Below are 56818 nucleotides of genomic sequence, written 5' to 3'. Positions count from 1 at the left end.
TTCGCGGCCCGAGATCGAAGGTGGGAACCCCGCGTACGCAGGCGGCGATCTCCGAGCGCTCATCCACCACTCCGACCTTTCGCCCTCCCGGCAGCTCGCGAGTGCCTTCACTGAGAAGCCGGACGAGATCGCGAATGAGCGTGGTTTTGCCCTGCTGCGGCGGAGACAGGACGAGGGTGTGATGAATCGAACTCGAATCCGGGTCTATGAGGAGCGGCAGCACCTTCACCCCGCAACCCTTCACCTGCCGGGCATAGCGGATGTTGAAGGAAGTGACATCCTTCAACAGCTTGACTTTGCCACCTTCGAGGATCGCCCGGCCTGCTAGCCCGATGCGATGGCCTCCCGCGATGGTGATATAGCCGCGCCGAAGCTCTTCCTCATAGCTGTACAGAGAATGCCGGGTCAAGAGATCCAACAGACGGCTGCATTCCTCGCGGCCGGGCACATATGCGTTTTGAGGAGAAGCGAACAGCCTCCCGAGCGAATCGGGGAAAGCATGCTTTCCTCCATACAGAATTTCCAGAGGGCGCCCCTCGCGAATTCGGATTTCTTCCAGGCGCAGAGTGACCTCCGCAGGCAGCTTGGACATTACCGATTTGACTCCGGGCGGCAGCAGATCATTAATGGAATCAGTCATAAGGCGTCCCTCCTAGCCTGTCTGATCCAAATATATGCCCCGTCCGCAAAAATATAACTCTCTCATTTTTTTAAAATCCCAAAAAAGATAAAGCTCACCCCAAGCAGAATCCAGGCTAATTTGGAATAAGACAGCTTATCCGCAAGCCCAATCAACCCGATGCTCGTCGTTGCGAGCAGGATGAGAGGTCCGACAACGGCAAGCCCTGAATTGACCAGGAGCGCCCGGTCCACCCTCCCCAGCTTCAGCATCAAGAGGGCGGCCAAAATCTCAAGGGTGCCGGACAGAAACCGAAGGGACGCCATTCCCGTTACGAATTTGTTCAGCACGGGACACCTCCTTTTCCCTCCACTTTATGCGAATCGAAGCCGTTTTAGGATAAGCTTCGGGTTCCTCAGCTTGAATGGAATCGGGTCCGTCAGGAGCTCACCCCCGGCAAACGCCTGCATACGATAAGGAAGTGATAGAAGGATATAAGGAAGCGAGGAGATTCTACATGCCGGAAAAAAGCGGCGTGACCGCATTCTGGTCCGACACGATGACAGAGCCGACAGGCACAAGAAGCGGGAAACCACGCACGAGCGGATTGACGATGGTCATGGACAAGGGTCTCGGCATGCACGCATTTCGGGATCTGCTGGATACGGCCGGCGATCATCTGGATCGAATCAAGCTGGGGTTTGGCACGGCCGCGCTATACCCTCCCCAGATCTTGCGGGAAAAGATTCAGTTATGCCGGGACGCGGGTGTCTGTCTTCATCCGGGAGGGACCTTTTTGGAGGCGGCGATTCGGCTTGGAGAAGACGACTCTTATCTGGAAAAGACAGCGGCTTTAGGCTTCGAGGGAGTCGAGATTTCCGACGGGACGATTGCGCTGACCCCCGCTCGGCGTTCGGCTTTGGTTCGGCGGGCAGCCGAGCTCGGCCTTCGAGTCTTCACGGAATACGGCAAGAAGAGCGGGGGTTCGCGGATCGCGATGAACGAGCTGGTGGAGACCGTCCTATCGGACGTGGAAGACGGAGCGGAGACGGTGACGATTGAGGGGAGAGAATCAGGAGCCGGGGTTGGAATCTACGACGAAAGCGGACAGTGCAGAGATGAGGAGATTTTGGAGGTGACGAGCCGGGTTCCCTCATCCCTTCTGCTCTGGGAAGCTCCACATAAGGACCAGCAGGCCCATCTCCTCCTGCTGCTAGGGAACCGGGTGAATCTCGGGAACGTCGCACCAACGGATGCGCTTGCTCTTGAAGCGCTGCGTCGAGGGCTCCGCTCCGATACGATGGAACTAATTCCCAATCGGAGAAGGTAATCGATGAAGCTCGAGCTCATTCCCTCTCTTGGAGAAGCAGACGAATTCGCTTTTGACGGCAAGACGGTGATCGTCATCGACACCCTGCGCGCAACCAGTAATATCGTGACCGCGCTGACGTCGGGGGTCCGCGCCATCGTCCCGGCCGCGACCCGGGAAGAGGCTCAGACCCTTTGGCAGCCGGGGGACATGCGGGGAGGAGAGCGCGGGGCCATTCCGATTCCCGGCTTCGAGCTCGGCAACAGCCCGAGTGAGTACGAAAGGCCCGACCTCCTCGGCCGTCGCATCATCCTGACGACGACCAACGGAACGCGGGCGATTGCGGCTGCAGCTTCCGCCAAGCGGTTATTAGCCGCAAGCTTATTGAACGCACGCGCCAGCGCAGAAGCGATCGCTTCAGTCGGAGGTGATACGGTTATCCTATGCGCCGGTACGAGGAACTTATTTTGCGCAGAGGATGGGCTTGCTGCGGGAGCCGTTCTGGCGGAGCTTCTCGGGAAGATGCAGACGGGACCTCATGCTCTCCACGATTGCGACATGGATGATTACTGCCGCGTCATGCTTGGGTATTTTGCAGCTCATCGAGATAATCTCGCCGCTGAGCTCTACCGCAGCGATTCGGGGCGGCGGCTCACGAAGCTTGGCTTTTCGAAGGACGTGGCCTTCTGCGCCCAACTCAATCGCTATTGCACCGTGCCTTGTTTCGTCAACGGGGAGCTTGTGTCCCGGTCATCCGACCTCTCTCCTATCGATTAACGAGAACCTGCTGCTCTTGACGGGCCGTTCTAACCCCTGCTTGTCTCTCATAGGTATTGGAGAAAACTTGATCGCGGGTTCTCCCCTTTCGTCAAAGGTTAGGGATTCCCTATCGGAGAGTGGTCTTCCCTATGAACGGCAATGAGATGCTGCTCATTCTTATTCTCGTCGGCTTAGCCGGCCGGTCCAACATCATCACCACCGCCGCCTGTGTCCTGCTCGCCGTCAAGCTGCTCAGCCTGGAGCGTTTTCTTCCGACTATGGAGCGCAGAGGGCTTGAGCTCGGTTTGCTTTTTCTCACGATCGGTGTGCTGGTTCCCTTTGCAAACGGCAAGCTTACGTTTCGCGACGTCGGTTCGGTGCTCCTGACGCTTCCGGGCATCATGGCTCTCGCCGGAGGGGCGATCGCTGCGTATATGAATGGCAGGGGACTCGAAATGCTTCGTCTCGATCCTCAGATTGTCGTCGGGTTAGTGATCGGTTCCATCTTCGGCATCGTGTTTTTGAAAGGCATTCCGGTCGGCCCCTTGATGGCCGCAGGGTTGACGGCACTCCTCTTGAAAGCCTTCCATTTTCTATTCGGCCGATTCTTCTGAACCGCATTCCTCCTTCTAACCCTTTGACGGACCATAATGTTGGCTGATAAAGTGATAGAACCTTTCGACCTTGTTCTCGATCTCATCCATGTTCAAATGCCCATAACCAAGCATGATCTTATCCTGATGCTTTCCTTTCACCAGGCAATACGATTCGACGGGAATGGCACGAATACCCACGGATTGACTTTTCGCAAGGAATTCCTCATCGAAATGGAGCCCTGGCAGCTGCAGGACCAGATGCAGCCCGGATTGATCGCCATGAAAAATCGCCCCACTTCCAAAATACCGAGAAATGCTCTCCGACAGCACTCGCCGTTTATCTGCATACTGTTGACCTAGCTGCTGGAGGTAACGATCCAGTTTTCGCTTGTTCAAAAACTCCGCAAGTGCAGCCTGTTCCATGATCGGATTCTGCACGTCCGTATACAACCTACCATGAAGCCACGGAGCATGAAGCTCGGAGGGCAGGATGACAAAGCCCACTCGAAGCGCTGGAAACATGGTTTTGCTAAATGTGCCTGCATAGAGAACACGCTCGCTATCCATCGAATAAAGCGGGGAAATGGGAGCCCCTCCATACCGGAATTCACTGTCATAATCATCTTCGATGATATACATTCCCTGCTTGCGGGCAAGACGGATCAGCTCGGCCCTGCGTTCGGCAGGAAGAATACCCCCGAGCGGAAACTGGTGAGAAGGCGTCACGTAGACAGCGGAATACCTTCCTTCCCTCAGCAACTCCGTACGAAGGCCCTGATCATCCACGGGAACGCCCGCATAGGAAATTCCTCTGTGTTTCAAAATTTCGATGATGCCATGATGGCACGGGTCTTCGATTGCAAAAGGAAGGCCCTTTTTGACTAGCAAGGGTGCAAGAATCGTTATGGCATGCGTGGTCCCGGAAGTGATAAAGAGATTCCGAGGATCGGTAGAGATTCCGCGAGTTCGAAACAGCCATTGGCAGATTTCTTCCCTAAGAGGGCCATACCCCGCTGTTTCGCTATAACCGAAATGATCATCTTGCAGCTTATCGTAAGCGGTTAGAAGCATCTGCCGCCACAAATAATGAGGGAAGCTTCGAATATCGGGTTGTCCCGTTTGAAAATCAACCGAAAACGTCCTCGATTCCCGAGGCGTTTCTTCGGTATAAACTCGCACACTCGAAGCTTCCAAACACAAGCCTTCTTTGACTCGTACGCGGGAGCCTTGGCGGCTGGTCACAAAGCCCTCGGCAAGCAGCATGTCATAAGCTTCGTTAACCGTGCTCCGTGAGACAGACATATCCTTTGCAAGTGAGCGGCTGGAGGGCAAAGCTTCTCCAGCCTTTAATTTGTCTGCCAGAATCAAATTCTTGATCTGATAGAAAAGCTGCCGGGATAACGAAACTTCCCGCTGCTTCGATAGGACGATATCCCACATAGGCCCTCCAACTGGTATGAAACATCCGTGCTGAACTGGATATGGAAGCATTCCAGTTCGCTTGCTAGGATTGTAGCATACCGTTTTTTACCAGTAAAGGGGTGTCTATTTTGGAACGATCAAGGGGTCAGCTCTATTTGGTTTTATCCTTTTCACTTGCGGGAACCTCCGTCATTGCCGTTCGCTTCATTGCCGGAATCGGCGCCTTTACCATCACGGCTTGCAGTCTGTTGATTGCTCTCCTCGCATTCGCTCCCTTCTATCGGACAAAAATCATAGAATCCGTCCGCCAGATGAACCAACAGGATTGGATTCTGATGGTCCTGCAGGCCTTCTTCGGCATTTTCCTGTTTCGAGCCTTCTTATTGTTTGGCTTGCGGCATACCAGCACTGCAGAAGCCGGCATCCTGATCGGCAGTGAGCCGGTATTAACCTGCCTGTTCGTACGTTTTATCTTAAGGGAAAAAGCGGGCAAAAAAATGGCGGCAGGCATTCTATGCGCGGTTATCGGAATTATCCTGCTGCAAGGAATTCAGCTTATGGAGCTAAGCTTTTCGGGGTTGCTCGGAAATTTGCTGGTCTTATGCGCAGCCGCAAGCGGATCCTTCTTTACGATTCTGTCCCGGATTCACAGCGCGCATAAAACGCCTCGCAGCACCGTTAAGCTTGATCCCGTGGTTCAATCTCTGCTCGTGGCGGCCATTGCGTTTGCCTTATGCCTTCTTCCCGCGCTCTTTGAACATCCCTTCTCATCCATGCAGGAGCTTCATCTCCAAGGGTGGCTGTCGATCGGATGGTATGGTTTGGTTGTTACGATGCTGGCTTATATCTTATGGTATGCCGGAATCAAAAGGTGCAGCGCATATACCGCCGCCGCTTATTCCAGCCTTATGCCCCTGACGTCCATGCTGCTCTCTTATCTGCTATTGAGAGAAACGATTACGGGAGCTCAATGGGTGGGAGGATGTCTGGTGATCCTGGGAATCCTCGCGATAGCCGGGCTGAAACCGGGTGAAAAACAAGCCGGGTAACCATCGCCCATTCGTTTGCTTCTCGTTCATTATTCGCAATTTATTGCGCACGCAAAAACACCTCCGGGATGAATTCCTTATCTTTCGATAAAGTCGAATTCTCCTGAAGGTGTATTGTTTTTCTTTCGTGTGTGAGGGACTATCCCCGAATATGCATTCTGTAAGATCGGATTCGCAACACTACCGACGGTCGGACGGTCCGCCGACAAATACCGTCGAATCGGTATCCAGCCCGTAAGCGGTATGCAGCGCTTGAATGACATCATGCAGCCGTTCGCCGCTGATCACGCAGGATGTCTTGATCTCGGAGGTGCTGACCATGTTGATGGAAATGCCGAGTTCCGAGATCGTTTCAAACATTTTTGCGGCGACGCCTGGCGTACTGACCATGCCTGCTCCGACGATCGAGACCTTCACGAGGCCGGTCTCGGAGGTGACGCTGCGGAAGCCCACGACCGGACGGAGGTTTTCGATCACTTGCAGCGCTCTCTCCACATCCGTACCGGAGAGCGAAAAGGAAAACTCGGCCTGACTCTCCACAATGCCGCTCTGTACGATAATGTCCACGTCAATCTTCTCTTTGGCAAGCGCAGAAAAGACGGCGGCAAGCTGGCCGGTTCTCTCCGGCACTCCCAGAATGCTGATTCTGGCAATATTCTTGTCATAAGCGATACCGCTCACGACGATTCCCTGTTCCATGATCGCTTCCTCCTTCACCGTTGTTCCCTCGTTATGGGTAAAGCTCGATCGGACGACGAGGTTGACCTTGTTGTGCTTGGCGCATTCGACCGCTCTCGGATGCAAAACAGCCGCTCCAAGATTGGCAAGCTCCAGCATCTCATCGTAGGAAATCTCCTTCAGCTTGCGGGCTACCTTGACGATCCGGGGGTCGGTCGAGTACACGCCATCCACGTCGGTATAAATCTCGCACAAATCCGCTTGGATCGCAGCTGCGACGGCCACGGCGGTCGTATCCGAGCCTCCGCGTCCCAAGGTCGTGATCTCTCCGTCCTCGGTCAGCCCTTGGAAGCCGGCTACAACGACGATTTGATCTTCTTCGAGCGCCTTAAGGAGCCGATCCGGGCGAATCTCTTGAATCCTGGCTTTCCCATGGACCGCTTCTGTGCGGATTCCGGCCTGCCAGCCGGTAAACGACATCGCTTCTTCGCCGAGTTCCCGGATGGCCATCGCGAGAAGAGCCACCGACATCTGCTCCCCGGTAGTGAGCAGCATATCCATTTCTCTCGCCGGAGGCGTACTTCCAGCAATTTGACGGCTCAAATCAATCAGATCATCCGTGGTATCTCCCATTGCGGATACGACAACGACACAGCGGTTTCCCTCTCTCTTCCGCTCCACGATCCGAGTCGCTACCCGCTTCATCCGCTCGGCATCCCCAACCGAGCTTCCACCGAATTTCATCACGACCAAAGACAACCCGCCCACCTCTTTCGATAAACATGATCATAGACTTCCATAAAAATCCTTTATAGAAATGCCGCATTGCGGCGATAAAGTATGAGCTCGCATGGTAACCCGCTCATCTTAAGCAGGTGTAATTTGATGGAGTCCTTCTACTGTCATTCATTCTATTCAACAGAGCGAACCTTCGATCCTAGTATCCGAATGATCCGGCTTTACAGATACAGAAAGGCGGGCGGCCCTGACGGTCCGCCCGTTCTTCTCCGTACTGCCATCCCGTACTAAGCGCGGGAGATGTACTTGCCTTCCCGGGTATCGATCAGAAGCTCGTCGCCTTCATTGATGAAGAGCGGCACTTGAACGACCAGGCCGGTTTCAACCGTAGCGTTCTTGCTGGCACCGGTAGCGGTGTTGCCCTTCACGCTCGGATCGGCTTCGGTGACCTTCAGCACAACGCTGTTCGGAAGGTTGATTCCGAGGATTTCGCCTTGGTAGCTGATGATGTTGACACTCATGTTTTCCTTGAGGAATTTCAGTTCCCATTCCAATTGCTTGGAGGTGAGGACGAATTGATCATAGGATTCGGTGTCCATGAATGTATGCTCGGTTCCGGCCGAGTACAGGAATTGGGTCGCCCGGTTTTCCACATGGGCACGAGCTACGGTTTCACCGGCGCGGAACGTCTTTTCAACCACGTTGCCGTTGCGCAGGTTTTTCAGCTTCGAGCGGACGAATGCGGCTCCCTTGCCCGGTTTCACGTGTTGGAATTCGACGACCGAGAACAAATCTCCATCGTATTCAATAGTAAGGCCTGTTTTAAAATCGTTGACTGAAATCACTATTACAACCTCCTCAAAAATGGGGACTTGCCAGTTCGGGCGAGCCGGAATTCACCCACCCTAAGACGCTTGCTAATAGCAAGCGTCCCTAGTATAACGAATTTTTACCCGATTTCCAAAAATTCTTTGGTGGAACGAGTCAAAACCCGAATGCCGGTTTCCGTGATGACGACATCGTCCTCAATGCGGACTCCACCGAAGCCAGGCAGATAGATGCCCGGTTCTACCGTGACGACCATTCCTGGTTCGAGAACCGTGTCGCAGTAAAGGGAAAGTCGGGGCTGTTCATGAACCTCGAGTCCAACTGAGTGGCCGGTTCCATGACCGAAGCGGTCTCCGTACCCCGCCTTTTCAATGACGCTGCGCGCCAAGGCGTCGCCTTCCTTGCCGGTCATACCTGGCTTCAGGTTGGCCAAGGTATGCAGGTTCGCTTCGAGAACGATGTCGTAGATTTCGCGATGCTTGGGACTTACCTTGCCGATGCCGACGGTGCGCGTGATATCGGAGCAGTAAGCCTTGTAAAGAGCGCCGAAGTCCATCGTGACCAGATCGCCGGTTTGAATCGCTTTTTCAGACGCAACCCCGTGAGGAAGCGCAGAGCGCACGCCGGAAGCGACGATGGTATCGAACGAAGAAGAAGTCGCTCCGTTCTTCCGCATGAAGAACTCCATCTCCAGCGCCGTGTCGATCTCGGTCACGCCTGGCTTCAGGAAGCCCAGGATATGCGTGAAGGTCTTATCCGCCAGATCGGCGGCTTGCTGGAGGATGTCGAGTTCCGCTTCATCTTTGTACATGCGGAGCTTTTCAACCAAACCGGATACCGGGACGAGCTCAATGCCGCCAAGATCACGGGCATAAGCTTGATACGTTCCGTAGGAGAGATCGTCCTGCTCAAAGGCCACCTTCGTGATATGTACGCCTTCAAGCAGTTCCTTCACCGACAGAATCACATTCGGCTGATGCATGATGATTTCAAATCCTACCGCTTGTTGGGCAGCTTGTTCCGTATAGCGGAAGTCCGTTAGGAACCAAGCCCGATCCGCCGTAACGAGGACATAGCCGGAGGATCCGGTAAATCCGCTGATGTAACGCCGGTTGAACGCATTGGTAATCAGGATCGCATCAAGCTTGCGTTCCTCCAGTTCCTTGCGCAATTTTTGCAAACGTACAGGTTCCATCTCTATTCACCCTTTTCCTCAAAATAACGGACTAGCGCCATCAAGGCAAGCTCATATCCATAGGATCCCAGTCCACTGATCTGTCCGAGAACTACGGGAGCCGTCACCGAGTGATGACGAAATTCCTCCCGCTTGTAGATGTTGGATAGATGCACCTCGACGGCAGGCAGAGCAACAGAAGAGAGAGCGTCCCTCAGCGCGTAGCTGTAATGGGTGAACGCTCCCGGGTTAATGACGATACCGTCTTTGGTTGCGTAAGCCTCATGAATCTTGGTAATGAGATCGCCTTCGTAATTCGATTGCACGAATTCCAACTGAAGATCGAGCTCCAAAGCCAGCTCCGAGAGGCGGGATTCGATATCGGCCAAGGTCTCGGACCCGTATACTTCCGGCTCCCGCACACCAAGCATGTTCAGATTGGGGCCGTTTACTACAAGAATGCTTCGCATAACCGTCCTCCATACCGTCCAACGCGGATAACTTTAGCCATTTTACCATAGGAATCCCGGTTTTGAGAACTTCTTTTTCGCAGCTTTCATAGAAGGAGAATCCCAAACAAGTAGCATCTGAACTCGAAAATGGTTACAATGTAAGAAAGCATACACACTAGCTGACCCCATCCAAAGAGGTGACCCATTTGTCTCAACCGAAAACCCCATCCTACGGCGGGCAAGCCGTCCTTGAAGGCGTCATGTTCGCCGGTCAAAAAGTCAATGTCACGGCGGTGCGGCGCAAAAATTCCGAGCTTGCCTATCTCGAAGTTCCGAGAGAAGACATCGGCTGGGTGCAAGCCCTTAAGAAAATCCCGCTACTCCGGGGGATCGTCGCCATATTGGAATCCTCCGTCAAAGGGACGACTCATTTGAATTTCTCCGCCGATATCTTCGCGGAAGAGGAGGGTGATTCGAAGGCCTCCGCCAAGGAACCTGGATTCTTAGAGAAATTCGGTCTCGTCATCGGCGTAGCCGTCGTCGGGATTCTCTCGTTTCTCGCCGGCAAGCTGCTGTTCACACTGGTTCCCATGTTCGTTGAGTATTTCCTGTTTGGCAAGCTCTTCTCCAACTTCATCATTCATAACCTGCTCGAAGGTGTCCTCAAAATCGCGCTGCTGCTCCTTTACATCTATCTCATCGGGTTGACGCCGCCCGTCAAGCGGTTGTTCCAATACCATGGAGCCGAGCACAAGGTTATCAGCGCTTATGAAGCCGGGGTCGAGATGACCGTCCCCAACATTCAACAGCACAGCCGACTGCATTACCGATGCGGAAGCAGCTTCATGGTGCTCACCGTCATCATCGGCGTTATTATTTACTCCTTTCCGATATTTGAGTACCATTCCATCATCGAACGGATGATTCAGCGGATCGCTTTGATTCCGGTTGTCATCGGCGTTTCGTACGAAGTGCTGAAGTTTACCAATTCCGTTCGCGACATTCCACTGCTCCGCTATCTCGGATATCCGGGGCTCTGGCTGCAAAAACTGACGACGAAGGAACCGGAGGATTCCATGGTGGAGGTTTCGCTCGCTTCCTTCAACCGGATGATGGAGCTGGACAAGGAGCTCTCCGTCGAACCGGCTCGACCAAGCTTCGCCAGCTGATAGCGCCAGTGACCAACACCCCTATACCTCTCTTAACGACAAAAGGAGGAGTCGCTCATGAACCGCAGACAGATGTCGTTTACCCCAACCGATTATGTGATCTATGGGCTTGCGATTGTGGGAGTCCTCATGTCCTTGTTCAAGAACCTTCTCGCCATTCTGATCCCGATCCTGATCATCGGGGGATTATTCGCTTATAACCGGTACCTGGGCAACCGTAGCCGCGGGTATCGCCCGACTTCCAGCGCACGCCCTTCCTCCAACCGGTTCGCCGATGCGAGGAAGAAGAGCAAGACCGTCCCCTTCCGCGTCATTCCCGGCACCAAGGATTCGGATGACGAACCGAAGGTTCATTAAGCACTGGAAGATGATCTTCAAGCTGCAACAAACGGACCGTCCCTTTCACAGCTGCTCGCTGGTTAAGGGACGGTCCGTTTTGCATGTTGCAAAAGTAAAGCTTGTCATCGAGCTGCAGTCAGGCCGCCATGATCAGCAGGTTCAGCTATCTCCCAGCCCAGTCCGCACAGCGTGTTTTTTTGACGATAGCTGAGGGCGGCTAGCCTTGCTTAACTCTCTGAGCATACAGCTTGGTATACCGATCCAAGGTGAAGGTTCGAAAGAATTTGTCACCCGCTTTAACCCCGGCTTGGAACAGATCGGCGCTCTTCTCGCTACTGATGTTGAACTCCGTCGTATGGACGTTGGCAGACGGAATCTTAATCGTCCGAAACCCTTGTGATTCGTCTATGTATCGCTCATCGTGGGCATCCATCATCGTGCTGAACAATGCACGGAACATGGTGAGCGGCCCGACGATCCGATTCGGCTGTTGCTCGGCGCGTCCGACCAGTTGAAACCCGAGCGTCGGAACGGGATCCACCAGGTTGTGGGTGTCCTTGTCAAACAGCCACAGCGGGAAGTTACTGAGCAGTCCCCCATCTACGACATAGACGAACTGGTCACGGAAGGCCTCATGCTTTTCTCCGCTCCGATATCGCTTGCGCAGGATGACGGGGTCGAAGAAGAACGGAATGCTAGTGCTCATCCGGATCGCACGGGAGACGGAAAAGAGATCCGGCTCGATCCCGTATTTGACGATATCATCCGGCAGCACCAACAGCCGTCCGGTGCTGATGTCGGATGCGATGATTTGCAGCTTCCCGTTAGAAAGATCACCGAAGCGGCGAACGCCTCTTGCTGCGAGCAGGTTGGCTGCCCATGCCTCCAACCGTTCACCGGAGTAAAGCCCCTTCTTCATATAGAGCCGCACGGCCGGGCCGAGCCAACGAATTTGATGAAACGCCGTATGCTTCAGGAAATGAGAGAACGGCGTCTTCATGATGATGTCCTTCAGCTCTTCGCCCGTATAGCCTGCCGCGAGCAGCGAGGCGATGATGGAGCCCGAAGAGGTTCCGGCAAGCCGGCCAAACGCGATCCCGTGCTTTTCCGCAGAACAGACCGCTCCCGCGAGTCCAATGGCTTTGACCCCGCCCCCTTGAAATACCGCGTTGACTTCCATCGGCATTCCTCTCCTTCCGCTTGCCGCATTCCCGTATACCCGCTTATTTCAACCTTATGATTTAGGGGAATGTCCATATGCTGGAGTAAAGGGCTGATAAACCAGCTCTCTGGGTAGATTGACACCCAACCGGTGGCCCGAATCCCCACAGAATCTGGTGTATGGATCTCCCTCACCGGGCTCTTCAGCGGAGCGATGATCCTCAATAAACCGGAATCTCAGTTCTTTGGTTTGCTGAAGATGTGCACTGCTTTTTACGATGGCGAGCTCTTCTTCCACGTCCGCGAGCTTTTGCTCTTTCTCTTGAAGTTGTCGGTTCATTTCCCTCACTTTTGCTTCCATTTCGCGTACGCGGTCGCCGCTGGCTGCCGGTTCATACTTCAGTTCCCGGTACTGGCCCATCCATTGGTGCAGGGTACCCCTAGGAATGTTGAGTTCTTCTGCAAGATCCGCGACTGTTTTTGTTTGCTCCTGAATGAACCGCACCGTCTGCTTTTTGAATTCCTCGTTGTATCATTGCCGCTGTTCGCCCATGTGAACACACCTCCGTTGGTTTCATTAGCTGCAGTCAATTATGGCGTGTCCACTTTTTATTCTAGCTTGTGTGAGTGATAGCGAAGCTTGCAATATTGCTTTATTATGAATATGATTTCAACAATAGGAATATTAAGGTATATCGTGAAATGATCAGATACAATTTGGTTGATGCTCATGTGTGGTGAATTCCAATTGGAAGGCATTTTAAACAACATCATAGAAGAATGGGGTCAAAAAAATGATGGTCAGGCAATAGAAAAGAAAACAAACTTGTTAAAATTATTGTCAATCATAAACATGAAGGAAAACTTGATGTGCATTCATGTATTTAATTTTCGCTAGGAGTACCTACTTTTCGATACGAGACCCATTAAAACAAACAGAAAAGTATGAATTTTATTACAAGGGGGATGAACCCATCGAAAAAAACATAATTGTATTAGATGAAAATAATGTAGAACAAAATTCAACATATTTGCGTAGAGCAAAAGGTCTCTAATAAACGGCAGAGCACAATGGGTTAATGAAAAAACAATACAACTTACGTGTCCGCCGTTAAAAATGGAGGATTTAGTAATGTTAAATACTATAAACACAAAAATTATAGAAGATATTATCCCCAGTACATTCCGTATAGACCAACCTATTCCTATGACATTCCCTGCAATGTGTGCTTGCGTTGACATGAAGATTAAGAAGAGCAAAGCAAGTGATGAAACCAAGAGTAAGAATTTAATAAACTCTATGTCTTTATGCTTAGCCGCAAGTGGAATAGGTTTTCTCCATACTTTTGACAACGAATGGCTTTATAATCCAAATAAAAAATATGCCAATTATTATCCTGACGCTTTACCAAATGATGATTATATAAAATACACAATGAAGTTTTTAGGATATAACTTCAAAATCATAAAAAATAATGGTGAAAATAAAGATGAAATGTTCAATTACATTCAAACCTCTATTAACAATGAAATACCATTATTAGCGGAAAAAGTGGTTGGCCGGTTGTGGAGTATCATATCTGGATATAATAGCAAAACTGAAACTATAGTAGGATACCATCCTGTTTGTAATTGGATACCTGATGAGTTCATGCTTGACAATAATCCAGCAGATGGTTTTTGTGAAAACGGAATGTTTTACAAAGAAAATTGGTATAAATCTATAAAACAGCTTGTTGTTATTGAGGGTAAAAACAAAGAACCGTTATCTGTGATGGACTTTGTTCCTTATTGGTTGTCTATAATGGAAATGAACGGTACTGAAAAACTTTATTGTGGATTTAAAGCCCATGATGCATTCATTAAATTGCTGAAAGATGATGATTATTTTGAAAAGGCTGATAGTCAAAGTCTTTTAAGAGCATATGATATTGTTAGAGGAATGGGCGGTGGACTCCCAGAATGTCGAGTATATACAGCCGGAGCAATTGGAAATCATTTTATTAAATACTGTAAATCAGAAATTCCAGAAAGTTATTGGCAATTTAAAGGAATAGTTGACCGATATTTCCATGATACACATAGGCAGTGTTGGAAAGTTTGGAGAACTTCGGGTGATGGCTTCGATTTTAAAGAAGAATTTGTTGAACCTTTTCGAACACCAGAAGTAAGAAATAAAATTGTGCTAATTTTCGAGACAATACGCCAAAATGATATGTATGTTTATGAAGCATTGAAAAATTGTTTGAATGAATAGAGCGTTATTTAGGTTATAAATGTGCATTCTCAACAGTTAAATAGACTTATTTTCTATTTTTTCAATCACAGCCCAGTCTACTCCATCTTCAAGCTCAATATCTATCTCTTCTAATAATTTAAAGCCTTCTTGCTCGATTCCTTCGTCATGCCCATGTAATTCAAAATAGCGTTCTTTAAACTGTACGAACCAAAAATAAATACTATAATAAATACTCGGTTTGTCCAAAGGTATTGAGTTAGCATTTTTCTTAAAAAAAGAATAGCGTGATAACAACTCATTCAAGTGGGCATCTTCAATATTTTCATTGTAATACTGTCTCAGTTTTTCATCAGAAATAAACTGTCTTACTTCGTCTTCTTTTAAAATTTTCATATACAACTCCTAACCTTTACTCAGGGAAGTATTTTACAATAATATCGATATTCTTTGATTTAAATAGATTTGTCAATTGCTTCACAGCCTCTGCTTCAGAAACTAACCATTCTACCTTATAACTGCGATTACTTGAGGTGTCGCGAATTTCTTTCCACCTTCCCTGTATCCGGCTTCGAGCATTTGCCCGACCAATTTGAGGATTACAGCCTGGTCGGTTACTCGCCCTGTCTGACAGGTACTTTCGTCAGTATGCTTCTACGCCCAGATCTCGCCGTACGCAGGAACCCTAACTACACGAGGACTTGGTCACTCCCGCGTCCGGTCTTTTACCGGCTAGAGAATACGCACTCGGGGCACCCCCATACAAAAAAAGACGGGATATCCCGTCTTTGGCTCGTTCTTATTGGATTATTCGGCGGCGGATTCCGTTTCCGCGTCACCGTGCAGTTGATGCATCAGCTCTTCCAACCGGGTGGGGTTAGATGTGAAGTAATCGACCAGATTCTCGATGCAGGTGATGGATTCCCAGCTCAGGTGATGCTCGATCCCCTCTACATCGGGATAGATGTTCTCTTCCTTGACGCCGATCACGGTGAGGAAGCTCTCCAGGAGCTTATGTCGATCCATCAGCCGCTTGCCCATTTTCTTGCCCTTGGAGGTGAGGATCAGCCCCCGGTATTTCTCGTAGACAAGGTAGTCATCCTTGTCCAGCTTTTGAATCATCTTGGTAACGGATGAGGGATGGACGTCGAGTCCTTCCGCGATATCCGAGACCCGGGCATAGCCCTTTTCATCGATGAGCTTATAGATACGTTCCAAGTAATCTTCCATACTCGGTGTGGCCACCATGCGTGTGTTCCCCCTTCGAATCAACCCTCTTCATCATAAAAGAATATGACGGACAACGCAACAACCGTACCGTCTTTTCCCAGTTGATCGACCGAGGGCCGCCACACATGCGAATGGGCATCCTGACGCCTGCTCACGGACGACCTACCGCTCGCTTCACTTCTTCTGTGATTTGCTCCCCGCCGTGCCTTTTCCATTCCGACACAAAGGTGTCGAATTCGCTCATGGGAGAATCGCCTACGACGATCTTCAGAAAGGTTTCGTTCTCCATCCTTTGCAGCGACTTCCACTTGGTGCGCATCGTATCGGTCACTCCGTAGAAGACGCTTTTGGATTGGATGCTGGGGGTTCTCGCAAGCACCCCGACCCCGTATTTGTAAGCATTGGCCGCCTTCCAGCCTTCCATGTCCTTCTTGGGCTGCTCTTCCTCCCTGATCCATTGATTGTAAATCAATCGGCTATCCGGGGTCAGCAGCTCGGGGTCAGCCTTCCCGTGCAGGGCTTGCTGAAGCTCGGCATAATTTTTCTCGATGGCTCCGGCATCATCGATCAGCAGATCGAACGGATAATACGTGCGCAGCTGAATGCCGGTCTGTGCGGAGAAGTCTTCCAGCTTCCGCACTTCGGCTGTATTGGGGTCCTGTCTTCGCTCGAGCCGCGTAAAGGCGTTAACGAGCTTTACCACCGCCTCCGGATGCTCATAACCCTTGCGCACCACCAAATAACGATCGGTTGCTGACGCAAGATGGACCTCAAATTGCCCGCTTGCATTCAGAGGCACGGCATAAGCGCGCCATTCCGCGGTCGTGCCTCTCCTTACTGCCTCAGACAGCGGATAATACGGCATCCACCAAGGACCGAAGAACATCCCTGTCCGGCTTGTCAGAATCGGTTCCTGCGTTTCCTGATAGAGCGGAAAATCAGGATCGATCAACCCGCGCTTGTACCAATCCGCGAGCCTGCCGAGCGCCTGCTTGGCTTCCGCCGTAGTCGAGCCGTATACGATCTCGCCCTCCTTGTTGCGGATCCAATTGCCCGGGTAAGCTCCGAAGGCGTGAAATATAGAATCAAACCCATTCACATTCGGCTTCTGGCCATAAACGATATTCCGGTAGCCGCCGATCCCCACCGTATCGCGCTTGCCGTTCCCATCCGGGTCTCGTTCCACGAACGCCTTCGCGATCGCCTCGATCTCATCCAAGGTCTCGGGTGGACGCAGACCCAGCTTGGAGAGCCAATCCTCGCGCACCCACAGCAGGATTGCGGAATCCGCCTTCAGGGCCACGTTGGGCAGCCCATACAGCTTACCGTTTCGGGAAGCGTCCCGCTCGGCATCGCCTTCGGTGGAGCTGTACATCTCCTTGATGAGCTTGGAGCCATATTCCTCGAAGATTGCCGTCAGATCCTCAATCATTTCATTATCGATCAGGCGTTGAAGCTGCTCCTGGTTCACGACCAGAGCGTCTGGCAGATCGTTGCTGTCGATGGCCATATCGACTCTTTGGAAATACGGATCATCGCCTTTGGCTTCCCAATAATGGATCACCTTGATGTTGGTGATGCCCTCCAAATAGTTCGTAATCGGATTGTTGTCGTTGCTGTCTCCGGCTTCAAGCCGAGAGTCGGGGATCTTGAAGCCGATTCGCATCGTAATCGGTTTGCTTAGCTTGCTATAAGCGGCGACCTCGGCCAGGGACTCCGTCTCTGCCGGCCGCTTCGCGCTAGTCTCGGTTCCCGTTTCGCGGCACGCGGTCAAGCCCAAGGCTACGAGCAGGAGAAGCAAGCCTCGCTTACGGTTTCTCACGATGATTATCCCTCCCGGCTCGATATTCACTGGGGAGCACTCCAATGCGTTCCCGGAACAGCCTGCTGAAATAGCGTTCATCCTCAAATCCTGAGCGAAACGCCACTTCTCCGACCGCCAGATCCGTTTCCTTCAACCATCGTTTGGCGCGCTCTATGCGCATATTGCGTAAGCTTTCCCCGAAGGGGATTCCGGCGAACCTCGCATAACAATGGCTGAAATACCCGCGGCTCATTCCGATGGAGGTGGCGACATCGTTCTGATTGATTTTTTGGCCAGCATACTCCGCCATATACCGAACTGCGCGGAACATGCAAGTCATGACTTCCTTGGTGAAGCCGAGTTCGATCATTCTGCGAGCAGAGATGTCCGCAAAGCCTCGCAGCCAGTTCTTCCATTGCCGCAAGCTTCGGTTCTCGGATAGGCCTTGCTCCAGAGACAGCTGCTCATCTGGCTGCAGTAGAAAGGGGCTCCAGACCTGCAAGAGCTGCCGCCCGCAGGCCGAGAAACGGGTGTAATGTGGCTTCTGCTGATGGAAGCTGGTCATCAGCTTCTCCCACTCCGTTTGATCAAGCGTCCAGCGCAGCTCCTGCACGCCTTCCAAAGCATCCGCACACGAGGGCTTCGCTGCTTCTGAAGCCGTACTCTTCAGCTCCGTATAAGGAAGACAAGAGATCGCGGCATGTCCGTCCAAGCTGTAAAAAACCGCTTGGCGCAGCTTTGCTGCACACTCCTCCTCCAACTCTCGGAACGCCACATTTCGAAGACCGGAGATCTGCGCAACCAGCCATTGTCCGTAATGGGCAGCCTGAAGCTCCCGGCGGGCTTCCTCGAGCGAGAAGGATGGATTCAGCGGGGAAATCCACATGTCTCCTAATGTCAGAATCGATATGTTTTTCATGAAGGCAAGTCGGATCAGCTTCTCCACGCCCTCATCGGGAGAGAGCGAAGCGAATACCAGCGCTTTGTCCGTCGTGATTCGTTCGGCTTCTCCGCGAGGAGATGTATGGCGAATGCTGTCTTCCCATTTCAACCGCTCGACCAGACGGCCGATCGTTTCATCGGCATTTTCCGCCTCAAGCAGCGTCTTGACGATATAATCGACCGCTCCTAGCCGCAGCGCCTCCTGAACATAGTCAAACTCATGGTGGCAGGTCAGCACGACCGACCGGGTATGCGGATAGAGCAGCCGGATATGCCGGATCAGCTCAAAGCCAGACATGCCGGGCATGGAAATGTCCACGAAGAGCAAATCGATGTCCTGGCTCTCCAGCAGCTTCAAGGCTTCTCTCCCGTCGCCGGCTTCTCCCACGATGACAACTCCGAAGGCAGCCCAGTCGATGAAGGAGATAAACCCTTTGCGTACAAGTCGTTCATCATCTACTACCGCCGCTTTGATCATCGAAATCCTCCTTCCTCTTGCGGGGAATCACAATGGTTACGGTTGTGCCATGCTCGGGCTTGCTTTGAATTTCCAGCTTCATCAGGTCTCCGTAATAGGTTTGAAGCATCCGGTACACATAGGAAAATCCGATCCCCAAGCCCTTCTTCTCGGTTGAAGGTCCTCGCAGAAGCGCCGCAATTTCTTCCTCATTCATTCCGGCTCCATTGTCGCTCACCACGAGCATGATCGCATTCCCACCGTGCTTGGTGATGCGGACCTCAACCTTCCCATTGTCACTCATCCCGTGGTAGATCGAGTTCTCAACTAACGGCTGAAGCAGGAATCGCGGCACGGCGGACGCTAACACCTCTTCATCCGCTTCCACGTAGAACTCGAATTCGTAATCGTACCGAATCCGCTGTAGCTCCATATAATTGCGGATGGCTTCGATCTCTTCGCTAATTGTGACGATCAAGCTGTTCTTGCCGAGATTGTAATGCAGAACCTTCACGAGCAGCGTCACGAGCCGGTCGATATCCTTTTGCCCATTGAGGCGGGCCAGCCATTGGACGGTGTTCAGTGTGTTATGCAAGAAATGGGGGTTGATCTGGCTCAGCAGCTTCTCGACTTCGAACTGGCTTTTCTGTTTCTCGTTGCGGGCGACGGCTTGAATGAGCTCGTTCACCTGCTCCTTCATCTGCTGAAAGTTTCGCAGGACGAAATCGAATTCCTCCACTTGGGTGAGGGCTACGGGAGCGGTTACATTTTCCGCCATACGGTTGATTTCGAGATTCAGCTTGCGCAGGGGACCGTAGATCCGCCTCCAGACGAGGCCCGCCAATATCCCCGCGAAGAGGAGAGTGAGCAGAGCCAGCACGAGCACTTTATAGATCCAGGAGTAGATTTCGCTATTAAACACGGACCGTTTGACCACCGCTATCAGCTGCCAGCCCTGCGGACTTGTGTATCGGAAGAGATGGTACCCTTGCAGTTCCTCATGCACGTTCTTTGAAGGTTTGGCGGCTGCGCGGATAACGCCGTCAGGTAGCTCTCCTTCAATGACATGGACATTGTCACCGCTCTCGTTCACGAGCAGATGCTGCATCTTCATGCCATAGCTCTTCTGGTCGAAAACCCGGCGCAGAAGACCGTAATTCGTCTCCAAGTAGATGTATAAGGGATGCGATCCGCCCACTTTCACCATTCGCCTCTCCGACAGAACCAGGTTGTCCCCGACCGAATAAAGGGTTGGATGAGGCCCGTAATAATCCGCTCCATTGTAGTGCATAAACAGCGGCAAATGATCCAGCTTGAAATCCCTGCGTGCGCTGAGGCTCGTAAACAGCACCGGGTCCTCGCTGTCCGGTTCGAGATAGGCCGTCAACCCGATGTAGGGATTTGTGAAATTGACGAGGTTGATTTTCTCGTTGATCGAGGTCATCAGCTGTGATTTCCGATAAATCTGCTTCTCCTGCAGATAAGTGGACATCTCTTCTACGATCTGGCCGTCCAGCGCAAATTGCTTGGAGGCGTAATCCAGATTGTCGAATGCATTTTCCAACCGGTACGCCTGCTGCTGCAAGCTGGCATTGATCCCGCTCGCGATCTTGCCGGTCAGGATCGAATCGATCGAATAATAAGCGACGAATCCGACAATCAGCAAGGGGAGCAGTGCCCCCGCCAGCAAATAAAGCACCAGTATCTTTCGGAGCGACTTGACCCTTGAACCAAGCGCCCCCGGCCCTTTTCGCTTTGCAAGCATATCGTTCTACTCCCTTATGCGGCAACATCCAGTCTCTATTACACTGTACTAGTTCCAGAATAACACAAAGAATCCGGAATGGAATCCGGTTTCATACGAGCTTGTGACGGATAGAATCAGGCAGAACAGCCGGCTGCCGTTCTGCCTGAATTCATCGTTATCGCGTTCGATCCGTTATGCTGCTGCTCTATTTCACACTCTTGCGCGCTTCGAACAGCTCCTGCGCTTTTTTGATCGAGAAATCGAGCACTTCGGCATAACCCAGACCGTTGACCTTATCGTGCATTTCTTTGTTCAGCTTATCGAATTCGGCCTGGTTCTTCGCGAACACCATCTTCCAGGACATTTGCTGAATGACCGTCCCGATCTGTTTGTTCTTCTGCTCCAGCGTTTTGTCCATCGTGAGCGGCTCTTTACCGGTAAATCCTTGCGGAGCGACGGCAAGCAGGTTGTTCTTCTCAAAATATTCCTTCGCCGTGAGCACGCCCATCTTCTCTCTCCAAGAGCTGTCAAGCTTGGAGGGATTGCGTTCCAAGGTCGTCTTCCACAGGTTGTGGTCGTACGGCTCGCTCGTCTCGGGGTTCTGCATGGCCGGCACGACAAAGGAGAAGTTCATCTGGTTGGAGCCGTAGTAGTAATCTCCACCGCCATATTCTTCGGGGATCTTCGTGCCCTGCTGATCGGCATATGCCTTCCAGCCAAACTCCGTTACAACCGGTTTGCCGTTGGCATCGATATCCCAGGTAAGCCCTTTCGGTCCATTGGGGACGGCGGTCCCGCTGCCTGCGGAAATCATCGCGCCTTCCGGCGTATACATCCAGTTGATGAATTCCATGATCCGAGCCGGTTCCTTCGCCTTAGCGCCGATGGCGATAATCCCGTTGCCTCCGTATACATTGAAGCCGGTGGAATACATCAGCTCATTCTTGAAGGGCACAAGCGCAAAGCCTTTACCTTCCGCCGTGCGCTCCGCCGTATTGTAGTTGGCGGCTCCAAGCCACGGGAACCAGGAGAAGAGCAGGCGGCCTTCCTTGTATTTGGCAACGACATCGTCGAATTTCTGCGTCAAGGAATCAGGATCCAAGAGTCCCATTTGATTCGCTTCGAAATACAGCTTCAGCGATTTCATGTACCAGCTTTCTTCCGAGAGGAAATCATAGTACTTTTCTTCATCGGCCTTTACATAGACGGCGGTATCGGGAATTTCGTCATAGCCGAACATGTTGGCAAATTGCTTGGCGAGCGTCATCTTGTAGTTGCCGTCCCAGTCGGACCACAGGGAGAACGCATACGTCTTCTTGCCCTGTTCGTTCTTCGGCTCAAGCTCCTGCATTTTCTTCAACACCGTCAGGTAGTCTTCAACGGAGTTGATTTCAGGCGCTCCGGCTTTTTGATACAAATCCCAACGGAGATCCGGTCCCCAGGTCATATCCTTGCCCTCGGAAGGCCCGGTCGGGTTCGTGGCTACGCTGTTGCCGATGCCATAGATGGCCGATCCACTGCCGAACGCCACCTTCGCTTTCTCCACCGCTTTCGGGAATGACTTGACGATCTCGGTGCCATACTTGTCCAAGAGGCCGTCTTTGGTCCAATCAAGCAGCAGATTCCCTTTGATCGCATTGGGATAATGGTTTTTGTCGTCTCCGAAGATGATGATGTCTCCCAGGTCACCTGAAGCCATCATGGCAGCTATCTTCGTATCACCGCCGGTGAGATTGGATGCGACAATATCCAGTTCGATGTTGAACTTGTCTTTGAGAATCTTGCCGAACCATCCGGTTTGCGGTCCCGCATAGTTGGCCGTTGTTGAGAAGACGGTCAGCTTCAACGGCTTGGTGTGATCCAGCTTCCCTTCATCCGTAGCAGCGGGCGAAGCGACAGTGCTCGTTGCAGCGGCGGAAGCCGTTCCCTCCGGTTTGGCGGAAGGGGTGTCACCTTTCTTTTCTCCTTTGCTGCATGCGGCCATGACGAAAACCATCATAACAGCCAGCAGAATAAGGGATATCCGTTTACCTTTCATCGCTCTTTGCCTCCCATAATTTATAGTTCCTGCTTATGGATCAACCCCGCCGGATGGCGGAGAGAAACCCGAAAACGGTCATCCTTTCACGGCGCCGATCATGATGCCCTTGACGAAAAAGCGCTGAAAGAAAGGATACACAATCAGAATCGGCATAACGACGATCATCGTGACCGTCATGCGGACGGATGTCGGCGTCTGCATGTTCTGGATGCTCGCAGCCATATCGGGCGAGCTGCGAATCAAGGCAGCGAGCGAGCTCGATTCGTTCAAGTACCGCCACAGTAGAAATTGCAGAGTGAAATACTTGTTATCCGTCATCAGGAACGCGGTATCAACGAACGAATTCCACTGATTGACCGCCGAGAAAATCGTAATGGTCGCCAGAATCGGCGTAACCAAAGGGACGATGATGCTCCAGAAGCAGCGCAGGTATCCGGCTCCGTCGATCGCGGCGGATTCCTCCAGCGAAGGTGGAATCGCTTCGATAAAGGTTTTGACCAGAATAATATTGAAAGGCGTGATGATCGTCGGCAGGATATACGCCAAGTAATTGTTGGTCAGATGAAGATTGTTCATCGTGATGTACCACGGGATCAGCCCGGCGCTGAAATACATCGTGATCACAATAAACCGGTAGCCGAATGTGCGCGCCCACATTTCTTTCTTGGTAAAGAGATACCCCAGGAAGGCGGATGACCCTACCGTGAGCAAAGTTCCGCACACCGTCCGGTACACCGAGACGAGGGCCGCATGGCTGAGCCCGCTGATGGACAGCACCTTGATGTAATTGCCGAAGTGAATGCCGCGCGGGTAGAACTTGATTTCGCCTGCCGAGCTCAGGTCGTTAGCGCTGATCGTGTTGATGAACAAATAATAAAAGGGATACAGGCAGCTGAGGGTGAACAACCCGAAGAGCAGATAGAGGCACGCCTGAAAAAGGAAATCTCCCTTTGAGAATCGTGTACGCATCGTTATCCTCCCGCTCCTTAAATGATGGATTCGCCGCGAATCAGCTTGGACAGCCCGTTAGCCATGAACAAGAGAAAGACGCTGACGAGCGATTTGAGCATGCTGACCGCCGTGGCGAACGGAAAATTATTAGCAAACGCAATATTGTACACGTACAGGTCGAGCACTTCGATCGAATCCTTGTTCATGGCGTTCTGGAAAGCGAAGTACTGCTCCATACCGTTGTTGACGAAGTTCCCGATCGACAAGAGAAGCAGGACAAAGAACGTCGGCATCAAACCCGGAATCGTGATATGCCAGATTTTGCGGAATCGGCTCGCACCGTCCGTCTCCGCCGCTTCGTACAGATCCTGATCGATGCCAGCGATGGCGGCGAGATACAGAATGGCGCCCCAGCCGAGCGATTTCCACCAATACCAGATGATCATCTTCAGCCAGATGTAGCTGTCGGAAGCAAGAAAGTTGTAGCCTTCCGGCACAATTCCCAAACGGGACAGAATGTTGGTTACGACGCCGCTGTCAACGGAGAACAAGGAAAAAGCGAGTGCGTAGACGAGAATCCAGCTGATGAAATTTGGAATGGTGGTCAAGGTTTGAACCAGCTTGCGGTACCAGCCCGATCGGATTTCGGACAGCAGGATCGCAAACACGACGGGAAAGACCGAGGTTATCAGCCCGAGCGAGCTCATCGCCAACGTATTCTTAAGCACTCGCAGTACTTCTGCAGTTTGCGTGGGATTGGCCACCATCGACTTGAACCACTGCAAGCCGACGAACGGGGTGTCCGAAAGCGGAATGCCAGGGATGAAATCATAGAAGGCGTAAATCCATCCGGATATTGGCAGATAGTAAAAGATGAACGTGATCAGAAAAAAAGGAAGCGCCATGAAAAAAAGCTTGTATTTGTTTTGCATTTTTCTTCGCGGTCGTCGATCTGGCTCCACCGTACGAACGACTCCTTCCGAAGGCAGTTCCATAAGGGTATCTCCCATCCTCTATGATTGTTAACGCTTACATTCTAGCAAATAAAAAGGCCTATCCGTGTGAGAAGGCGGATGCTCGTTTGCGGAGATCCGTAAGCGAACATAAGACCATTTTCCCAGCTCAGCGGACCGTTTTCACACTTCGAGCTATCGGTAACATCCAATCGGTCGATTAAACAAGATTCCACACAAAAAACCGCCAAGCTCCTCGCTTGACGGACAGCTTTTCCCACGTTTCAACGATCGGTCCTCGGCAGATGCTACGAAGAGTTCCGCATTCGAAAGGAGCCGCCTTCCATGTCGACGACCGCCGAACTCATTCGCTCCTCAACCGAAACTGGCGTCTTTCTCCCTGAATTGGTTTATTTCGAACCGGATGCACTTCTGTATCCCAAGGGCAAAAAAATTCGCGACTGGGCCAACGCCCACGGTCTGCCGATCCACATGACGACCTCGCATAACCGGATCACCGATCTTCCGGGCGACACCGAGCTAGCTAAATACCGGATTGCCAAGAGGACCCTTGTTGTCGGAGTGCGCAAGACGCTAAAATTCGACACTTCGAAGCCATCAGCGGAATACGCGATCCCCATCGCAACCGGCTGTATGGCTCACTGCCATTATTGCTACCTGCAGACAACGCTCGGTGCCAAGCCTTATGTCCGAATCTACGTGAATACGGATCAAATCTTGGAAGCCGCGGCGGGTTATATTGCCGAGCGGGTGCCCGAGATCACTCGTTTCGAGGCGGCTTGCACCTCCGATCCGGTCGGACTCGAGCATATCTCTGGCTCCTTGGCCGAGCTGATCGCATTCATGGCGGACCAGGAATATGGACGTCTGCGGTTCGTGACCAAATTCCATCATGTGGAGCCGCTGCTCGGGCTCAAGCATAACAACCACACCCGCATCCGTTTCAGCGTAAACTCCGATTACGTGATCAAGAACTTCGAGCCGGGCACTTCCCGCTTTCAGGAGCGGATCGAAGCGGCTGGCAAGATCGCGGAAGCGGGGTATCCGCTCGGCTTCATCATCGCGCCGATCATCTGGTACGAAGGCTGGCAGGACGGGTATCATGAGCTGCTTGAGAAGCTCAGTCGCGCCATTCCAAGAAGCATCTATAAGACGCTCAGCTTCGAGCTGATCCAGCATCGCTATACGAAGACAGCCAAGAACGTCATCCTGAAGCGCTATCCGAAGACCAAGCTGGACATGCAGGAAGAGACCCGCAAGTACAAATGGGGTCGTTGGGGTCAAGGCAAATATGTTTACCCGGATGAGCAGGCCGGGCTGCTTAAGGACTTTCTATACACCCACATCCAAGAGAAATTTCCGGATGCCACAATCGATTATTTTACCTGAAACAGCCGGAAGCAGCCGATCCGGGCGTTACACCCGGATTTTTCCTTTGATCAGAAAGGTACCCAAGAGGAAGACGATCAGGAGCAGAACGACCGATGCGCCGGGAGCCAGATTGAACAGAGCAGCCAGGACGAGTCCTAGGACAACAGCAAGCTCCGAGAAGACCACCGCAAGAATGACCGAATGCTTAAAGCTCTTGGCCAGACGCAGGCTCGCTGCAACCGGGATGGTGACGAGAGAGGAGACGAGCAGAGCTCCCACGATCTTGATTGCCACGCTGATGACGAGCGCCGTCAGCATCGTCACCGCGACATTGTAGAACCGTATCGGCAGTCCGCTTACTGCGGCGGCTTCCTCATCGAAGAAGAGCAGGAACATCTCTTTGTAGTTCAGAGTGACGAACAGGACGGTCAAGACGGTCACCGCACCCACCAGGATGAGATCGAGGCGGTCCAGCGTATAGATGTTACCGAACAGATAACCGGATACGCTGATATTAAAGCCCTTGCCCAGCGAAAAGAACAGGGTGGCAAGAGCGATGCCCGCCGACATGATGATAGCGATAGACAGCTCGGCGTAGGTCTTGTACTCCTTACGCAGCTTCTCGATGGCGAAGGATGCGGCCAACGCGAAGACAAGGCCCATGCCAAGCGGATAGACGTTGATGAGCATACCGAGCGCAACCCCTGCGATCGAGACATGGGACAATGTATCTCCGATCATGGACAGCCTTCTCAGCACGAGAAAAATCCCGATGAGCGGGGCCGTCAATCCGATGAGCACACCCCCGGCGAGCGCCCGTTGAAAGAATGAATCCAGTAAAATGTCCATTTAGCGATTGCCTCCCCCATGCGACAGGTCCTTCACGTCACAATCCTCAGGGGCGTGCGTGTGTTTGACAAAGAATTTGAGTTTTCCCGATGTGCTGGCCGGATCGTCGCCAAGAATGGACGAAAGCATCTCCCGGTCATGGGTAACCATGAGAAAGGTCAGGTGGTGATGCTGATGAAGATGAGTCAAGAGATGAAAGAACGATTCCTGGGTCTCCACATCGACCCCCACTGTCGGTTCATCAAGGATCAACAGCTCCGGGCTCCCGACAAGCGCCCTGGCGAGAAAGACGCGCTGCTGTTGGCCGCCCGACAGCTGGCCGATCTTGCGGTCGGCTAGCGATGTAATGTCTAAGGCTTCGAGGGCCGCTGTGCATTTTCGGGATTCGGAAGCTCCGTTGCGCTTGAACATCGTGTTGCGGTTATAAAGGCCCGAGGTAACGACCTCGCTGACGGTGGCCGGGAACAGCGGATTGAAGTTCGACTTCTGCGGGACATAACCGACCCTCTGCCAGTCCCGGAAATCATCCAGAGGCGTACCAAATAACCGGATACGTCCGGATTCCGGCTTCAGAAGGCCGACAATCATTTTGAGCAAGGTCGATTTTCCCGCCCCATTGGAACCCGCCAGCCCGACAAAGTCCCGCTCCTGGGCGATAAAATTAAGGTGATCGATCACTTTCATTCCTTCATAGGAGAACGAAACATCCTCCAACGAAAGGATCGGATCGTGGCACAATACCCGTTCCGCTTGATTTAGAAATGCTGCACCCATGTTTTAAGCTCCTTCTAGCGCGTGATTGCAAACACGCTCTGACTCTCATTATTGCAAGGCTTGGACGAGATGCTCCAAATTCCGCTCCATGAGCGAGAAATAATCATCCCCGGCCTGTTCCTGCTCCGGTGTGCGCCCTTCAATCGGGCTAAGCACGAGCGTTTGCACCCCGGTCTCCTTCGCCAGCGTCTTCGCCAGCTTATCCGATACGAGCTCCTCAAAGAAAATATAACGGACGCCGTTCTCTTTGACAAATTCTTTGACCGCCTTCATCTCTCTCGCCGTTGGCTCCGCATCGGGAGAAAGACCCATGATCGCCCGTTGCGTCAATCCGAATTCCCGGCTCAGGTACCCGAATGCGGCATGCTGAACGATAATGTCTTTGCGCGGCAAAGGCTCAAGCTCCGCCCGGTAATGAGCTTCCAGCTCGTCAAAGCGGGTGGCAAGCGCTTTGTAATTGGCTTCGTAATCGGCTTGATTTGCCGGGTCGGCGGCGATCATGGCTTCCTTGATTTTTTCCGCCATCTGCTTAGCTAGAGCCGGACTGAGCCACGTATGAGGGTCCACTTCATTCTCCTCATGGCCATGCGGCTCTGTGGCATGCTCCTCATGTTCCTCTTCTTCCGCCTCCTCATGGTGAACAGCCAAGCCTTGGCTGACCTCCAACGTCAGGAGAGGCGAATCAGAAGGCAGGCTTTCCAGAAAATCTGTCACCCACGCCTCCAAGCCTCCTCCTTGATAGAGCAAAAGCTGGGAACGAGCCATGATGCTGATATCCCGAAGCTTGGGCGACCAGTCATGCGGTTCTACGCCCGAAGGAACGATAGTGATGACATTCGCATGTTCTCCGCCGATCTTGGCGGCAAAATCGGCCAGGGGATAAATGCTAGCCGTTATATTCAGTTTATCTTTAGCCAATTTGGGAGATCCCGCGGTACAGCCCGCGAGCATCATAGCGATCATCACGACCGCCAAGAGGCTAGCCGCCCACCGTTTCTTGAAGCGCTGCTCTTTCATTCGATTCCCTTTCTCTTAACCGTAATCATAACGATTTACAGTAGAATTATAAGAGTTCCGTGAAAACGTGTCAAATCTCTCGACAAAAAAAGCAATCCCGAATGTCGTAAGTGACAAGGGATTGCTTGATGGGGGCAGCTTGATGCTCACCCTATTTCCTCGTATCGCCAAGCATACCAGGTGAAATCTTCATGTCCAACCGTCCGAAATTCGGTTTGAAAACACGCCCTAGGCGTATGCCCAGTAGGAGTTACGGATTTGGGCATTCGCACATATGGTATGGGAGACCATGACGTGATGAGCCGTTATCAAGCCCATGCTCTCCAAGACGCAAACTGCGGAATCAGATAAAGCTGACAGGCGATTAGACTTATACTTCGCTTGTTCGTGAGCATGGGCACGGTACAGCAGAACGCCAACTTTATGAAGGAGGTTTTTTTATGGATCGTCAAATGTTTCCCGGCGGAGGCTTTGGGCCAGGCGGATTTGGACCAGGCGGAAGCTTTGGACCGGGTGTAGGATTTGGACCAGGCGGAGGCTTTGGACCGGGCGGATTTGGACCAGGCGGAGGGTTCGGGCACGGGCCGTTCTTCCCGCCGTTTTTTCATCCCTTCTTTTTTCCTCGCCGCCGCTTCTTCCCGTTTTTCTTCCTTTCTCCGTTCTTTTTTCCGTTTTTCCGGGGAGAAGAGGACCGAGACGGGATGTATTTCATGCCGCACCAAAGTCAGGATGGAGAATCCTTTGCAACCTTGGCCCACATGTACAATTGCCCTGAGCCCATTCTGGAAGCGATGAATCCGCACATTCAAAACCCTCATGCTCTGACCGCAGGCAGCACCGTCAATATTCCGCGCCTTGATAAGATGTACTGTCACAAAATGTTCCTGGAGCACGAAATGCCGGCTTCCGCGGCGCAAGCACCTATGACGTATTCGGCTCCGGCGGTCTCGCCCTATTCGGGAACCGCTTATCCGATGGCTTCCAAGCCGTAAACGAGGACTGCTCGGAAGGGATTGAAAAGCATCATCTGCCTCAACCTTATAATAATATTGAAGAGAGACTCGCACTCGCTCTTCTACGAAGCTTTAAAGCCCTGTCCGGCCGCAATACTTATGCGTGTGAGGATAACGTCCATTGATCGTCGTATAGCCTTCAAATAAGTGATAGTGTCCGCCGCCGAGAAGATCAATGGCCGGCCCTGTTGTCCCTGTGATGAGATGGGTATGACCGTTATCCAGCGAAGTCACCGTCCGGTACTCGTGGACATGAGGCACGCCTGTCGGAGCGGGAGCGGTCAAGCTCCCGTATTCATGAGCATGCCCGTCTTCCACCGAGGTTACCCCGCCGAAAGCATGGACATGAACGGGAACTCCCCCCCAAGAAGTGATCTGGAGTCGATGGGAATGGGAATCCTCCTCTTTTCCGGAATTCGTTACAATTCCCGATACTCGAATTTTCATAGGCTTCTCCTTTCTTCATGAAGAATCAGATGAAAGTAGTCTATGTAAAACCCCATTCATCACGAAACGGAGAATCGCCTACGAAACCGGCACTTTGCATGACAGACAGGAAAGGCTGCTCCTCTAAGTAGATTAATCCTACTTAGAGAGCAGCCTGTTCCTATCTGTCTGTTATTTCACGATAGCTCCGTTCGGCATGTCGTCGGGAACTGTTGCGAGGGTCAGCTGGTCGCCTACCGAAGCCGCCAGAATCATGCCGCGCGACAGCTCGCCGCGCAGCTTCACCGGCTTCAGGTTGACCACGCAGATGACCTTGCGGCCGACCAGCTCCTCCGGCTTGTAGTACTTCGCGATGCCGGATACGACCTGCCGCTGCTCGGTGCCGAGGTCAAGCTGCAGCTTCAGCAGCTTGTCGGCCTTCGGCACCGGCTCCGCCGCCAGCACCTGCGCGACGCGAAGCTCGACCTTGGCGAAATCGTCAATGCCGATTTCGTCCTTGGCCGGGCTCGCTTCTTCCGCAGGAGCAACGGGCTTCGCATCGGCCGCCGCCGCTTCCTCCGGCGCGGCTGGCGCCTTCGCGGCAGCTCCGCCCATCGCGCCGGCGATCGCGGCGATCTCCTGCTCGGCATCAAGCCGCGGGAAGATCGGGTCCCCCTTCTTCACGCGGATGCCTGCCGGCAGCCCGCCAAAGCTCTGCAGGCTGTCCCAGGAGGTCGCTTGTTCGCGCGCTTCTTCCTCCAGCCCGAGCTGTTCCCAGATCTTCGCCGGAGTGGATGTAAGAAACGGCCGCAGGAGCACGGACACGATGCGCAGCGATTCCGCGAGGGCATACATGACAGAGCCCAGCTCTGCGCGCTTGCTATCGTCCTTGGCAAGCGCCCAAGGCTTCGTCTCGTCGATGTATTTGTTGGATCGGCTAACCAGCGTCCAAATGGATGCGAGTGCGACGGAGAACTCCATCTTCTCAAGCGCTGCCTCAGCCTTCTGGACAGTAGCTTCCGCAACGGCAAGCAGCTCCGCATCATACTCCGTCGCATTCGGCACGTATGCCGGAACGACTCCGTCGAAATACTTGTCGATCATCGCCACCGTTCGATTCAACAGATTGCCGAGGTCATTTGCCAGGTCATAATTCACCCGTTCGACAAAGCTCTCCGGGGTGAACGTGCCGTCAGAACCGAAGGGCACTTCCCGCAGCAGGTAGTAACGGAGAGCATCCAGCCCGTAGCGGTCGATCAGCGTGACCGGATCGACGACATTGCCTTTGGACTTGGACATTTTGCCATCCTTCATGAGCAGCCAGCCGTGCCCGAACACTTTCTTCGGCAGCGGCAGGCCGAGCGCCATCAACATGATCGGCCAGTAGATCGTATGGAAGCGAACGATTTCCTTGCCGACGAGGTGAACATCGGCCGGCCAATACTTGTAATACTTCTGCGGATCGTCGGAACCGTAACCAAGAGCCGTGATGTAGTTGGAGAGTGCGTCGATCCAGACATAGATGACGTGATTCTCATCGCCTGGGACCGGAATGCCCCACTTGAACGAGCTGCGGGATACGGCGAGATCTTCAAGTCCCGGCTTGATGAAATTGTTGATCATCTCATTTTTGCGCGCTTCCGGCTGGATAAACTCCGGATTTTCCTCGTAGTACTCGAGCAGCCGATCGGCATATTTGCTCATGCGGAAGAAGTAGCACTCTTCCTTGACAAGCTCAACCGGGTGGCCGCTGTCCGGGCTCTTCCCGCCGACGACTTCGCCCTTCTCATTGCGGACGACATCGGCGAGCTGGGATTCCGTATAATAGGTTTCATCGGGAATGCTGTACCAGCCCTCGTATTCTCCTTTATAAATGTCGCCTTGCTTGAGGAATTTGGCAAAGATCGCCTGGACCGATTCTTTATGCCGCGCTTCAGTCGTCCGAATGAAGTCGTCATACGAAACGTCGAGCTTGTCCCACAGCGACTTGATGCCCGCGACGATTCCGTCGACAAATTCTTGGGGATGAACACCCTTTTGCCGAGCTTTTTCTTCGATCTTTTGTCCGTGCTCGTCCGTTCCAGTCAGGAACATGACATCGTATCCGCGCAGCCGCTTGTAGCGCGCCATCGCATCTCCAGCCACCGTCGTATACGCATGGCCGATATGCAGCTTATCGCTCGGATAATAAATCGGGGTTGTCAGGTAAAAGGTTTTGGAATACTCGCTCACTGCTTGTTCCTCCTTCAAATGCTTCATCTAGCAAAATAAAAAAAGCCCTCGTCCATCTTGGGACGAAAGCTTCTGCTCACGTGGTACCACCCAGGTTCCCCCATTCTTCACAGAACAGGGCTCTGCCGGTCTTGCGACCGTCCCTTAACGCGGGAAACGTCCTTTCCTCACGGTCGAACCGAGGGTTTGGCTGCTCGAAAAGGAATTCTCCGGGACCATATTCAGGGTTGTCCTGTACCGGCTCGCAGCATTTCTTCCGGCTCTCTGCAACAGTCGCTTCCCTTACTCATCCCTTCACAGAATGACGCTATGAAATTTCAATCGCTCAAGCTTCGCTGAGACTCATTGTTGCCTTATCTGCTTTTCATCATACGCGCCCGTTCTTTCAGCTGTCAAGAACCCTTTGGCTCTTTGCCCTCCGCCGGGTTTGTGCGCTTCCGCGGATTAGGCGGAACGGGATCGATTCCGCCCGGATGGAACGGGTGACAGCGGCAGATGCGTTTCGTCGCCATCCACATTCCCTGAACCGCCCCATATTCCTCGAGCGCATCGAGCGCATATTGCGAGCATGTCGGATAATAGCGGCACCTCGGCGGCTTCAGCGGAGAGATATATTTCCTGTAAAAGCGGACGGGAGCTTGGGCCGCTCTCACGGAAGCGGGCTTGGCTTGTCTGCTCATTCGTTTCACCTGATTCTGTCGAATTGCGGCGAGACGGATCTGCGTGGGCAGCCGTCTGCTTTCGTTCATTATAACCGGGATGATGCGCCCCTGCAAAATACTCATCGTCGGTATCAGAATGGAGCTTACCTTCGCTGACGCATCTTCGACCAAAAAGCCTCTCCTGCTCTTCTCGTTTAGGATGGAAACCGCACAAAAAAAGGCCGCTTTAACGACCCTTCTGACTGTGAGGTATCTAACGATATTAGGAGAACAAATAGTCCAGATCTGTCAGCAAATCCTCTGCAATCGGAAACAGCAGGTTTTTCTCCATGGCCAAATAATCTTTAAGAATGACGGCCGCGTGCAGCAAATGGGACGATAGCTCTTGAACGACTTGGCTATTGATGTTCGCTCCCGTTACTGCCGCCTCCTTCTGGAATGCGGTGACATAACGCTTGGCTAATTCATAATTTTTATCAAGTCCCCACAAGGAGGGATTAAGGGTAGGCAGCAGATCGGCTCCGGCATACGTTCCGATGAGAGGGAACAAGTCGCTTCTCCCCCATGCAAGATGAGCTTCCAGCTCATCCATAAAGACGGATGTTTCTATTCGAAGATTGGAAATTGTTCGGTCCAGGGAAACTCCTTCAATCGGCGAATCGGCACATTGAGCCGCCTTTGACCAGTTCGAAAGCTTCAGCGACAGCTCTGCATGTTCGGCTTCCAACCGTTCCAAGTGAGCCGATAATACGGTAGGCCGAGCAGATTCCAGCACCGGCGTTTGACTTGTTCCCATCTCGGGGCCCCCATTTCCTTGCCATTCAGTGTATTCGTATCCTGTTGATGCAAGTGTAACATGCAGGAGTAGGGCAAACAATGATTTTTATCACTTCATTACTATTTTTTATCAATACAGGGTAGAAAATGTCTATCCTCGGTGTTTCCCTCGCTCTTCTACAAATTTGTGTACATAACGTGAAATAATTCACATTTTGTTGCAACATGAGTGAGTTTAGTCACACAATAAGATAAAGATGTGGTATAATAATGGTAATTTGAGGGGAGGAGGCCTGTGATGGCTAAGCAAACTCAGTCGGAAGTGACATCTAACCGCAATACGGAGGTCTTTTCCCAAGAAAACTTCAAATTGATCGAAGAGATCATGTACGAGACGAAATTAGCTGCGGGCACTCATCTGTATTGGGAAGGAGACCCTGCCGACAAATTTTTCTATATTAAGCAAGGCAGCGTTCAGATCACCAAATCCAACGACGAAGGGAAACAGTTCATCCTGTATATGCACCAGACCGGTGACCTCTTCGGCCAATTGGACGGCCTGCACGGTTCAACCCATACCATGACTGCGGAGATCACCGAGGACAGCGTCATCTGCTCTATCTTGAGCAAGGACCTGGAGGTTCTCATGTGGCAGCACGGCGCCCTCGCGGTCGAATTCATGAAATGGATGGGCATGATGCACCGGATGACCCAAGCCAAGCTTCGCGACCTGATGATGTTTGGCAAGCCCGGCGCCCTCTGCTCGATGCTGATTCGCCTGTCGAACACGTATGGAACGGTGCGCGGCGATGATATCCTCATCACCAAGAAGCTGACCAACAGCGAGCTCGCCGATATGATCGGGGCAACCCGGGAAAGCGTAAACCGCATGCTCGGCGATCTCAAAAAGGATGGGATTATCGATCAGGAGAGCAGTCATATTATCATCAAGGATTTGGACGGATTACGAACGATCTGCCAATGCGAGAACTGCCCCTCTAATGTATGCCGAATCTAAAGAAAAACCGATGATTGCCCGGGGCGATCATCGGTTTTTTTGGTTATGAAACAAGAATAGGCCGCAGAGGATTCCTCCTCGCGGGCCGTTCAATGGCTTCGCGTTTCGACAGGGAGAACGGCCAGAATGTCGCGGTTGCGGAACAATTCCGGTTCTCTGCGGGTAAAGCAATACGCATAGACGCATTGGGCTCCCGCTGTGAGGATATCGATTCTTCTCTGAATGGTTCGGTTGTCTTCCTCCAGATAGATGATCTCAATCGGAGATCCGACAAATTGCTGCAGGCCTTGTTCCATCCGAACTTCATCTCCCTTCCGGATGCTGCTGCGCATTGGTTGGTGAACATCGGCTGATAGCGCCCTTCTATCAGCAAGTATAGCATAGAATACAGGTTGAAAAAAGGAATATTTCGCTAAACGTTCACAATATAGGGTTGACCGCAAGGTCACAAGTCCTAGATCCCCTTGCTTTCGGAAGCACCTTAATCCGTGGTCAGCGTAATCCTCTTCCCCGTTCAGCTTATCCATTCGCGCAATAGGCTCCGCTGTCTGTCCTTCCAACCATGTTAGGGAATTACCCGCTCCCGCCCTTCATTATTCCTTGCATAACCTAACGATTTTAGTTGTATTCCAATCCATAAGCCTATACAATCAAAGGAGAATAGGAAATGTTACCTATTTTGGGAGGTTTGCCGTCTGCATGGAAACCGATGTCGTACGATTGGTATATTCCTCATTCTTTCGCCATGCTCCATACGGAATTTCGGTAATCAATCGCAAGGGGATCATTCTGCAAGCGAACGAAGCTTTCAGCGTTCTTTGCGGCATACCTGTCCCGGAGCTGATCGGGTTTCCGATCTTCGCGCTCACCCACCACGAAGACCAATGGGAGGAGCGAGAGAAATACCGCAGCTTTACCGTCTCCGATGAGGTTGAGATCCTTTATGAAATCAACTGGCAGCTTCAAGACGGGTCAACGCGTCCCATGCAGGTCGTCTTAACCAAGATGGATTCCACCAAGAACCCGACATCCTGGTTCCTCGCTTCCTATAAGGATCTATCGCAAGCGAAAAAGCGAGACAAGCTTGAACGGCAAAGGCGAAGACGAGCGCTCGCCGCCGAGCAAGCCGCTTTAGCCGGCTGCTGGGAATGGAGTAAGAACCGAATTCCAAGTCTTTATTGCTCTGCTGGAATTTATTCCATACTTGGCATGGAGCCCATGGGCGGGGAGCTTACCGGGGAGCAAATGATCGAAAGACTACACCCCGATGACCTGATGAGATTTCCGGAAATCTCGAAGGATAAGTCCTTCTCCGCCAATTTCCGCATTCGATGCATGAATGACAGCTTCCGGTTGATTCGGGTTTCGGGCGAATGGATATGCGACGAGGAGGATGCCGATTCGTATTGGGCGGGGACTTTTCATGATGTGACGGAGCTGGAACAGGCAAAGTACAGTGTTCGTCAACAGCAGCTGCTGACTATGCGCATCCATGATGCCTTTCAAGATATCGTCTGCTTGATTCATCAAGATTTTACGATATCCGGCTTGTCGAAGTCCTTCTATTCCCTCACGGGTTATTCGGAAGAGGATGTTCTTACGATTCCGATCGAGCAGATAATTCCTCCAGAAGATATCCAATTCGTTCGTTCCCACATGAATCTCTCTCAGGGGCAGCCGGTCACCTTCCGCTGCCGAACCCGAACCGGCTCCATTCTTTGGCTGGAAGCAGCCATCCTCTCTATGCCAGAAGGCATCGCCCCGGCCGGAACCTACCTGCTGGTAGCGAGAGATCATACGGAGGTAAAGAACATCCACGAGCATGCGCTCAATTCGGATAAGCTTACCGCTGTCGGAGGGCTCGCGGCCGGGATTGCCCATGAAATTCGAAACCCCCTGACCGCGATCAAGGGGTTCATCCAGCTCATGAAGAATGGGACGGTGAAAGAGGAGTTTTATGAGATCATTCTGTCGGAGCTCTCGAGAATCGACAGCATCGTGAAAGAGCTCCTTTTCCTATCCAAGCCGCATCCGGTTACCTACACGGTGGCGGAGCTGTACCCTCTGCTGGACCATGTGATCACCCTGATCAATACGCAAGCGATCCTGTATCAGATCGAGATCGAGCAGCACTATCAAGAGGGTTCCATGCAGCTCTATTGCGATGAGAACCAAATCAAGCAGGTCCTCATCAATCTATTGAAGAACGCCATTGAAGCGATGCCGAGCGGAGGCAAAATCACGCTCAAGACCGACTACAACGGAGCCAATTCGGTGCTCATCCAAATCACCGATCAAGGAATCGGTATCTCTCAGGAAAACCTGGAGAAGATTGGGCAAATGTTTTACTCGACGAAGGAGTCGGGAACCGGCCTCGGGATGATGATCAGCCATGAGATCATTCGAAACCACGGAGGAAAGATGACCCTCCGCAGCACGCAAGGCGTCGGAACCACGGTGGAAATCACCCTTCCGATCATCAGATGATCCCGCGGATTTCATCCAGGGAAGAGATACCTTCCTCCTCCATGAAGGTGACGAGATCTTGAGCCAGCTCGGCTCCGGCCCGAAGATTGACGAAGTTGTACGTGCCGATTTGAACGGCATGGGCTCCGGCCATAATAAATTCCACCGCATCCTCGGCTGACGAGATGCCACCCATTCCAATAACCGGAATGCGGACCGCTTTCGCCGCCTGGTGGACCATACGCAGGGCAATCGGCTTGATGGCCGGGCCCGAGAGACCGGCGTATCCGTTCGCGAATACGCTTTTTCTATTGCGGACATCAATCTTCATCGCCGAGAAGGTATTGATCAAGGATACCGCATCTGCTCCCTCATCCTCGCACATGGAAGCCATCTCCGCGATATCCTTCGCACCCGGCGACAACTTCACAGCAAGGGGCAGCTTCGTCGCGCGACGAACCTCCCGAACGACCTTGCGGGCGGCCTCCGTGTCGATGCCGAAGGCGATCCCCCCCTCCTTCACGTTCGGGCAGGAGATATTCAGCTCGATCATATCCGCTCCGCGCTTGTTGTCGCGCTCTCTTCTCAATCGGTCGGCTTCAATCAGAGCCGCTCCCTCCCGATATTCATCAAGCGTTCCGCCGCCCAGATTGATGAGAATCGCCGTATCCCAGGCCGTCATCCGGTCCAGCTCCTTGGTGAGAAACGCTTCGATTCCTGGGTTTTCCAGCCCGACGCTGTTCATCATCCCGGCTGCCGTCTCATAGACGCGGATTCCTTTATTACCGGCCTTCGGATGTAAGGTTAAGCCCTTGCCGGAGATTCCTCCGAGCTTATTCAAATCCACGAACCGTGAGTATTCCTTGCCGAAGCCATAGGTTCCCGATGCCATGATAAACGGATTCTTGAACCGGACTCCGGCGATCTCAGTGAATGTGGAATTCGTCATTCAGCTCTACCTCCTCTGCCCGAAAAACCGGCCCATCGGCGCATACCTTCCGGTTGCCGTTCTTCGTGGCGCAGCTACACACCAGACAAGCTCCGATACCGCAGGCCATTCTCTTCTCCAGCGAAACATACAAGGGAACGCCTGTCCCTTCCATCTTCGAAGACAATGCCCGCATCATAGGCAGCGGTCCGCACGTAAAGACCGCGTCATATCCGGCAGGGTCGATATCCTCCACGATGTAACCGCCCACGTTCACCTTCACCGACCGCGCCACCTGTTCAAAGCGGTCGACTCCGAATGCTTCCGAGCTGAAGCCGAGATAAACATCCGGGTTCTCAAGCTGCCTAGCGGCATAATAAAGCGGAGCCGTTCCCATCCCGCCTCCAACGAGAGCAACCCGCCCTTCGACTTTTGGAAATCCGTTGCCGAAAGGTCCTTCGAGTCCGATCTCATCACCCGGCTTCAAGCGGGATAACCGTTCCGTCCCGTACCCCGCAATCCGATAAAGAAAGGAAATGCTGTCGGGTCTCACGTCATGGATGCTGATCGGGCGGGACAATAGCGGGTAGCTGTCCCATCCGCGGAGCATATAGAATTGCCCCATCTCTCCGTCAAACCGTCCCTCCGCTTCCAGGACATAGACATCCGAAGCGAGTCGGATATTGCTTCTTACCACTGCCACGGCGTTCACTTCCTCTTCTCGACATATCCTTCCCAGAGTACCGGATGGACTCGCACGTTTCTGTAATCTAAATCACAATTTCAATTTCTCTTTCCAAATCGGAAAACTTCATGAAAAACCGGCCGCTCCCGCAATCGGTAACGTCCGGTCCTCTTTGATTTCTTTCATTCAGGTGAATCCGATCAAATGCAGGAGAGTTGGAGCCACAACGATGGTGAGCAAAGCCGTGACAATCGTCACTACGCTTGCGATCGCTCCCTCCTGCTCCCCCAACTCAAAGGCTTTGGCGGTGCCCGCCGCATGGGCGCCTACGCCGAGAAGAAGCCCTTTGGATACCTCGTGCTTGATCTTGAAGATCCGGATAACTAGCGGACCGAGCACCATTCCGCAAATGCCGGTCATGATCGTAAACAGCACGGAGATTTGGGGATCGCCCTTCAAGGTCTCCGATAAGATCATAGCGAGTGGAGTCGTCACGGTATGGGGTAGCAGGCTTTTGACCGTGCTGGCATCCATTTGAGCGAGACGGGTGAGCAGCAGGGTGGTGCCTAGTGAAATGAGAATGCCGCAGACAATGCCGACGACCATCGGCTTCCAATGCTTGCGGAGTAGTCCCGAGTAACGGTACAAGGGAATCGCGAACGCAACCGTCGCCGGCTGCAGCAGCTTCGTCAAGTAAGCCGCACCCTTGTTGTAGGTCTCATATTCGACGCCGGTTCCCATGAGCAGAAGCGCCAAGGCAAGCGGTGCGATCAAAAACGGAGTGAAGAGCAGTAAATTCGTCTTCCGGTACAGCAATCGAGAAATCAAATACGCGCCGAGCGTCAGAAAGAAATAGAAAAGCCCCATCACCAGTGCCATCATAGCTGCCGTTCATCCCTTCTCTTGGTGATCAACCGTTCCGTTAGGGTTCCCGATATGGCCATGATGACGAAGGTTCCGACAACAACGACGAGCAGAATGCCGACAGCGTTCGTCTGCAAATATTCCGTGTGCTTCATCAGCACGACGGCGGAAGGAATGAAGAATAAGACCAAGTTCGCGATCAGGAAGTCCGCTCCGGCTTCAAGCCAGGACAGCTTGATCACCCCGGTGCTAAGCAGGAGAAACACCAGAAGAATGGCGATCAGAGTACCGGGAATCGGCAGATGAAGTAAAGCTGTTAATAAGTTGCCAATGTAGGAAAATAGTGCGAGAGCCGCTACTTGCAGCAGCAGGATTGCGAGTTTTTTCATGGTTTTCATCTCCCGCATCAGTTTACACCTGATCGGTAGGAGGAGTAAACCATTACGGTTGTTCTTTCTTCTTGCGCAAACAATCGTTCAAATAATCCTCATACTTAAAAACGCTTACGGGGATAGTGGATATCTTTACCTCAATCTGCGAGAACGGAACCAAAGCGGAATTCGAAAGAGCATATTGAGCAGCAGCACGACAATGACGAGAACCGCCGCCGATTTGTCAGCGATGTCCCGCGCATCCTCCACCAGCGCTTCCGACTGCACGTACCAGAGATGGACCGCCAAGGTTTCACCCGGCGAGAATAGGTTGAAGTCCCACATTTTCCCGGATGTGCTAAGTCCTGCGGTAAGGATGATTACGGCGGATTCCCCGAAAGCTCGCCCTGCGGTTAGACAGATCCCCGTTACAATACCGGACAAAGCAGCCGGCAGCACGACGCGCCAGATGCATTGGAACTTCGTCGAGCCGAGCGCATAAGCGGCATTGCGGTATTCCTCGGGTACGGCGCGAACCGCCTCTTCGGTTACCCGCGTCAGCACCGGCAAATTAAGAAAGGCGAGGGTCACCGCACCCCCAAGCACGGTAAGCCCAATTCCGAAAGCTTCCACGAAGATCGCGATGCCGAGAAGCCCGAATACGATGGAAGGCACGGACGCGAGTCCCTCCACGCAGATCCGGAGAAATTCGGTCAGCTTCCCTTGCGGTGCATATTCGGCAAGATAGACCCCGGCACCGATCCCGATCGGAATGGAGATGATAAGAGACAATATCAGGATGTAGAAGGAGTTAAACAGCACCGGACCGATACCGCCGCCCGTATCCAACTCCTCGGGAACCCGCGTTAAAAAGGAGAAATCGATACGGAAGAGGCCGTTTTTCAGAATGGTTACGAGAAGCCATAAGATGAGAGCCATGAGCACCAGGCCGAGCAGCCAAAAGCCTGCTGTCGCCGCCCGGTTCAAAGCGCGAACGCTCCGATTGTGACGCTTTGAATTCATCTGAATGCGGGTACCGGACTGGATCATGCTTGGGACTCCCCTTTCGAGCGGATGACGCGCAGCAGAATGATGAGCCCGAGCGAGATCACGAGAAGCAGGAAGGCCATCATATACAAGGCGTGGCTCCAAGTGGAAGTGAACTCGACATTCGAGATTTGCATGACGATCGTGCTTGTCAGCACGGATGTCGGGGTCACCAGATCGCGCGGCAGCTGGGCCGTGTTGCCGATGACCATGACGACGGCCATCGTTTCTCCGATCGCCCGGGCCATTCCAAGAATGATGGCGGAGAGGATTCCGCGTGATGCGCAGGGCAGAATCACCTTCACAATCGCTTGAAGCCGAGTCGAACCAAGCGCGTAGGCCGCTTCCCGATACGAGCCAGGAACGGCGGTGAGTGCGTCATCGCTTACGCGGCTGATCGTCGGCAGGATCATGAGGGACAAGACGAGCGAGGCGGCGAGCAGTCCGTCCCCCAGATTCTCGCCAGAAGCTTGCCGAATGATCGGAAGCAGCACAGTCAACCCCAGATACCCATAGACGACCGATGGAATTCCGACGAGAATATCGAGCATGGAACGGTAAATCCGCTTCATCCAGCTCGGGCAGATTTCCGAGAGAAAAACGGCGATTCCTACCGAGACCGGAACCGAGATGAGGAGGGTCAAGAACGTCAGCAGCAAGGTCCCGATGATGAGCGAGCCTGCTCCAAAGCGATCCTCTTCCGGTGTCCAATCGAGCGAAAAGAAGAAGTCGGCTGGGGATAATGAAGCAAAGGTCGAAAGCCCGGTTTTCCCAACCAGGATCAAGACCATGGCCAACACAAAGCATAGCGAGAAGATGCTGAGCTTGACATAACGCCCGAACCAAGCGTTTTGCGCTTGTACGCGTTTCTTGCGAGTGCTGGCCGAAGAGGACCGACGAGCCGGCGCCGCCATGGCGCCGCTCTCGCCGGTAATGAGTTGGCTTTGTTTGTTCACGATAAGACCTCCAAGTGAAGCAGGCCGACCTGCCAGTCGCCAGGTCGGCCTGCCCGCGGATTCCTTCCACATCCTCAAGGCGTGGTTCTTATTATTTCATCGCCGAGATCGGGATGAATTTCATTTTTTTCAGCGATCCTTCTTGGAAGGTTTTGCTTTGCACATATTCGATGAAGGCTTTGGTAGCGCCGGTCGGTTGGCCTTTCGTCATGTAGTAGCCGTACGACCATACCTTGTACTTGCCGTTGATGACGTTATCCGTCGTCGGCTCGACATCATTGATCTTAACGGCCTTCATGTCGCTGTTCACGTAGGCAAGGTCGATGTACCCGATTGCGCCGGGGGTCGTGGACACATTCGTCTTCATGTCGCCGCTGGAGCCGACTTCCTTGTAGTTCTTATCCTTCTTCACGGTCTCTTTGCCGTCCAGAGCCTTCAATTGAAAATTGACGCGGGTACCGGATCCGAAGGAACGGTTGATGACGACGATATCTGCATCTTGGCCGCCGACTTGCTTCCAGTTGGTGATCTTGCCGGTGAAGATTCCTTGCAGCTGCTCGGTGGTGAGGTTGCTGACGGTCACGTTTTTGTTGACGACAGCGGCGAATGGAATGACTGCGACCTTATGAGCGACTTGTCCTTTGAAGGCTTTGAATCCGGGAACGTCGACGCTCGCATCCCAGTCGCAAGCGCCGATGTCGGCGATTCCTTTGCTTACGGATTGAGGTCCGGTAACGGAGCCCTTGCCCGAGGCAACGATCGATACTTTGGGATTCAGCTTTTCAAATTCTTTTTTCGCTTGCAGGGTCATCGGCAGGAGAGCCGTGGAGCCATTGATCGTGACGCGGCCTTTCAGTGTGGATTTGGCTTCCACCGTAACAGCGGCCGTTGTGAGAAGGGCCAGCGAAAGTGCAAGAACGGATGCTTTTTTGAACCAGCTCATCATTTTCACCTCATAGATAATTGTTAGTTTTGGTTGTTTACCCGCCATGCGGTTCGATTATCGGGTCAAGTAGGTGAGTCCAGCGGAAGTCGCGAGAACGACTTTACCGGCTTCAATCCCCACCGTTTGTCCGCTCGCGGAAAGAGCCAGACCGGTCAATTCTGCGGAATAAGAAGCGACTGCCTTCTTGCTGCCATCGGCTTGGACTTGAATCAGTTCAAACTGTCCGCTCTTGTTAAGTCCGGCTACAAGAAGGTCGCCGGCTGCGGTCAGGACGGTTTCTTCCGCATCCAATTCGGAGAGAGCCGAAGTCACTTTATCGGCGGCGGCCACAAGCTGGAGCGAGCCGACCGGCTCCTGTGCGGTTGGGTCAATGCTGATGAAAGCGGCGCTTCCATCCTTGAGAAGCTGAGGATAGAGCTTGTTCGTATTGCCTGCGGCAAGAATCACGGGCTTGGCATCCTTCTTGTCAAGGGCAAGGGAGGCAAGCTGAGTCCCGGCGACGCTGTAATCGATCGTGAGCGATTCTTCGGTGCTGTCGCTGTCGTTCTTGGCAACCCCGGTCACATTGACGATGTAGAGCAGCGTTTTGCTGTCCGCCGAAACCCGCAGGTTGGATTTGTAGTTCACTTTATCTTCCAGAAGCTTGGTGATGGCGCCGGTTTCCAGCTTCACGCTGGCTAATTTCTCTTGGTTGTCTCCCTGGATGAAGTAGACGGTGCTGCCGTCCGCGGACCAAACCAAATCGGTCTTCACCGTGTTATCCGTGGAGATCGTCTTGATTTTGCCGTTTTGCAGATTTATCGTCTTCACGGCTCCGCTCGGTAAAGTATAGACGCCGGTTTTGCCATCGGGAGAAATCACCATGCCCGCAGCATCTTCGTCTACAACCAGCAGAGTGCTTCTCTTCGTTTGAGCGTCGATCAGGAACACGGCTTTGTCGTCGTCGCGGACGGCCAAAATGCGGTTTTCGCCGATCCAGCGAGCGGAAATGAAGTCTCCCTCCTGCAACTGGAAGCTGTGGATGAGTGTTTCTTGTCCGTTCGCTTCTACGCTGCCACCCAAAGCTTCAACCAGCGAGTTCAGTTCTACAAAGACAGTGCCGCCCGCTTCAAAGGGAGCGGTAACGAACTGCTTCGTTTCTCCATTCACGGTGTAAGCCAAAGAACCGACCTTCAATTCCACCGTGTTTTCCGTATTCAAAATGATGTTGCCCGCCGAATATTCCGGTACGATTCCGAAGCTTCCCGACAAATCCCGAACCGAGACCAAACGGACGCTTCCCGCTTGAATCGTACGAATCCCGGCTTGCTGCCCATCCACGTTAACCTTCACTTCGCTTACGACCGGTTTGGTCGCCGCTGTTGCCGGAAGAACCATTCCGGTGATGCTAACCCCGCCTACCGTTAATGCCAACATCGTCTTTTGCCAGCTTGGCTTCATGGTTTCACCTTTTCCGAATAAAGGATATGTAACCTACATCCTCATTCTCGCATCGGATTGTTAATGGATGATTTTGGATTTGTTAAGGGGATGTGGATTTCATTTTAATTATTTGTAAATGCGTTTTCCTTCGACAAAAAAAAGCTTCCTGCAGCGGCACTAAGCCGTACAGGAAGCCAATCGCAAGCTTTTGAGATTCTTCGCTTCGGTTAAAAGGTTAAGCATTTCTCCACGAGTGCCATGCGGATATACAACCCGTTCTGCGCTTGTCGGAAGTAAGCGGCGCGGGGATCCTCGTCCACCTCGGGAGCGATCTCCCCGGCTCTCGGAAGCGGGTGAAGGATGATGGAATCCTTGCGCATCCGGCTCAGAATATCGCGGTTGATGATATACCGTCCTTCCGCCTTGCGGTACTCTTCAATAGACGGAAAGCGCTCCTTCTGAATCCGCGTCTGATAGAGAACTTCCGCCGACTGAAGCGCATCTTCGAAATTTTCCGTTTCGCTGTAGGCGACACCCTGCTCCTCCAGATAGTGCTTCACATAGGACGGGATGCCGACATTTTCCGGTGAAACGAAGAGCAGCTTGATATTCTGGAAATTGGCGAGCATGTAGCTCAAGGAATGAACGGTCCGACCGTAGGTCAAATCCCCGATCATCGCGATGGTCAAGCCGTCGATTCGGCCGCATTCCTTGCGGATGGAATACAGGTCGAGCAGAGCTTGGGTCGGATGCTCCCCGGCTCCGTCTCCCGCATTGATGATCGGCACATCGGCGACCTTGGCTGCCCGTTCCGCCGCTCCGATATCGGTATGCCGCAGCACGATGATATCGCTGTAGCCGGATACGATGCGGATCGTATCCTCCAGTGTCTCTCCCTTGATGGTGGAAGAAAATTGTGCGGCATTTTCGGTGCCGATGACTTTGCCTCCCAGACGACTCATGGCGGACTCGAAGGATAAGCGTGTTCTTGTGCTCGATTCGAAGAACAGAGTGGTCATGATTTTGCCGGCAAAACGCGGGTCTGTGTTCCAGGTTTCTCGGTCTTCCATACGGGCTGCGGAATCGAACAGCTCCTCCAACTCGGTCCGGTTAAATTGCTTGGCTCCAAGAATGTGATAATGGGCGGTCACAGGGATCTTCCTTTCATGAGAAGAATGGTCTCTCCCATCCTATCATTCATCGTCTGATTTTCAAGAGGGGCTGATAAGAAAATACTCGCCCGGAGTGTTGCGAATCTGCTCGGCAAGTCTTCGTTCCGCATCAGCCGCCGCATCCAGATAGCGTTCATAGAGAAGAGCGATCGTTCGGCTCCATTCCCCCTCATCTGCTTACGCTCACTCCCATTCGATGCAGACCGGCTGCTTGATCCCGGTGACCGTCGATATCGGCCCCGTGAGCTTGCCCGTCTGCGGATCGCGGCGGAATACGGTAATCGAATCCGAGCCCTGATTCGCCGAAAGCAAGTAGGCTTCATCCGGGGAAAGAGCGAAATTGCGCGGATTGCTGCCGCCAGTCGGTACGATCTCGACGAGCGTTAGCCTACCATCCTCCGGAGCAGCCGAATACACGGCTATGCTGTCATGCCCCCGGTTGGAGGCGTAGAGGAACCGAGCGTCTCGGGAGAGATGCAGGTCTGCGGAGTCATTTCTTCCTTGGTAATCGGCAGGCAAGCTCGGCAGAACTTCCCGGGTGGTGAGCTGCGCGCCGCCTTCCTCGATGCGGAAGCGAGCGACCGTCGAATCCAGCTCCTGGATCGAATAAGCGATGGGCAGATGCGGATGAAGAACGAAATGCCGCGGTCCTGAGCCCGGTTTTAAGCTTACAGAAGAGACGATCTGCAAGCGATAAGCGTTTGATGGCTTCACGCTAGCGTCACCCGTTCCCGCCTCGTCCGTGTCCAGCCGGTATACCCGGATCTTGTCCGTGCCGAGATCGGGCACGTAGAGGAAGCGGCCATCCGAGCTCCAATTGGCGGAATGCGGATGCGGGCCTTCCTGACGGTCCAAGCGCGGGCCGCTGCCCTCCTCTTCGATCCGGCATGCCGCCGGTCCGATGCGACCGTCTAGCTCCACAGGGTACAGGCTGACACCGCCGGCTCCGTAGTTGGCCAAGGCGATGCAGGGCTGCAGTGGATTCTTGCGGATGTGGCAAGGGAACATCCCCCCGCTTGGCTGAGTACCGAGCAGCTCCAACCGCTTCTCCTCCCGCAGCCAAGCGTAGGAAGCCACCTCTCCTTGCTGTTCCATTGCTTCGCTGACTGCATAGAGCACCGAGCTATCCTTGTCATAATGAAGAAAGGACGGGTTCTCGATCCCAGCGATTCCTTCCGCCAGCTTGATTTCACCGCTGCCCGCATCAAACTGGGCATAATGAACTCCCGTCTCCTGTGCAGAAGCATAGGTTCCGAAAAACAGCCCGTATAGGGAATCTCCTTCTTTGTGAAGAACGGAGTCTTTCCTCACGATTGCTTGTTGCTCATGCTGCTGACCCATCTGCTGCACCTCCTGTATTTCGGAAACCATCAGTTCCCGACACTCTCGTATTTTTTTAACCCGATTCGAAGAACGCCGTAGGCCACAGCCGCGCAGTAAATCGCAACGGCAGGGGCCGCGAAGGCGATCCATTTCCATCCGCCTTTATCAAACAGGTAAGAGGCGGGAAAAAAGCTGACGAACGCAAACGGGATGAACACGGAAATCAGCACCTTCAGCCCGGGAGCAAAGATGGTGAGCGGATACTTGGCGAAGTCGCTCAAGTTATGGATGAGGAGCGGAAAGGAATTCCCCGCGTTCTTGATCCAAAAGCCCGAGCAATTCGCCGCCAGATTAATGGACACGCGTATGACCACGGCGGAGAGAATCAGCAGAATCCCCGCCGCCACTTTGCCGGGAGTCCATTCCACTCCTGCCCGAACGAGCGACTGAATCATGATGAAGAGTCCGAGTAAAATATTGCCGAGCCCGTTCATCCCGATCCCCGTTGTAAAAATCTGTAGAACCGGCGATACCGGACGAAGAAGATACCGGTCCAATTCTCCCATGTTCACCAACCGACCGATTCTCCAGGTCCCTTCGAAGAAAAGAGAACCGACTCCCTCTGTGAAGAAGATCATGGCGTAGATGAAGGCGATTTCCCAGAAGCCCCAGCCGTTGATATCGGGAATGCGCCCATACACAACCCGGAGAAAAACAAACCCGAGCACCTGCTGAAGGGCAGCTGCGACAAGCAGAATCAGAAAATCCGCCTGGTATTCCAATATGGCCTTCAGCTGCTGCCCGAATAACCTGCGGTACAAATAGAGCGAACGCCGCACTCTCATCTTCTCCTCACCCCCCGTGAATGGTAATCTGTCTAACCGCCCGGCTCCACAGGAGCTTCCCTGCAAACCAGAGGAAGATGGCCCAGAAGAGCTGAAGACCGACCATTTCCAGGGCGGCGGCGCCAGACAGATTTCCGAGTGCGAGGCTTGCGGGCGTGTGGACGATACTCTGGAACGGCAGGACAAGCGCGAAGCGCTCCAGACCGGTTGGGAAAAAGGCGAGCGGAACCAACGCTCCCGACAGCAGATTCGTCACGGCTTGCCGCGCCCATACCAGACCGAGGGAGCCGGTCGTCCAAAAGCACAGAAGAGCGGTCAAATACACAATACCGAATTTCACCAGCAGGGAGCAAGCGAGGCTGATCATAAGCAAGCCTCCGGTCTGCCAATCCATCGATAGCCGGACATCGATCACCGCAAGGCCGAGAATACCGACGAGAACCGCACCTACCGCTCCTTCGATCAAGCAGGAGCCGAGCGTCTCCGCGAACCGCGCCTTCTGAAAATCGATCGGCTTCAGCAGGTCGATCGCGACGCTTCCATCCAGGATTTTGCTGGAGATTCGAGTCTCCGAGTAATAAGAAAGCAGCGAGTTGGCGATGAAGGTGACGACGAGGTACGCCTTCATCTCCTCCCAGGTAAAACCGGCGAGCTCGCTGCGGCCGGAATAGATGGCTTTCCAGAGGTAGTACATCGAGAACAGACCGATCCATCCGGCAAAGAGGTTCATGAAATAGGATAGCCGATAAGAGATCGTGTTTTGAACACTTTTTCCGGCAATGGACAAATACTTCTTCGCTTTCCCCATGGTCAAGCCCCCTTGCCCGCGGAAGCCAGGTCCAACTCACCTTCGTAGACGCGCCGGATGATTTGCTCCACACTCGGCTCGTCGATCCGAAAATCGACGATCTCCGCCACCTTCATGATGGCGCCTGCGACGTCTCCCGCCGAAATCCGAAAACGGTCGAATGCGATGGACAGCTGCTTGCCGCCGTTCAGTAATCCGTTCCGGGTCTCTTCGCTGAGATTCGCACCGGGGAGGCGTTCAATCGCCTCCAGTAAGACGGGCGCCGGCTCCTTCACTTGCACGTGAAGGACCCTCTCGCGCGCGAAAGCATCCTTAACCGCCTGCAAGGTGCCGTCGTAAATGATCCTTCCTTTGTCGATGATGACGAGCCGCTTGCACAGATCCTCGATATCGCCGAGGTCATGCGTCGTCAGCATGATGGTCGTCTTGTTCTCCTGGTTGATATGCTTGATGAAGCGGCGAATCCGTTCCTTCACCGCCACATCCAAGCCGATGGTCGGCTCGTCCAGATAGACGATCTCGGGATTATGAAGCAATGCGGCCGCCAGGTCCGCCCGCATCCGCTGACCGAGCGAAAGCTTGCGGCCGGATAGATGGATATAGTCGTTCAGATCAAGCAGCTCCGTGAAGATTTCCATGTTCCTTTTGTACTCCAAATCGGGAATTTCATAGATATCTTTGATTAGCGCAAAGGATTCCGCCACTGGAATGTCCCACCACAGCTGGGTCCGTTGGCCAAAGACCGCTCCGATCTTCTTTGCGTTTTCGATCCGGTCTTTATGCGGATCAAGGCCATTCACCCGAACCGTGCCGGCAGAAGGGACAAGAATTCCCGTCAGCATCTTAATGGTCGTCGATTTCCCGGCTCCGTTCGGTCCGACGTAAGCGACAGCCTCCCCCTGCTCGATCGTCAGGTTGATCCGGTCCACGGCCAGCTTATCCCGGTACTGTTGGGTAAACAAATGCTTGACCGCCCCCTTCAGCCCCGGCTCCTTCACCGCATATCGGAATTCCTTGCTCAGTTCCCTCACTTCGATCTGACTCATCTCGCGCCTCTCTTCTCCCCAATGAACATCCACTCGCCTTAAAACAAATCCAATTGACGCGGCGCGGGTCCTCCGCCAGCCCCCGGAAGCATCCCCATTAGCTCCAGGGCGTTGTCCGCCGCGTCTCCGCCTGAGTTGTTATTGAAGATGACGCACACCTGCCGGCTCATCGTCTTCAGCAGCTCAAGCCGCTCCATCCAATCTGCCAACTCATCCGTGCTGTACCGATAGAGATAGCGCACCTCCCGCCAGTTGGCATCCGTACTCTTCACCCAACCGGCAGCATTCCGACCATGCAGACGAACCAGAGTCAACTCCTCACTGGTGGCGGCGAGCACCGCCGGAACGGAGCCGGGCGGAACCTGAGGCTCATCGCACACCGTATGAACCCAGCCTTCCTTGCGCATAAAATCGAGCGTCCGCGGAAGCATGTCCTCCGTGAACCAGCTCTGATGCCGAAATTCAAGCGCACAGGGGATTTCCCCCATCCGCTCGCGAGCCTCCCGCAGCTGAGCGACGTTCTCTCGGGTGCAGGCAAACCAAGGTGGATATTGAAAGAGCACGCAGACCAATCGATCTTCCCGGATGGCAGGAGTAAGCGATTCCACAAATGCGGTGTACATATCCGCATCGCTTGTATAGGAAGGCTTCCCGCGCAAATGCCCGGTCATGCCCTGATAGGCTTTGACCATGAAGCCAAAGCCGTCGGGCGTATCACTCACCCATTTCGCGAAGTTCTTCTCCGGCTGAACGGCGTAAAAGCTGCTGTCCACCTCCACGACCGGAAAATGCGCTGCGTATTCGCGCAGTCGGTCCTTCGGGGCAACCCGTTTGACATGGAAGCTATCGTGATCGCCCCAGCCCGCGAGTCCGATGCGGATCATCCGCGCTTCCTCCGGGCGATCTCCTCGCTCACGACAAACGCCAGGTCCGCGTTATCGTATAGCGACAACACCGACAAGAGCGTGTCATCCGCAATGTCTCCCGCTTCCTCCTTCGGCACAGTCAACTCGAGGGCATGCGCCAAAGCGGGATTCGCCGCTTGCTGCGGGTAAGCGCGTGTATACAAGGCGAGCGGGTCCAACCCGTGATTCACGCACCACTGGGCGAATACCAGAATCATCATTTCTTCATCCTGTTGAAAGCGGCGAATCATCTCCGCTTCTCTCTCTTTCGGGTTCAAACGGATCTCTTCCCTTCACTCCCTTGCCGCAAGGAATTGCCAATCCTTCCGCAAGGCGGTAATATGGTGTAATTATATCGGAAGTCCGGAGGTTATCCAATGATCGCCAATGAAAAAATCAAAGCCGCCGATGTTCACCTGTTTGGACTCGAAGGCGAGGACCTCGGCATCGTCCCCACCCGAGAGGCGTTGGAGCTGGCCAAAAAACACAAGGTGGATTTGATGTGCACCTCGCTCCTGACGAGTCCTCCCCCCTGCCGTCTGATTGCCAAGGGCAAGGCGAAAGAGCAGGAGCAAGCTTCCCGAGAACGGAAGTCGAAGGTGAAGGAGCTGCGGCTCACTCCGCAGATCGAAGAGCATGATCTGGATACGAAAAGGCTGCAGGCCGAGCGGATTCTCAAAGCCGGTGACAGCGTGCTTCTGACCGTCAAGATCTCGGGCAAGCAGGGCCAGCAAGCGCGTGAGCTATGCGAGAGTTTAATTCGGGATTTGAAGCCGCTCGGACGGCCCAAGACGGGCGTACAAGTCAGCGGCAAACAGGCTGCTGTACAGGTGGACCCCATCTGACAAATAAGCCTTCCCCGAGAGGTCCAATAGGGACTGCCCCCGGTTATGCAGACGGGAAGCGGTCCCAGTGGACCTCCGATAAGGGAAGGCTCTTTTTTGCATTCGATGTACCTCATGCTATAGTAATAGCGTTGATCCCGATCCGTCTAGATCCGGTTGAATACGATGCCGTCATCCGCGCAATCTATGGTAAGATCGCCGCCGTCCAAGTACCAGACATCGTTGTTCTCCATGAAAAAGTGCAGATCATCCTTCTCCACCGAAACAGCCGGATAACTCGGCTCATCGCGGGTGATCCCGAAGGCGAACGCATCGTCCCCCTCTCCGTTGTAACGGACAAACACGCGAATGCGGTCGCCTTGCTGGAAGCCCCATTCGTTCTTGAACAAAGACGCAGCGGAAGGTGTAACATCGAGTTTCATATCAGCGCTCCTGTCTGCGGCAACAGCCGCTGGATTACTTCTAGCATGCCCAAATGGAGACAAATCATCGAAGCTTCAGCCGATGCGAATGCAATGGGCACGGAAACCGAATCCTTTATAAAGCGGGGCCTTTGCCTCCGTCCACATTGACTGCAGTGCCGGTTACATAGGAAGCCGCCTCGGATGCAAGGAAAGCAATAACGCGGGCCGCTTCCTCCGTATTGCCGATCCGCCTGAGCGGAATATCGTGATCCGGCAGCGCTGCGAATTCCTCCCAACTGAGCCCTGGAGCGGATTGCCGCCATTTCTTCTCGATCTGCTCGCTGCGAATGAGCCCGATGCAGACCGCATTGACGCGGATGTTATCTTTGGCCAAATCGCGGCTCATCGCCTTGGTCAGTGCGAGTCCTGCGGCTCGGCTGACCGTCGTGGGCAGCGAGGAGGCCGGCGGCGTCTTTGCCGAAGAGGTGGCGATATTGACAATCGCTCCGCCGCCCGCCTTGCGCATGGGCTCGATAGCCGCCTGTGAGCAATGGATGGCGCCGAACAGCTTCAAATCCAGATCGGCTTGCCATTTCTCGGCGCTCACCGTATCGAAGGGAGCCGCCGCCGACGTGCCGGCATTGTTGACGAGAATGTCGAGCCGTCCGAAGGCTTCGACGGCGCGGGCGATCACGTTGCGGCAATCCTCCTGCCGAGTGACGTCCGCCACAACCGCTAGAACCGATGCCCCCGTTTCCTGGCGGATGCGATCGGCAGCGGCCGACAACTCGTCCTCCCTTCGTGCGCAGAGAACGACGGATGCTCCTTCACCTGCGAGCAGACGCGCGGTTGCGTATCCAATCCCTTTGCTCGAACCTGTGATCACAGCCACTTTCCCTTGAAGTCCCAAATCCATATGATGGTTGGCTCCTCTCCTTAAGTTGTTTAAAGAATACCACTCTCGCTCGGTAATCGCATCCTATACCCGGAAAGAAGGATGATTATGAATTCCGTCCGCATCACGAAACGCAGCCTGGTCGTCGGAAGCCTGCTTCTGCTCCTGACCGCAGGTTCACTCTCAGGCTGCACGTCTCGCTCTCCCGAGGCTGCAAGCACGCCGCCGCTTTCGCCGAGTCAGCCTGCAGCTTCTGCTTCTAGTGCCGTTCCTTCCGAGAAGCCTTCCGTCCTTCCAGCCAGTTCCCCATCCGCCTTGAGCACGGCGACTCCTTCCGCAGTCGAGCCTGCTACTCCAAGCACTCCGGCTGACGAAATCGCCGAGCGAGTAAGCCGTCTGACGACAGAGGAGAAGATCGGTCAGCTTGTCATCATCGGAATGGACGGCACTTCCATGGACGAAACGACCCGCAGCATGATCGTGAAGCGCCATGTGGGAGGCATCATCTTCTTTAAGCCCAATCTTCACGATACGAAGCAGATGCTCGCCCTCTCCAATGAATTAAAGGCTGCGAACCGCGAGAATCCCATCCCGCTCTGGCTCAGTCTGGATCAAGAAGGCGGACGCGTGACCCGACTCCCGGAGGAATTCGTCAAATTCCCGACGAACCTGGCCATCGGCAAGGCTAACAGCGCGTCTTTCTCGCGTCAAATCGGCAATCTGATCGGAGAGCAGCTAAGCGGCTTCGGGTATAATCTCGACTTCGCTCCCGTGATGGACGTGAACAGCAATCCCGACAATCCCGTGATCGGCGATCGCTCCTTCGGAAGCTCCCCTGCGCTTGTCAGCAAGCTCGGAACAGCGACGATGAAAGGGATCGCCGAGAAGAAGGTCGTCCCCGTCATCAAGCATTTCCCCGGTCACGGCGATACCTCCGTCGATTCGCATATCGGGCTTCCAGTCGTGAATTACGGCCGGGATCGGCTCGACAAGGTAGAGCTCGTTCCGTTTAAAGCCGCTATCGAGCAAGGAGCGGATGCGGTCATGGTCGCGCATATTTTATTGCCGAAGCTGGATGGGAAATACCCGGCTTCCTTCTCCAAAGAAGTCATCGGCGGCCTCCTCCGGAAGGAGCTCGGCTTCCAAGGTGTCGTCTTCACGGACGACATGACAATGGGCGCTGTAGCGGAAAATTACGACCTGAGCACAGCCGCGGTCGATGCCATTCTTGCAGGCGGCGATATCGTGCTGGTGTGTCACGATGCAGCGAAGGAAAAGCTCGTTCTGGACGCTCTTGTCCAAGCGGTTAAAGACGGCCGAATTTCGCCCGAACGTCTGGATGAAAGCGTGGAGCGGATTCTCCGCCTCAAGCTGAAGTTCGGCTTGACCGACGATGCCGCCTCTGGTCCTGATGTTGCCGCGTTGAACAAGAAGGCACGCAGTTTGTTGAATCAGTAACTGCCGTAAGCTTCTTCACATAATCATGAAGAACATCGCAAATCCATTCATCCAAAGACCTTCCAAAACCGGGTTTCTCCCCGGAAGGATGGTCTTTTCTTTTCCAATGAAATGGATTAATCTAATTGTTAAACGACAGAAAAAGGTGATGACCATGTTTCGCGCAACGACCGATGCGGAATGGCTTCCACTCTATGAAGCGCTCGCCAGCGAAGTAAGGCTTCGCATCCTCAACATGCTTGCGGTTGCTCCGATGAATATCAAGGATTTGGCGGAGGCTCTCGGCTTAAGTAGCGCGATCGTCACCATGCACGTGAAGAAGCTGGAAAAGGGAAAGCTGATCCAAACGGAGCTCGTGCGGCGGAACGGCGGCACCCACAAAATGTGCTCGATCGCTGTCGACCGCGTGGAGATTCTTCTTCCCGATAGAAGCACGCCCGTTCGCCGTTATCACGAGGTATCCGTTCCCGTCGGTCATTATTCCAGCGTTGAGGTCCTTCCGACCTGCGGTCTTGCCCGGAAGGAGCGAATCATCGGCCAGTTTGACGATACCCGCTATTTCCTTGATCCCGAGCGGATGCATGCCGAGGTGCTCTGGTTCGGCTCCGGCTTCATCGAATATCGCATTCCGAATTATTTGCTAGCCAGCCAATCGCTTGAGGAGATCGAAATCTCGCTAGAGATCGGCTCGGAGGCTCCGGGGACGCGGGCGGATTGGCCCTCCGATATCCATTTCTATCTGAACGGAATCCTTCTCGGATTCTGGACGAGCCCCGGAGATCCCGGAGAGAGCAAGGGAAGGCTGAATCCGTCTTGGTGGACGGTTAATCAGCATGGCTGGCTTAAGGTTCTCCGGGTAACGGAGGACGGTACCTACGTGGACGGGCAGTGGTTGTCCGATGTTTCGCTCCAAGATTTTACCGGGACAAAAACCGATTGGACCTTGAAGATCGCGGTTCCCGATTCCGCCCGGCATGTCGGCGGCTTAACCCTATATGGGAAAGGCTTCGGCAATTATGAACAGGATATCTTCTTTCGGACGTATTACAAGGCTTAAGCGAATGAGACGAAGAACGACGTAACGAAGACGGCCGGAGAATTCCAATAGATCGTGATTTCGTTACAGGAATAGCACAGCTCATGATCCACAAAGCTGGCAGCCGGCGGTCTGCCGGTAAGATGCTCGCGCGCATAGTCATCATGCAGCCCCGGGTTTGCTCCGCCGGAAACCATGCCCGGCACCGCTTCTTCGATCCCGTCTCCCACGCCCGGGCGATAGTGCGGATGCCGGATCGGATTCTTGCCGAATCCGGTCACATACGATTGCCCGAGCACATTGCGGCCGAGCAAGTAATGAAGCTGCTCAAGCGCCGTCTGCCGATACAGCGCATCGGATGCCTCGATCGAAGCGATCAGCAGCAGCTGCGCATGATTCAGAATCGTCATGTTGCTGCCCCATTTGTATTCGTCCGGCTCAAGCGCTACCCCGTAGCCGTCCCGCTCCGCCGTCTCTTGGTAGCGGCGAGCTCTTTTCAACCATTCCTCGCGAAGCTTGCTGCGCAAATGCGCATCTGTCTTCAGTCGGTCCGTGAACAGATACGCGATGGTTCCGTACCCTCCTACCTCTACCCAACCGAGCTCGCACCGGTCAAAGCCTCCCCCCTCAACGGCCTGCTTCAACGCGTCATGATAGTCCTCTTTACCGGTCGTCCGGAATAGCTCAGCAGCCGCCCAGAACCGTTCATCGCGGTCGCATTTGTCGCCGTATTCCCCCGTTTTAATTTCCGGCGGATTGTGGAACGGCACTCCTTCGGGATGGCGAAGCATCCAGGACCAAGCCGACTCAGCCGCGTCCAGGCAACGAGAGGTGAAGTCGGCATCCCAAGGCTCGTAGATCCGTGCGGCGAGCGCCAGAATCGCAGCCAAATCTCCCGTTGCCGTTGACGAAACCGGCGACAGCACGAGCGGCAGCCGATCGTCCTCCGGCATGACATCAAGGCCGCAGAAATTGTAGGTGGTCACTTTGTGAAAGGCGCCGCCGTCCGAAGCCTGCATCTTCAGCAGGAACTCCAGCTCATAGCGGCATTCGTGCAGGACATCCGGCATTCCCTGCACGCTGCCCGTCTCTGGAAGCGGGAGCGGCCTCACGAATGCAGCCGGATTGAATTCGTAGGCGAGCAGCAGGTCGGCAACTGCGACCGCTGCCGCTACCGTATATTTGCCGTAATCCCCCGCGTCGTGCCAGCCTCCGTTCACTTCCCGGTATTCATCGGTACCATAGATCAAGGCTTGGCGCCGATGACATGCTCCGTGGGTCCAGGGACCGGCGAAGGGCTCGGTCAATTCCATCCCGCACCGCAAATAATAGAAAGCCCGAAGCAGCGCCTGATGAAGCTCGTGATAACAATCGTCTGCGATCGTCAGCTCCGCGTCTTCAAAGCGGGCTGTATGGATCAGATAAGTACCGGGTTCGCGCAAATCGCTGAAATCCCCCTTCGCTGCTTGTTCTCCACTCGCTTTATCCGTCAAGCCGGGAGAAGTGGTTCCTCTCCAAACCACGGTGCCGGTTTTGGCCTCCACGATCTCGAACCGTTCCTCCGAGCCTTGTACGTTAAAGC

Annotated in this window: 57 protein-coding genes (2 of these 57 only partly in view); 14 read left to right on the top strand and 43 right to left on the bottom strand. The window is 53.5% G+C overall.

Annotation, left to right across the window (positions count from 1 at the left end; all coding sequences use genetic code 11):
- Together spoIIIAA and BN2684_RS19095 are read right to left on the bottom strand one after the other, a co-directional pair.
- Window positions 1-640: the 5' portion of a stage III sporulation protein AA gene (gene spoIIIAA, locus BN2684_RS19100; RefSeq protein WP_058303708.1), read on the bottom strand. The gene continues 347 nt to the left of window position 1, outside the view; the window shows 640 of its 987 coding nt (coding positions 1-640); its start codon is at window positions 638-640; its stop codon lies off the left edge, out of view.
- Between the two features lie 62 nt (window positions 641-702).
- On the bottom strand, window positions 703-969 hold the full coding sequence (locus BN2684_RS19095; protein ID WP_058303707.1) for a YqhV family protein: 267 nt from the start codon (window positions 967-969) through the stop codon (window positions 703-705).
- 167 nt (window positions 970-1136) lie between these two features.
- Here BN2684_RS19095 and BN2684_RS19090 point away from each other — a divergent pair, with 167 nt between their 5' ends.
- The 3 genes from BN2684_RS19090 (at window position 1137) to BN2684_RS19080 (ending at window position 3301) form a co-directional block, all read left to right on the top strand.
- Window positions 1137-1949 carry a phosphosulfolactate synthase gene (locus BN2684_RS19090; protein WP_058303706.1) on the top strand — a complete coding sequence of 271 codons (813 nt, stop codon included), beginning with the start codon at window positions 1137-1139 and terminating at the stop codon, window positions 1947-1949.
- A gap of 3 nt (window positions 1950-1952) precedes the next feature.
- On the top strand, window positions 1953-2705 hold the full coding sequence (locus tag BN2684_RS19085; RefSeq protein ID WP_058303705.1) for a 2-phosphosulfolactate phosphatase: 753 nt from the start codon (window positions 1953-1955) through the stop codon (window positions 2703-2705).
- A 131-nt stretch (window positions 2706-2836) separates the two neighbouring features.
- Window positions 2837-3301 carry a DUF441 domain-containing protein gene (locus tag BN2684_RS19080; RefSeq protein WP_058303704.1) on the top strand — a complete coding sequence of 155 codons (465 nt, stop codon included), beginning with the start codon at window positions 2837-2839 and terminating at the stop codon, window positions 3299-3301.
- A 15-nt stretch (window positions 3302-3316) separates the two neighbouring features.
- Here BN2684_RS19080 and pdxR read toward each other — a convergent pair whose 3' ends face one another.
- The gene (gene pdxR / locus BN2684_RS19075) at window positions 3317-4723 is read right to left on the bottom strand and encodes a MocR-like pyridoxine biosynthesis transcription factor PdxR (protein WP_058303703.1); all 1407 of its coding nucleotides are present in this window, start codon (window positions 4721-4723) and stop codon (window positions 3317-3319) included.
- Between the two features lie 110 nt (window positions 4724-4833).
- On the opposite strand from pdxR, the gene BN2684_RS19070 reads away from it, so the two are divergent.
- Window positions 4834-5754, top strand: a complete 921-nt coding sequence (locus BN2684_RS19070; RefSeq protein ID WP_058303702.1) for a DMT family transporter — start codon at window positions 4834-4836, stop codon at window positions 5752-5754.
- A gap of 180 nt (window positions 5755-5934) precedes the next feature.
- Here BN2684_RS19070 and BN2684_RS19065 read toward each other — a convergent pair whose 3' ends face one another.
- The 4 genes from BN2684_RS19065 to aroQ form a co-directional block, all read right to left on the bottom strand.
- Entirely contained in the window at window positions 5935-7191 is a 1257-nt protein-coding gene (locus BN2684_RS19065; protein ID WP_058303701.1) for an aspartate kinase, read from the bottom strand.
- Window positions 7192-7457: 266 nt separating this feature from the next.
- Complete coding sequence (gene efp, locus BN2684_RS19060) at window positions 7458-8015, bottom strand: elongation factor P (protein WP_058303700.1); 558 nt, start codon at window positions 8013-8015, stop codon at window positions 7458-7460.
- Window positions 8016-8119: 104 nt separating this feature from the next.
- A complete protein-coding gene (locus tag BN2684_RS19055) occupies window positions 8120-9193 on the bottom strand; it encodes a M24 family metallopeptidase (protein ID WP_058303699.1) in 1074 nt (357 codons plus the stop codon).
- Between the two features lie 2 nt (window positions 9194-9195).
- Complete coding sequence (aroQ, locus tag BN2684_RS19050) at window positions 9196-9642, bottom strand: type II 3-dehydroquinate dehydratase (protein WP_058303698.1); 447 nt, start codon at window positions 9640-9642, stop codon at window positions 9196-9198.
- A gap of 188 nt (window positions 9643-9830) precedes the next feature.
- Here aroQ and BN2684_RS19045 point away from each other — a divergent pair, with 188 nt between their 5' ends.
- The gene (locus BN2684_RS19045; protein WP_058303697.1) at window positions 9831-10793 is read left to right on the top strand and encodes a DUF1385 domain-containing protein; all 963 of its coding nucleotides are present in this window, start codon (window positions 9831-9833) and stop codon (window positions 10791-10793) included.
- Window positions 10794-10850: 57 nt separating this feature from the next.
- The gene (locus BN2684_RS19040; RefSeq protein WP_058303696.1) at window positions 10851-11150 is read left to right on the top strand and encodes a hypothetical protein; all 300 of its coding nucleotides are present in this window, start codon (window positions 10851-10853) and stop codon (window positions 11148-11150) included.
- A gap of 199 nt (window positions 11151-11349) precedes the next feature.
- Here the strand turns inward: BN2684_RS19040 and BN2684_RS19035 are convergent, their stop codons facing one another.
- Both BN2684_RS19035 and BN2684_RS25085 read right to left on the bottom strand, forming a co-directional pair.
- Window positions 11350-12312, bottom strand: a complete 963-nt coding sequence (locus BN2684_RS19035) for a patatin-like phospholipase family protein (RefSeq protein WP_058303695.1) — start codon at window positions 12310-12312, stop codon at window positions 11350-11352.
- Between the two features lie 54 nt (window positions 12313-12366).
- Window positions 12367-12798: a transposase gene (locus BN2684_RS25085; protein WP_234340274.1), complete on the bottom strand. Its 432-nt coding sequence runs from the start codon at window positions 12796-12798 to the stop codon at window positions 12367-12369.
- Between the two features lie 627 nt (window positions 12799-13425).
- Here BN2684_RS25085 and BN2684_RS19025 point away from each other — a divergent pair.
- Complete coding sequence (locus tag BN2684_RS19025) at window positions 13426-14550, top strand: hypothetical protein (RefSeq protein ID WP_058303694.1); 1125 nt, start codon at window positions 13426-13428, stop codon at window positions 14548-14550.
- Between the two features lie 36 nt (window positions 14551-14586).
- Here BN2684_RS19025 and BN2684_RS19020 read toward each other — a convergent pair whose 3' ends face one another.
- The 8 genes from BN2684_RS19020 to BN2684_RS18985 form a co-directional block, all read right to left on the bottom strand.
- Entirely contained in the window at window positions 14587-14925 is a 339-nt protein-coding gene (locus tag BN2684_RS19020; protein ID WP_058303693.1) for a hypothetical protein, read from the bottom strand.
- 411 nt (window positions 14926-15336) lie between these two features.
- Window positions 15337-15774: a transcriptional regulator MntR gene (mntR, locus tag BN2684_RS19015; RefSeq protein WP_058304630.1), complete on the bottom strand. Its 438-nt coding sequence runs from the start codon at window positions 15772-15774 to the stop codon at window positions 15337-15339.
- 136 nt (window positions 15775-15910) lie between these two features.
- Complete coding sequence (locus BN2684_RS19010) at window positions 15911-17581, bottom strand: extracellular solute-binding protein (RefSeq protein WP_058303692.1); 1671 nt, start codon at window positions 17579-17581, stop codon at window positions 15911-15913.
- Window positions 17568-18983 carry a response regulator transcription factor gene (locus BN2684_RS19005; RefSeq protein WP_058303691.1) on the bottom strand — a complete coding sequence of 472 codons (1416 nt, stop codon included), beginning with the start codon at window positions 18981-18983 and terminating at the stop codon, window positions 17568-17570. The genes BN2684_RS19010 and BN2684_RS19005 overlap by 14 nt, the downstream gene beginning before the upstream one ends.
- Window positions 18958-20727, bottom strand: a complete 1770-nt coding sequence (locus tag BN2684_RS19000) for a sensor histidine kinase (RefSeq protein ID WP_058303690.1) — start codon at window positions 20725-20727, stop codon at window positions 18958-18960. The genes BN2684_RS19005 and BN2684_RS19000 overlap by 26 nt, the downstream gene beginning before the upstream one ends.
- Before the next feature lie 187 nt (window positions 20728-20914).
- Window positions 20915-22747: a type 2 periplasmic-binding domain-containing protein gene (locus BN2684_RS18995; protein ID WP_058303689.1), complete on the bottom strand. Its 1833-nt coding sequence runs from the start codon at window positions 22745-22747 to the stop codon at window positions 20915-20917.
- 78 nt (window positions 22748-22825) lie between these two features.
- Window positions 22826-23719 carry a carbohydrate ABC transporter permease gene (locus BN2684_RS18990; RefSeq protein ID WP_058303688.1) on the bottom strand — a complete coding sequence of 298 codons (894 nt, stop codon included), beginning with the start codon at window positions 23717-23719 and terminating at the stop codon, window positions 22826-22828.
- 17 nt (window positions 23720-23736) lie between these two features.
- Window positions 23737-24696: an ABC transporter permease gene (locus BN2684_RS18985; protein WP_058303687.1), complete on the bottom strand. Its 960-nt coding sequence runs from the start codon at window positions 24694-24696 to the stop codon at window positions 23737-23739.
- A gap of 303 nt (window positions 24697-24999) precedes the next feature.
- On the opposite strand from BN2684_RS18985, the gene splB reads away from it, so the two are divergent.
- Window positions 25000-26064, top strand: a complete 1065-nt coding sequence (gene splB, locus BN2684_RS18980; RefSeq protein WP_058303686.1) for a spore photoproduct lyase — start codon at window positions 25000-25002, stop codon at window positions 26062-26064.
- A gap of 27 nt (window positions 26065-26091) precedes the next feature.
- On the opposite strand, the gene BN2684_RS18975 is transcribed toward splB, so the two are convergent.
- From BN2684_RS18975 to BN2684_RS18965, 3 genes are read right to left on the bottom strand one after another with little or no spacing between them, the layout of a single operon-like run.
- Window positions 26092-26895, bottom strand: coding sequence for a metal ABC transporter permease (locus tag BN2684_RS18975; protein WP_058303685.1), 804 nt, complete (start codon window positions 26893-26895; stop codon window positions 26092-26094).
- Complete coding sequence (locus BN2684_RS18970; RefSeq protein WP_058303684.1) at window positions 26896-27669, bottom strand: metal ABC transporter ATP-binding protein; 774 nt, start codon at window positions 27667-27669, stop codon at window positions 26896-26898.
- A gap of 48 nt (window positions 27670-27717) precedes the next feature.
- Complete coding sequence (locus BN2684_RS18965) at window positions 27718-28686, bottom strand: metal ABC transporter substrate-binding protein (RefSeq protein ID WP_058303683.1); 969 nt, start codon at window positions 28684-28686, stop codon at window positions 27718-27720.
- Window positions 28687-29126: 440 nt separating this feature from the next.
- Here BN2684_RS18965 and BN2684_RS18960 point away from each other — a divergent pair, with 440 nt between their 5' ends.
- On the top strand, window positions 29127-29678 hold the full coding sequence (locus BN2684_RS18960; protein WP_187385783.1) for a hypothetical protein: 552 nt from the start codon (window positions 29127-29129) through the stop codon (window positions 29676-29678).
- Window positions 29679-29771: 93 nt separating this feature from the next.
- Here the strand turns inward: BN2684_RS18960 and BN2684_RS18955 are convergent, their stop codons facing one another.
- From BN2684_RS18955 to BN2684_RS18940, 4 genes are all read right to left on the bottom strand, one after another.
- Window positions 29772-30146 (bottom strand): YmaF family protein, encoded by a 375-nt coding sequence (locus tag BN2684_RS18955; protein ID WP_058303682.1) that lies wholly within the window; start codon window positions 30144-30146, stop codon window positions 29772-29774.
- 171 nt (window positions 30147-30317) lie between these two features.
- The gene (gene metG, locus BN2684_RS18950; protein WP_058303681.1) at window positions 30318-32384 is read right to left on the bottom strand and encodes a methionine--tRNA ligase; all 2067 of its coding nucleotides are present in this window, start codon (window positions 32382-32384) and stop codon (window positions 30318-30320) included.
- 365 nt (window positions 32385-32749) lie between these two features.
- Window positions 32750-33190 (bottom strand): membrane protein insertion efficiency factor YidD, encoded by a 441-nt coding sequence (gene yidD / locus BN2684_RS18945; RefSeq protein WP_392389019.1) that lies wholly within the window; start codon window positions 33188-33190, stop codon window positions 32750-32752.
- Window positions 33191-33281: 91 nt separating this feature from the next.
- The gene (locus BN2684_RS18940) at window positions 33282-33815 is read right to left on the bottom strand and encodes a hypothetical protein (RefSeq protein ID WP_058303680.1); all 534 of its coding nucleotides are present in this window, start codon (window positions 33813-33815) and stop codon (window positions 33282-33284) included.
- Between the two features lie 279 nt (window positions 33816-34094).
- On the opposite strand from BN2684_RS18940, the gene BN2684_RS18935 reads away from it, so the two are divergent.
- Window positions 34095-34814: a Crp/Fnr family transcriptional regulator gene (locus BN2684_RS18935; protein WP_058303679.1), complete on the top strand. Its 720-nt coding sequence runs from the start codon at window positions 34095-34097 to the stop codon at window positions 34812-34814.
- 89 nt (window positions 34815-34903) lie between these two features.
- Here BN2684_RS18935 and BN2684_RS18930 read toward each other — a convergent pair whose 3' ends face one another.
- Complete coding sequence (locus BN2684_RS18930; RefSeq protein ID WP_148450019.1) at window positions 34904-35110, bottom strand: hypothetical protein; 207 nt, start codon at window positions 35108-35110, stop codon at window positions 34904-34906.
- A 403-nt stretch (window positions 35111-35513) separates the two neighbouring features.
- On the opposite strand from BN2684_RS18930, the gene BN2684_RS18925 reads away from it, so the two are divergent.
- Window positions 35514-37301 carry a PAS domain-containing protein gene (locus BN2684_RS18925; RefSeq protein ID WP_058303677.1) on the top strand — a complete coding sequence of 596 codons (1788 nt, stop codon included), beginning with the start codon at window positions 35514-35516 and terminating at the stop codon, window positions 37299-37301.
- Here the strand turns inward: BN2684_RS18925 and BN2684_RS18920 are convergent.
- From BN2684_RS18920 to BN2684_RS18845, 15 genes are all read right to left on the bottom strand, one after another.
- Window positions 37294-38229, bottom strand: coding sequence for a dihydroorotate dehydrogenase (locus BN2684_RS18920; RefSeq protein WP_058303676.1), 936 nt, complete (start codon window positions 38227-38229; stop codon window positions 37294-37296). The genes BN2684_RS18925 and BN2684_RS18920 overlap by 8 nt on opposite strands.
- On the bottom strand, window positions 38207-38911 hold the full coding sequence (locus BN2684_RS18915; RefSeq protein WP_058303675.1) for a dihydroorotate dehydrogenase electron transfer subunit: 705 nt from the start codon (window positions 38909-38911) through the stop codon (window positions 38207-38209). The genes BN2684_RS18920 and BN2684_RS18915 overlap by 23 nt, the downstream gene beginning before the upstream one ends.
- 168 nt (window positions 38912-39079) lie before the next feature.
- Window positions 39080-39775 (bottom strand): LrgB family protein, encoded by a 696-nt coding sequence (locus BN2684_RS18910; protein WP_058303674.1) that lies wholly within the window; start codon window positions 39773-39775, stop codon window positions 39080-39082.
- The gene (locus tag BN2684_RS18905) at window positions 39772-40146 is read right to left on the bottom strand and encodes a CidA/LrgA family protein (RefSeq protein ID WP_058304628.1); all 375 of its coding nucleotides are present in this window, start codon (window positions 40144-40146) and stop codon (window positions 39772-39774) included. The genes BN2684_RS18910 and BN2684_RS18905 overlap by 4 nt, the downstream gene beginning before the upstream one ends.
- A 135-nt stretch (window positions 40147-40281) precedes the next feature.
- The gene (gene pstA, locus BN2684_RS18900; protein ID WP_058304627.1) at window positions 40282-41151 is read right to left on the bottom strand and encodes a phosphate ABC transporter permease PstA; all 870 of its coding nucleotides are present in this window, start codon (window positions 41149-41151) and stop codon (window positions 40282-40284) included.
- 23 nt (window positions 41152-41174) lie between these two features.
- A complete protein-coding gene (pstC, locus tag BN2684_RS18895; RefSeq protein WP_234340272.1) occupies window positions 41175-42131 on the bottom strand; it encodes a phosphate ABC transporter permease subunit PstC in 957 nt (318 codons plus the stop codon).
- A gap of 91 nt (window positions 42132-42222) precedes the next feature.
- Window positions 42223-43074, bottom strand: coding sequence for a phosphate ABC transporter substrate-binding protein (locus BN2684_RS18890; RefSeq protein WP_058303673.1), 852 nt, complete (start codon window positions 43072-43074; stop codon window positions 42223-42225).
- 57 nt (window positions 43075-43131) lie between these two features.
- Window positions 43132-44517, bottom strand: coding sequence for a stalk domain-containing protein (locus tag BN2684_RS18885; protein WP_058303672.1), 1386 nt, complete (start codon window positions 44515-44517; stop codon window positions 43132-43134).
- A 209-nt stretch (window positions 44518-44726) separates the two neighbouring features.
- Window positions 44727-45650 (bottom strand): aspartate carbamoyltransferase, encoded by a 924-nt coding sequence (gene pyrB, locus BN2684_RS18880; RefSeq protein ID WP_058303671.1) that lies wholly within the window; start codon window positions 45648-45650, stop codon window positions 44727-44729.
- Window positions 45651-45854: 204 nt separating this feature from the next.
- Window positions 45855-47012: a lactonase family protein gene (locus BN2684_RS18870; RefSeq protein WP_058303669.1), complete on the bottom strand. Its 1158-nt coding sequence runs from the start codon at window positions 47010-47012 to the stop codon at window positions 45855-45857.
- Window positions 47013-47041: 29 nt separating this feature from the next.
- Window positions 47042-47839: an ABC transporter permease gene (locus tag BN2684_RS18865; RefSeq protein WP_058303668.1), complete on the bottom strand. Its 798-nt coding sequence runs from the start codon at window positions 47837-47839 to the stop codon at window positions 47042-47044.
- Between the two features lie 7 nt (window positions 47840-47846).
- Complete coding sequence (locus tag BN2684_RS18860; protein WP_058303667.1) at window positions 47847-48647, bottom strand: ABC transporter permease; 801 nt, start codon at window positions 48645-48647, stop codon at window positions 47847-47849.
- 2 nt (window positions 48648-48649) lie between these two features.
- Window positions 48650-49693 carry an ABC transporter ATP-binding protein gene (locus tag BN2684_RS18855; RefSeq protein ID WP_058303666.1) on the bottom strand — a complete coding sequence of 348 codons (1044 nt, stop codon included), beginning with the start codon at window positions 49691-49693 and terminating at the stop codon, window positions 48650-48652.
- Between the two features lie 38 nt (window positions 49694-49731).
- Entirely contained in the window at window positions 49732-50577 is an 846-nt protein-coding gene (locus tag BN2684_RS18850; protein ID WP_058303665.1) for a DUF72 domain-containing protein, read from the bottom strand.
- Entirely contained in the window at window positions 50574-50876 is a 303-nt protein-coding gene (locus tag BN2684_RS18845; RefSeq protein ID WP_058303664.1) for a hypothetical protein, read from the bottom strand. The genes BN2684_RS18850 and BN2684_RS18845 overlap by 4 nt, the downstream gene beginning before the upstream one ends.
- A 99-nt stretch (window positions 50877-50975) precedes the next feature.
- Here BN2684_RS18845 and infC point away from each other — a divergent pair, with 99 nt between their 5' ends.
- Entirely contained in the window at window positions 50976-51443 is a 468-nt protein-coding gene (gene infC, locus BN2684_RS18840; RefSeq protein ID WP_058303663.1) for a translation initiation factor IF-3, read from the top strand.
- Window positions 51444-51589: 146 nt separating this feature from the next.
- On the opposite strand, the gene BN2684_RS18835 is transcribed toward infC, so the two are convergent.
- Window positions 51590-51865, bottom strand: coding sequence for a HesB/YadR/YfhF family protein (locus tag BN2684_RS18835; RefSeq protein WP_058303662.1), 276 nt, complete (start codon window positions 51863-51865; stop codon window positions 51590-51592).
- Window positions 51866-51980: 115 nt separating this feature from the next.
- Window positions 51981-52763, bottom strand: coding sequence for an SDR family NAD(P)-dependent oxidoreductase (locus BN2684_RS18830; RefSeq protein ID WP_058303661.1), 783 nt, complete (start codon window positions 52761-52763; stop codon window positions 51981-51983).
- A gap of 87 nt (window positions 52764-52850) precedes the next feature.
- Here BN2684_RS18830 and nagZ point away from each other — a divergent pair, with 87 nt between their 5' ends.
- A complete protein-coding gene (gene nagZ, locus BN2684_RS18825; protein WP_058303660.1) occupies window positions 52851-54200 on the top strand; it encodes a beta-N-acetylhexosaminidase in 1350 nt (449 codons plus the stop codon).
- Window positions 54201-54354: 154 nt separating this feature from the next.
- Window positions 54355-55257, top strand: coding sequence for an ArsR/SmtB family transcription factor (locus BN2684_RS18820; RefSeq protein ID WP_058303659.1), 903 nt, complete (start codon window positions 54355-54357; stop codon window positions 55255-55257).
- Here the strand turns inward: BN2684_RS18820 and BN2684_RS18815 are convergent.
- Window positions 55254-56818: the 3' portion of a glycoside hydrolase family 9 protein gene (locus BN2684_RS18815; protein WP_058303658.1), read on the bottom strand. It continues 55 nt past the right edge of the window; only the last 1565 of its 1620 coding nucleotides appear in the window; its start codon lies off the right edge, out of view; its stop codon occupies window positions 55254-55256. The two genes, BN2684_RS18820 and BN2684_RS18815, sit on opposite strands and share 4 nt — an antisense overlap.

The sequence above is a fragment of the Gorillibacterium timonense genome (assembly GCF_001457415.1).
Lineage (GTDB): Bacteria > Bacillota > Bacilli > Paenibacillales > NBRC-103111 > Gorillibacterium > Gorillibacterium timonense.
Note: the sequence above shows the minus strand (reverse complement) of the source record. Positions and strands in the feature narration are given on the sequence as shown.

What these genes read in the sequence shown, in the direction of transcription:
- BN2684_RS19090 (WP_058303706.1), top strand. Translation starts at nt 1,137, where the DNA reads ATGCCGGAAAAAAGCGGCGTGACCGCATTCTGGTCCGACACGATGACA.
- BN2684_RS19085 (WP_058303705.1), top strand. Translation starts at nt 1,953, where the DNA reads ATGAAGCTCGAGCTCATTCCCTCTCTTGGAGAAGCAGACGAATTCGCT.
- BN2684_RS19080 (WP_058303704.1), top strand. Translation starts at nt 2,837, where the DNA reads ATGAACGGCAATGAGATGCTGCTCATTCTTATTCTCGTCGGCTTAGCC.
- pdxR (WP_058303703.1), bottom strand. Translation starts at nt 4,723, where the DNA reads ATGTGGGATATCGTCCTATCGAAGCAGCGGGAAGTTTCGTTATCCCGG.
- BN2684_RS19055 (WP_058303699.1), bottom strand. Translation starts at nt 9,193, where the DNA reads ATGGAACCTGTACGTTTGCAAAAATTGCGCAAGGAACTGGAGGAACGC.
- aroQ (WP_058303698.1), bottom strand. Translation starts at nt 9,642, where the DNA reads ATGCGAAGCATTCTTGTAGTAAACGGCCCCAATCTGAACATGCTTGGT.
- BN2684_RS19040 (WP_058303696.1), top strand. Translation starts at nt 10,851, where the DNA reads ATGAACCGCAGACAGATGTCGTTTACCCCAACCGATTATGTGATCTAT.
- BN2684_RS19035 (WP_058303695.1), bottom strand. Translation starts at nt 12,312, where the DNA reads ATGGAAGTCAACGCGGTATTTCAAGGGGGCGGGGTCAAAGCCATTGGA.
- BN2684_RS19025 (WP_058303694.1), top strand. Translation starts at nt 13,426, where the DNA reads ATGTTAAATACTATAAACACAAAAATTATAGAAGATATTATCCCCAGT.
- BN2684_RS19020 (WP_058303693.1), bottom strand. Translation starts at nt 14,925, where the DNA reads ATGAAAATTTTAAAAGAAGACGAAGTAAGACAGTTTATTTCTGATGAA.
- BN2684_RS19005 (WP_058303691.1), bottom strand. Translation starts at nt 18,983, where the DNA reads ATGATCAAAGCGGCGGTAGTAGATGATGAACGACTTGTACGCAAAGGG.
- BN2684_RS19000 (WP_058303690.1), bottom strand. Translation starts at nt 20,727, where the DNA reads ATGCTTGCAAAGCGAAAAGGGCCGGGGGCGCTTGGTTCAAGGGTCAAG.
- BN2684_RS18995 (WP_058303689.1), bottom strand. Translation starts at nt 22,747, where the DNA reads ATGAAAGGTAAACGGATATCCCTTATTCTGCTGGCTGTTATGATGGTT.
- BN2684_RS18990 (WP_058303688.1), bottom strand. Translation starts at nt 23,719, where the DNA reads ATGCGTACACGATTCTCAAAGGGAGATTTCCTTTTTCAGGCGTGCCTC.
- BN2684_RS18985 (WP_058303687.1), bottom strand. Translation starts at nt 24,696, where the DNA reads ATGGAACTGCCTTCGGAAGGAGTCGTTCGTACGGTGGAGCCAGATCGA.
- splB (WP_058303686.1), top strand. Translation starts at nt 25,000, where the DNA reads ATGTCGACGACCGCCGAACTCATTCGCTCCTCAACCGAAACTGGCGTC.
- BN2684_RS18975 (WP_058303685.1), bottom strand. Translation starts at nt 26,895, where the DNA reads ATGGACATTTTACTGGATTCATTCTTTCAACGGGCGCTCGCCGGGGGT.
- BN2684_RS18970 (WP_058303684.1), bottom strand. Translation starts at nt 27,669, where the DNA reads ATGGGTGCAGCATTTCTAAATCAAGCGGAACGGGTATTGTGCCACGAT.
- BN2684_RS18965 (WP_058303683.1), bottom strand. Translation starts at nt 28,686, where the DNA reads ATGAAAGAGCAGCGCTTCAAGAAACGGTGGGCGGCTAGCCTCTTGGCG.
- BN2684_RS18960 (WP_187385783.1), top strand. Translation starts at nt 29,127, where the DNA reads ATGGATCGTCAAATGTTTCCCGGCGGAGGCTTTGGGCCAGGCGGATTT.
- BN2684_RS18955 (WP_058303682.1), bottom strand. Translation starts at nt 30,146, where the DNA reads ATGAAAATTCGAGTATCGGGAATTGTAACGAATTCCGGAAAAGAGGAG.
- metG (WP_058303681.1), bottom strand. Translation starts at nt 32,384, where the DNA reads ATGAAGCATTTGAAGGAGGAACAAGCAGTGAGCGAGTATTCCAAAACC.
- BN2684_RS18940 (WP_058303680.1), bottom strand. Translation starts at nt 33,815, where the DNA reads ATGGGAACAAGTCAAACGCCGGTGCTGGAATCTGCTCGGCCTACCGTA.
- BN2684_RS18935 (WP_058303679.1), top strand. Translation starts at nt 34,095, where the DNA reads ATGGCTAAGCAAACTCAGTCGGAAGTGACATCTAACCGCAATACGGAG.
- BN2684_RS18930 (WP_148450019.1), bottom strand. Translation starts at nt 35,110, where the DNA reads ATGGAACAAGGCCTGCAGCAATTTGTCGGATCTCCGATTGAGATCATC.
- BN2684_RS18925 (WP_058303677.1), top strand. Translation starts at nt 35,514, where the DNA reads ATGGAAACCGATGTCGTACGATTGGTATATTCCTCATTCTTTCGCCAT.
- BN2684_RS18920 (WP_058303676.1), bottom strand. Translation starts at nt 38,229, where the DNA reads ATGACGAATTCCACATTCACTGAGATCGCCGGAGTCCGGTTCAAGAAT.
- BN2684_RS18910 (WP_058303674.1), bottom strand. Translation starts at nt 39,775, where the DNA reads ATGATGGCACTGGTGATGGGGCTTTTCTATTTCTTTCTGACGCTCGGC.
- BN2684_RS18905 (WP_058304628.1), bottom strand. Translation starts at nt 40,146, where the DNA reads ATGAAAAAACTCGCAATCCTGCTGCTGCAAGTAGCGGCTCTCGCACTA.
- pstA (WP_058304627.1), bottom strand. Translation starts at nt 41,151, where the DNA reads ATGAATTCAAAGCGTCACAATCGGAGCGTTCGCGCTTTGAACCGGGCG.
- BN2684_RS18890 (WP_058303673.1), bottom strand. Translation starts at nt 43,074, where the DNA reads ATGAGCTGGTTCAAAAAAGCATCCGTTCTTGCACTTTCGCTGGCCCTT.
- BN2684_RS18885 (WP_058303672.1), bottom strand. Translation starts at nt 44,517, where the DNA reads ATGAAGCCAAGCTGGCAAAAGACGATGTTGGCATTAACGGTAGGCGGG.
- BN2684_RS18870 (WP_058303669.1), bottom strand. Translation starts at nt 47,012, where the DNA reads ATGGGTCAGCAGCATGAGCAACAAGCAATCGTGAGGAAAGACTCCGTT.
- BN2684_RS18865 (WP_058303668.1), bottom strand. Translation starts at nt 47,839, where the DNA reads ATGAGAGTGCGGCGTTCGCTCTATTTGTACCGCAGGTTATTCGGGCAG.
- BN2684_RS18860 (WP_058303667.1), bottom strand. Translation starts at nt 48,647, where the DNA reads ATGGGGAAAGCGAAGAAGTATTTGTCCATTGCCGGAAAAAGTGTTCAA.
- BN2684_RS18855 (WP_058303666.1), bottom strand. Translation starts at nt 49,693, where the DNA reads ATGAGTCAGATCGAAGTGAGGGAACTGAGCAAGGAATTCCGATATGCG.
- BN2684_RS18850 (WP_058303665.1), bottom strand. Translation starts at nt 50,577, where the DNA reads ATGATCCGCATCGGACTCGCGGGCTGGGGCGATCACGATAGCTTCCAT.
- infC (WP_058303663.1), top strand. Translation starts at nt 50,976, where the DNA reads ATGATCGCCAATGAAAAAATCAAAGCCGCCGATGTTCACCTGTTTGGA.
- BN2684_RS18835 (WP_058303662.1), bottom strand. Translation starts at nt 51,865, where the DNA reads ATGAAACTCGATGTTACACCTTCCGCTGCGTCTTTGTTCAAGAACGAA.
- BN2684_RS18830 (WP_058303661.1), bottom strand. Translation starts at nt 52,763, where the DNA reads ATGGATTTGGGACTTCAAGGGAAAGTGGCTGTGATCACAGGTTCGAGC.
- nagZ (WP_058303660.1), top strand. Translation starts at nt 52,851, where the DNA reads ATGAATTCCGTCCGCATCACGAAACGCAGCCTGGTCGTCGGAAGCCTG.
- BN2684_RS18820 (WP_058303659.1), top strand. Translation starts at nt 54,355, where the DNA reads ATGTTTCGCGCAACGACCGATGCGGAATGGCTTCCACTCTATGAAGCG.